This is a genomic window from Vibrio sp. 1159 (genome assembly GCF_033340395.1).
In the GTDB taxonomy this organism is placed as follows: domain Bacteria; phylum Pseudomonadota; class Gammaproteobacteria; order Enterobacterales; family Vibrionaceae; genus Vibrio; species Vibrio alginolyticus.
This window is the reverse complement of sequence record NZ_JAWOWL010000021.1, coordinates 1-57,671: the sequence shown is the minus strand read 5'-3', so window position 1 is coordinate 57,671 and position 57,671 is coordinate 1. Positions and strand designations below refer to the sequence as shown.

Annotated in this window: 57 protein-coding genes, 1 pseudogene and 1 riboswitch (1 of these 59 running past the window's edge); of the genes and pseudogenes, 36 read left to right on the top strand and 22 right to left on the bottom strand. The window is 45.4% G+C overall.

The annotated features are described in order from the left end of the window. The 5 genes from fliR to lafA form a co-directional block, all read left to right on the top strand. Window positions 1-595, top strand: partial view of a flagellar biosynthetic protein FliR gene (gene fliR / locus R7127_RS16420; protein WP_318148462.1) — the 3' portion only. 182 nt of this gene lie to the left of the window's left edge; 595 of the gene's 777 nt are visible here — the last part of the coding sequence; its start codon lies beyond the left edge, outside the window; the stop codon is at window positions 593-595. Further along, complete coding sequence (gene flhB, locus R7127_RS16415; protein ID WP_005375025.1) at window positions 592-1,719, top strand: flagellar biosynthesis protein FlhB; 1,128 nt, start codon at window positions 592-594, stop codon at window positions 1,717-1,719. The genes fliR and flhB overlap by 4 nt, the downstream gene beginning before the upstream one ends. Before the next feature lie 31 nt (window positions 1,720-1,750). Continuing rightward, a complete protein-coding gene (gene flhA, locus R7127_RS16410; protein ID WP_318141933.1) occupies window positions 1,751-3,841 on the top strand; it encodes a flagellar biosynthesis protein FlhA in 2,091 nt (696 codons plus the stop codon). Window positions 3,842-3,860: 19 nt separating this feature from the next. Next, complete coding sequence (locus R7127_RS16405) at window positions 3,861-4,631, top strand: EAL domain-containing protein (RefSeq protein ID WP_005375023.1); 771 nt, start codon at window positions 3,861-3,863, stop codon at window positions 4,629-4,631. A gap of 301 nt (window positions 4,632-4,932) precedes the next feature. Beyond that, on the top strand, window positions 4,933-5,784 hold the full coding sequence (lafA, locus tag R7127_RS16400) for a lateral flagellin LafA (RefSeq protein WP_005375019.1): 852 nt from the start codon (window positions 4,933-4,935) through the stop codon (window positions 5,782-5,784). A gap of 70 nt (window positions 5,785-5,854) precedes the next feature. Here lafA and R7127_RS16395 read toward each other — a convergent pair whose 3' ends face one another. Next, window positions 5,855-6,142 (bottom strand): hypothetical protein, encoded by a 288-nt coding sequence (locus R7127_RS16395; RefSeq protein WP_005375016.1) that lies wholly within the window; start codon window positions 6,140-6,142, stop codon window positions 5,855-5,857. Window positions 6,143-6,558: 416 nt separating this feature from the next. Between R7127_RS16395 and fliD the strand changes: the two genes are divergently transcribed. The 9 genes from fliD (at window position 6,559) to R7127_RS16350 (ending at window position 13,190) form a co-directional block, all read left to right on the top strand. Beyond that, window positions 6,559-7,905 carry a flagellar filament capping protein FliD gene (fliD, locus tag R7127_RS16390; RefSeq protein WP_005375015.1) on the top strand — a complete coding sequence of 449 codons (1,347 nt, stop codon included), beginning with the start codon at window positions 6,559-6,561 and terminating at the stop codon, window positions 7,903-7,905. Window positions 7,906-7,937: 32 nt separating this feature from the next. Next, window positions 7,938-8,324 carry a flagellar export chaperone FliS gene (fliS, locus tag R7127_RS16385; protein WP_005375014.1) on the top strand — a complete coding sequence of 129 codons (387 nt, stop codon included), beginning with the start codon at window positions 7,938-7,940 and terminating at the stop codon, window positions 8,322-8,324. Beyond that, window positions 8,308-8,628 (top strand): hypothetical protein, encoded by a 321-nt coding sequence (locus R7127_RS16380; RefSeq protein ID WP_005375013.1) that lies wholly within the window; start codon window positions 8,308-8,310, stop codon window positions 8,626-8,628. The genes fliS and R7127_RS16380 overlap by 17 nt, the downstream gene beginning before the upstream one ends. Next, a complete protein-coding gene (locus R7127_RS16375; protein ID WP_054574905.1) occupies window positions 8,625-9,698 on the top strand; it encodes a flagellar hook-length control protein FliK in 1,074 nt (357 codons plus the stop codon). The genes R7127_RS16380 and R7127_RS16375 overlap by 4 nt, the downstream gene beginning before the upstream one ends. A 22-nt stretch (window positions 9,699-9,720) precedes the next feature. Further along, window positions 9,721-10,221: a flagellar basal body-associated protein FliL gene (gene fliL / locus R7127_RS16370; RefSeq protein ID WP_005375011.1), complete on the top strand. Its 501-nt coding sequence runs from the start codon at window positions 9,721-9,723 to the stop codon at window positions 10,219-10,221. Between the two features lie 12 nt (window positions 10,222-10,233). Beyond that, window positions 10,234-10,962, top strand: a complete 729-nt coding sequence (locus tag R7127_RS16365) for a FliA/WhiG family RNA polymerase sigma factor (RefSeq protein ID WP_005375008.1) — start codon at window positions 10,234-10,236, stop codon at window positions 10,960-10,962. A 10-nt stretch (window positions 10,963-10,972) separates the two neighbouring features. Further along, window positions 10,973-11,830 carry a flagellar motor stator protein MotA gene (motA, locus tag R7127_RS16360; RefSeq protein WP_005375006.1) on the top strand — a complete coding sequence of 286 codons (858 nt, stop codon included), beginning with the start codon at window positions 10,973-10,975 and terminating at the stop codon, window positions 11,828-11,830. After that, on the top strand, window positions 11,830-12,825 hold the full coding sequence (locus R7127_RS16355; protein ID WP_115386813.1) for a flagellar motor protein MotB: 996 nt from the start codon (window positions 11,830-11,832) through the stop codon (window positions 12,823-12,825). Before motA ends, R7127_RS16355 begins: the two co-directional genes overlap by 1 nt. Window positions 12,826-12,902: 77 nt before the next feature. Next, window positions 12,903-13,190, top strand: coding sequence for a hypothetical protein (locus tag R7127_RS16350; RefSeq protein WP_005375002.1), 288 nt, complete (start codon window positions 12,903-12,905; stop codon window positions 13,188-13,190). Here the strand turns inward: R7127_RS16350 and R7127_RS16345 are convergent. The 4 genes from R7127_RS16345 to R7127_RS16330 all read right to left on the bottom strand — a co-directional run bounded on the left by R7127_RS16345 (window position 13,187) and on the right by R7127_RS16330 (window position 14,733). Then, window positions 13,187-13,405: a DUF6500 family protein gene (locus R7127_RS16345; RefSeq protein ID WP_065275490.1), complete on the bottom strand. Its 219-nt coding sequence runs from the start codon at window positions 13,403-13,405 to the stop codon at window positions 13,187-13,189. The two genes, R7127_RS16350 and R7127_RS16345, sit on opposite strands and share 4 nt — an antisense overlap. Window positions 13,406-13,415: 10 nt before the next feature. Then, a complete protein-coding gene (locus tag R7127_RS16340) occupies window positions 13,416-13,793 on the bottom strand; it encodes a PH domain-containing protein (protein ID WP_086047234.1) in 378 nt (125 codons plus the stop codon). A gap of 112 nt (window positions 13,794-13,905) precedes the next feature. Next, window positions 13,906-14,121: a TIGR02450 family Trp-rich protein gene (locus R7127_RS16335; protein WP_053350022.1), complete on the bottom strand. Its 216-nt coding sequence runs from the start codon at window positions 14,119-14,121 to the stop codon at window positions 13,906-13,908. A gap of 138 nt (window positions 14,122-14,259) precedes the next feature. Continuing rightward, window positions 14,260-14,733, bottom strand: a complete 474-nt coding sequence (locus R7127_RS16330) for an HPP family protein (RefSeq protein WP_005386883.1) — start codon at window positions 14,731-14,733, stop codon at window positions 14,260-14,262. A gap of 99 nt (window positions 14,734-14,832) precedes the next feature. Between R7127_RS16330 and R7127_RS16325 the strand changes: the two genes are divergently transcribed. Then, complete coding sequence (locus R7127_RS16325; RefSeq protein WP_161441614.1) at window positions 14,833-15,378, top strand: TetR/AcrR family transcriptional regulator; 546 nt, start codon at window positions 14,833-14,835, stop codon at window positions 15,376-15,378. 84 nt (window positions 15,379-15,462) lie between these two features. Here R7127_RS16325 and R7127_RS16320 read toward each other — a convergent pair whose 3' ends face one another. Then, a complete protein-coding gene (locus R7127_RS16320) occupies window positions 15,463-17,886 on the bottom strand; it encodes a formate C-acetyltransferase/glycerol dehydratase family glycyl radical enzyme (RefSeq protein ID WP_172563930.1) in 2,424 nt (807 codons plus the stop codon). A 2-nt stretch (window positions 17,887-17,888) separates the two neighbouring features. Then, window positions 17,889-18,830 carry a glycyl-radical enzyme activating protein gene (locus R7127_RS16315; protein ID WP_114320775.1) on the bottom strand — a complete coding sequence of 314 codons (942 nt, stop codon included), beginning with the start codon at window positions 18,828-18,830 and terminating at the stop codon, window positions 17,889-17,891. Between the two features lie 254 nt (window positions 18,831-19,084). Between R7127_RS16315 and R7127_RS16310 the strand changes: the two genes are divergently transcribed. Beyond that, window positions 19,085-19,759 (top strand): fructose-6-phosphate aldolase, encoded by a 675-nt coding sequence (locus tag R7127_RS16310; RefSeq protein WP_027726626.1) that lies wholly within the window; start codon window positions 19,085-19,087, stop codon window positions 19,757-19,759. Between the two features lie 237 nt (window positions 19,760-19,996). Here the strand turns inward: R7127_RS16310 and R7127_RS16305 are convergent, their stop codons facing one another. The 4 genes from R7127_RS16305 to R7127_RS16290 form a co-directional block, all read right to left on the bottom strand. Beyond that, entirely contained in the window at window positions 19,997-20,425 is a 429-nt protein-coding gene (locus R7127_RS16305) for a DUF2809 domain-containing protein (protein WP_033906692.1), read from the bottom strand. Next, window positions 20,412-21,752 (bottom strand): cell envelope integrity protein CreD, encoded by a 1,341-nt coding sequence (gene creD, locus R7127_RS16300; protein WP_318148461.1) that lies wholly within the window; start codon window positions 21,750-21,752, stop codon window positions 20,412-20,414. The genes R7127_RS16305 and creD overlap by 14 nt, the downstream gene beginning before the upstream one ends. 75 nt (window positions 21,753-21,827) lie before the next feature. After that, complete coding sequence (gene creC, locus R7127_RS16295; protein ID WP_172563966.1) at window positions 21,828-23,270, bottom strand: two-component system sensor histidine kinase CreC; 1,443 nt, start codon at window positions 23,268-23,270, stop codon at window positions 21,828-21,830. Next, the gene (locus R7127_RS16290) at window positions 23,270-23,980 is read right to left on the bottom strand and encodes a response regulator (RefSeq protein WP_053307945.1); all 711 of its coding nucleotides are present in this window, start codon (window positions 23,978-23,980) and stop codon (window positions 23,270-23,272) included. Before R7127_RS16290 ends, creC begins: the two co-directional genes overlap by 1 nt. A 259-nt stretch (window positions 23,981-24,239) precedes the next feature. Between R7127_RS16290 and R7127_RS16285 the strand changes: the two genes are divergently transcribed. Next, on the top strand, window positions 24,240-24,752 hold the full coding sequence (locus R7127_RS16285; protein WP_172563932.1) for a DUF2799 domain-containing protein: 513 nt from the start codon (window positions 24,240-24,242) through the stop codon (window positions 24,750-24,752). Between the two features lie 34 nt (window positions 24,753-24,786). Here R7127_RS16285 and R7127_RS16280 read toward each other — a convergent pair whose 3' ends face one another. Then, the gene (locus R7127_RS16280) at window positions 24,787-25,245 is read right to left on the bottom strand and encodes a GNAT family N-acetyltransferase (protein WP_053303884.1); all 459 of its coding nucleotides are present in this window, start codon (window positions 25,243-25,245) and stop codon (window positions 24,787-24,789) included. A 24-nt stretch (window positions 25,246-25,269) separates the two neighbouring features. Continuing rightward, a complete protein-coding gene (locus R7127_RS16275) occupies window positions 25,270-25,740 on the bottom strand; it encodes a GNAT family N-acetyltransferase (protein ID WP_017634420.1) in 471 nt (156 codons plus the stop codon). Between the two features lie 132 nt (window positions 25,741-25,872). Between R7127_RS16275 and R7127_RS16270 the strand changes: the two genes are divergently transcribed. The 10 genes from R7127_RS16270 to R7127_RS16225 all read left to right on the top strand — a co-directional run bounded on the left by R7127_RS16270 (window position 25,873) and on the right by R7127_RS16225 (window position 37,074). Beyond that, window positions 25,873-27,063 carry an MFS transporter gene (locus R7127_RS16270; RefSeq protein WP_318148460.1) on the top strand — a complete coding sequence of 397 codons (1,191 nt, stop codon included), beginning with the start codon at window positions 25,873-25,875 and terminating at the stop codon, window positions 27,061-27,063. Further along, window positions 27,038-28,006, top strand: coding sequence for an HTH-type transcriptional regulator YidZ (yidZ, locus tag R7127_RS16265; protein WP_206971276.1), 969 nt, complete (start codon window positions 27,038-27,040; stop codon window positions 28,004-28,006). The genes R7127_RS16270 and yidZ overlap by 26 nt, the downstream gene beginning before the upstream one ends. Window positions 28,007-28,147: 141 nt before the next feature. Beyond that, window positions 28,148-29,017, top strand: coding sequence for a DMT family transporter (locus R7127_RS16260; RefSeq protein ID WP_176311346.1), 870 nt, complete (start codon window positions 28,148-28,150; stop codon window positions 29,015-29,017). A gap of 388 nt (window positions 29,018-29,405) precedes the next feature. Continuing rightward, entirely contained in the window at window positions 29,406-31,583 is a 2,178-nt protein-coding gene (locus tag R7127_RS16255; protein ID WP_318142799.1) for an FUSC family protein, read from the top strand. Window positions 31,584-31,593: 10 nt separating this feature from the next. Further along, window positions 31,594-33,237: a TolC family protein gene (locus tag R7127_RS16250; RefSeq protein ID WP_149192488.1), complete on the top strand. Its 1,644-nt coding sequence runs from the start codon at window positions 31,594-31,596 to the stop codon at window positions 33,235-33,237. Next, on the top strand, window positions 33,237-33,440 hold the full coding sequence (locus R7127_RS16245) for a DUF1656 domain-containing protein (protein WP_005374946.1): 204 nt from the start codon (window positions 33,237-33,239) through the stop codon (window positions 33,438-33,440). Before R7127_RS16250 ends, R7127_RS16245 begins: the two co-directional genes overlap by 1 nt. Before the next feature lie 11 nt (window positions 33,441-33,451). After that, window positions 33,452-34,342: an HlyD family secretion protein gene (locus tag R7127_RS16240; RefSeq protein ID WP_025768613.1), complete on the top strand. Its 891-nt coding sequence runs from the start codon at window positions 33,452-33,454 to the stop codon at window positions 34,340-34,342. Window positions 34,343-34,358: 16 nt separating this feature from the next. Continuing rightward, entirely contained in the window at window positions 34,359-35,045 is a 687-nt protein-coding gene (locus R7127_RS16235; protein ID WP_017634413.1) for a potassium channel family protein, read from the top strand. After that, window positions 35,038-36,186, top strand: coding sequence for an AI-2E family transporter (locus tag R7127_RS16230; RefSeq protein ID WP_005386936.1), 1,149 nt, complete (start codon window positions 35,038-35,040; stop codon window positions 36,184-36,186). The genes R7127_RS16235 and R7127_RS16230 overlap by 8 nt, the downstream gene beginning before the upstream one ends. Window positions 36,187-36,402: 216 nt before the next feature. Beyond that, window positions 36,403-37,074 (top strand): DUF2057 domain-containing protein, encoded by a 672-nt coding sequence (locus R7127_RS16225; protein ID WP_017634411.1) that lies wholly within the window; start codon window positions 36,403-36,405, stop codon window positions 37,072-37,074. A 59-nt stretch (window positions 37,075-37,133) separates the two neighbouring features. On the opposite strand, the gene R7127_RS16220 is transcribed toward R7127_RS16225, so the two are convergent. Both R7127_RS16220 and R7127_RS16215 read right to left on the bottom strand, forming a co-directional pair. Next, window positions 37,134-37,580 (bottom strand): RDD family protein, encoded by a 447-nt coding sequence (locus R7127_RS16220; RefSeq protein WP_005374936.1) that lies wholly within the window; start codon window positions 37,578-37,580, stop codon window positions 37,134-37,136. 180 nt (window positions 37,581-37,760) lie between these two features. Then, on the bottom strand, window positions 37,761-38,525 hold the full coding sequence (locus R7127_RS16215; RefSeq protein ID WP_005374935.1) for a ferredoxin--NADP reductase: 765 nt from the start codon (window positions 38,523-38,525) through the stop codon (window positions 37,761-37,763). A gap of 210 nt (window positions 38,526-38,735) precedes the next feature. On the opposite strand from R7127_RS16215, the gene R7127_RS16210 reads away from it, so the two are divergent. Further along, window positions 38,736-39,188 (top strand): acyl-CoA thioesterase, encoded by a 453-nt coding sequence (locus R7127_RS16210; RefSeq protein ID WP_005374933.1) that lies wholly within the window; start codon window positions 38,736-38,738, stop codon window positions 39,186-39,188. A gap of 1,488 nt (window positions 39,189-40,676) precedes the next feature. Here R7127_RS16210 and R7127_RS16205 read toward each other — a convergent pair. Next, complete coding sequence (locus tag R7127_RS16205; protein WP_025768615.1) at window positions 40,677-40,895, bottom strand: VF530 family DNA-binding protein; 219 nt, start codon at window positions 40,893-40,895, stop codon at window positions 40,677-40,679. Between the two features lie 132 nt (window positions 40,896-41,027). Here R7127_RS16205 and R7127_RS16200 point away from each other — a divergent pair, with 132 nt between their 5' ends. Then, on the top strand, window positions 41,028-41,951 hold the full coding sequence (locus R7127_RS16200; protein ID WP_025768616.1) for a LysR family transcriptional regulator: 924 nt from the start codon (window positions 41,028-41,030) through the stop codon (window positions 41,949-41,951). Here R7127_RS16200 and R7127_RS16195 read toward each other — a convergent pair. Next, on the bottom strand, window positions 41,948-42,238 hold the full coding sequence (locus R7127_RS16195; protein ID WP_005374925.1) for a putative quinol monooxygenase: 291 nt from the start codon (window positions 42,236-42,238) through the stop codon (window positions 41,948-41,950). The two genes, R7127_RS16200 and R7127_RS16195, sit on opposite strands and share 4 nt — an antisense overlap. Before the next feature lie 69 nt (window positions 42,239-42,307). Beyond that, window positions 42,308-42,961, bottom strand: coding sequence for an oxygen-insensitive NAD(P)H-dependent nitroreductase NfsB (locus R7127_RS16190; protein ID WP_031411911.1), 654 nt, complete (start codon window positions 42,959-42,961; stop codon window positions 42,308-42,310). A 167-nt stretch (window positions 42,962-43,128) separates the two neighbouring features. Here R7127_RS16190 and R7127_RS16185 point away from each other — a divergent pair, with 167 nt between their 5' ends. Together R7127_RS16185 and R7127_RS16180 are read left to right on the top strand one after the other, a co-directional pair. Continuing rightward, window positions 43,129-44,592 carry a helix-turn-helix domain-containing protein gene (locus tag R7127_RS16185; protein WP_172563935.1) on the top strand — a complete coding sequence of 488 codons (1,464 nt, stop codon included), beginning with the start codon at window positions 43,129-43,131 and terminating at the stop codon, window positions 44,590-44,592. 129 nt (window positions 44,593-44,721) lie between these two features. Then, window positions 44,722-47,379 (top strand): alpha-amylase family glycosyl hydrolase, encoded by a 2,658-nt coding sequence (locus R7127_RS16180; protein ID WP_172563936.1) that lies wholly within the window; start codon window positions 44,722-44,724, stop codon window positions 47,377-47,379. Between the two features lie 84 nt (window positions 47,380-47,463). On the opposite strand, the gene R7127_RS16175 is transcribed toward R7127_RS16180, so the two are convergent. Then, window positions 47,464-48,621, bottom strand: coding sequence for a D-alanyl-D-alanine carboxypeptidase family protein (locus tag R7127_RS16175; RefSeq protein WP_104976414.1), 1,158 nt, complete (start codon window positions 48,619-48,621; stop codon window positions 47,464-47,466). Window positions 48,622-48,831: 210 nt separating this feature from the next. Between R7127_RS16175 and R7127_RS16170 the strand changes: the two genes are divergently transcribed. Together R7127_RS16170 and R7127_RS16165 are read left to right on the top strand one after the other, a co-directional pair. Then, window positions 48,832-50,127: an alpha/beta fold hydrolase gene (locus R7127_RS16170; RefSeq protein ID WP_172563937.1), complete on the top strand. Its 1,296-nt coding sequence runs from the start codon at window positions 48,832-48,834 to the stop codon at window positions 50,125-50,127. Between the two features lie 464 nt (window positions 50,128-50,591). Continuing rightward, window positions 50,592-51,572: a rhodanese-related sulfurtransferase gene (locus R7127_RS16165; RefSeq protein ID WP_054574886.1), complete on the top strand. Its 981-nt coding sequence runs from the start codon at window positions 50,592-50,594 to the stop codon at window positions 51,570-51,572. A gap of 68 nt (window positions 51,573-51,640) precedes the next feature. On the opposite strand, the gene R7127_RS16160 is transcribed toward R7127_RS16165, so the two are convergent. Further along, window positions 51,641-51,946 (bottom strand): DUF6482 family protein, encoded by a 306-nt coding sequence (locus R7127_RS16160; RefSeq protein ID WP_005374898.1) that lies wholly within the window; start codon window positions 51,944-51,946, stop codon window positions 51,641-51,643. Window positions 51,947-52,054: 108 nt separating this feature from the next. Here R7127_RS16160 and R7127_RS16155 point away from each other — a divergent pair, with 108 nt between their 5' ends. The 3 genes from R7127_RS16155 to gbpA all read left to right on the top strand — a co-directional run bounded on the left by R7127_RS16155 (window position 52,055) and on the right by gbpA (window position 56,047). Beyond that, the gene (locus R7127_RS16155) at window positions 52,055-53,536 is read left to right on the top strand and encodes a cryptochrome/deoxyribodipyrimidine photo-lyase family protein (protein WP_054574885.1); all 1,482 of its coding nucleotides are present in this window, start codon (window positions 52,055-52,057) and stop codon (window positions 53,534-53,536) included. A gap of 80 nt (window positions 53,537-53,616) precedes the next feature. Beyond that, a complete protein-coding gene (locus tag R7127_RS16150; RefSeq protein ID WP_005374896.1) occupies window positions 53,617-54,117 on the top strand; it encodes a fasciclin domain-containing protein in 501 nt (166 codons plus the stop codon). Window positions 54,118-54,384: 267 nt separating this feature from the next. Next, window positions 54,385-54,485, top strand: a riboswitch (cyclic di-GMP riboswitch). Between the two features lie 98 nt (window positions 54,486-54,583). Beyond that, the gene (gene gbpA, locus R7127_RS16145) at window positions 54,584-56,047 is read left to right on the top strand and encodes an N-acetylglucosamine-binding protein GbpA (RefSeq protein ID WP_033906674.1); all 1,464 of its coding nucleotides are present in this window, start codon (window positions 54,584-54,586) and stop codon (window positions 56,045-56,047) included. A gap of 53 nt (window positions 56,048-56,100) precedes the next feature. On the opposite strand, the gene R7127_RS16140 is transcribed toward gbpA, so the two are convergent. Together R7127_RS16140 and R7127_RS16135 are read right to left on the bottom strand one after the other, a co-directional pair. Next, window positions 56,101-56,973, bottom strand: a complete 873-nt coding sequence (locus tag R7127_RS16140) for a patatin family protein (protein ID WP_033906673.1) — start codon at window positions 56,971-56,973, stop codon at window positions 56,101-56,103. Window positions 56,974-57,163: 190 nt separating this feature from the next. Further along, window positions 57,164-57,595, bottom strand: a pseudogene (locus R7127_RS16135) (MarC family protein); the annotation flags it as partial. Window positions 57,596-57,671 lie beyond the last annotated feature (76 nt).

The window sequence follows — 57,671 nt, the reverse complement described above, 5'->3', positions numbered from 1 at the left end:
ACAAGTCGAATTATTCTCTATGACTTCCCTGTTCCTTGCTTTTGAGCAAGCTATTTGGGGGGTAATGTTTGGGTTAATTTTGCACATGCTCTTTAACGTTTTCACCATGCTTGGTCAGGTGATTTCTCTGCAAATGGGCTTAGGTATGGCGATGATGAATGATCCTATTAACGGGCTTTCTGTCGCCATTTTGGGACGCATATTTCTGATTTTCTCAACCTTGTTGTTTCTTGCGCTAGAAGGACACTTACTCGTCATAGATATCGTGATTCAAAGCTTTGTTGTTTGGCCAGTCGGATCTGGTATCACATCGCTTTCTCTGCAAGGTGTTGTCAATATTTTCGGTTGGATGTTTGCCTCTTCACTAGCTTTGGCTTTACCCGCTATTGTTTCCATGCTTCTAGCCAACATCAGTTTTGGTGTAATGAACCGAGCCGCACCATCACTTAATGTCTATGCGTTAGGTTTTCCTATGACGATGCTGCTGGGTCTATTCAGCGTATTAATCTCAGTTTCTGGTGTTCCTGGTCGCTACACGGCGCTCGTTCACGAAACCATTAGACACTTGAGTAACTTTATGTTGGGGGGAGCATGAGCGATCAATCTTCTCAAGACAAAACTGAAAAAGCGTCACCGCAGAAGGTAAAGAAAGCCCGTCAGGAAGGACAAATTCCTCGCGCGAAAGAGTTTACTACTGCGGTTATATTTCTAGCGGTGGCGCTCTACTTTTACTCTCAGCTTAATAGTATTTGGGAAAGCATGTCGGGTATCTTTCGCTACAACATGATGCTGACGCGAGCCGACCTAGAAAATCCTAAACAACTTGTCGAGCAATTGGGACAAAGTTTAGCAGTCATCATCGACATGCTATTACCATTGTTTACCGTCATTATTATCGTGACCTGTGGTAGTAGCCTTGTGCTAGGCGGCTGGATGTTCCGTCCAGCGAACGTGATGCCAAAGCTGAGCAAAATTAATCCTTTGAGCGGGATAAAGCGCATTTTTTCGACCCGCTCAGTGGTTGAGCTCTTAAAGTCGACGTTCAAAGTAGCCGTGATCTTCGGCATCTTATATGGCTATTTAGACAACCACTTACAGCCATTACTTGGCATGCAAAACCTCCCACTCAGCCAAGGTTTTTCTCTAGTAATGTCCATTCTGTTTGAAGGCTTACTCTTAATGGGCTTCGCCTTGTTGTTATTTGGGGTTATCGACATTCCTTATCAGCGTTGGGAACACCTAAAAGAACTCCGCATGACGAAACAAGAATTGAAAGAGGAATTTAAAAATAATGAAGGTCGTCCGGAAGTAAAACAACGTATTCGTCAAATACAGCAACAGTTTGCGCGCCGTAAGATCGATAAAATGGTGCCGACGGCTGACGTGATCATCACAAACCCAACGCACTACGCAGTCGCACTGAAATACGAGCCTTCGCTTTCTGACGCGCCCTTTGTCGTCGCAAAAGGCGTAGACGAAACTGCTATGCACATTCAACGTATCGCCCGAGAAAACAAAGTGGAAATCATTAACTCCCCGCCACTTACCCGTTCGATTTATCACACGACGGCGATTGAACAAGCAATCCCAAGCCAACTGTACATCGCAGTGGCACATATTCTTACTTACGTTTTGCAATTGAAAGCCTTTCGTAAAGGTGAGGGAAAAGAGCCAATTCCTTTACCTCATTTTTCGATTCCAAAACATTTGCAGCACTGATTAACCCGCGTTTATCCAAGGACACGAAAGTATGCTTAACCGGTTAAAACAACTTCAAACATCAACCAAAGGCTACGTTGGCATTCCAATCGTCTTGCTAATGATATTAGCAATGGTGATTCTTCCTTTGCCTCCTCTGCTACTGGATGCGCTGTTTACCTTTAATATCGTCTTAGCAATCCTAGTATTGCTGGTCAGCACAACCGCAAAGCGACCATTAGATTTCTCTGTTTTTCCAACTATTTTGCTGGTCGCAACATTATTACGTCTCACATTGAACGTGGCTTCTACGCGAATTGTACTCCTAGAAGGACATAATGGTGGTGACGCAGCGGGTAAGGTCATTCAAGCATTCGGTGAAGTCGTCATTGGCGGTAACTACGTCGTTGGTATGGTGGTGTTCGTCATCTTGATGATCATCAACTTCGTCGTAATCACCAAAGGTGGTGAACGTATTTCTGAGGTTTCAGCCCGCTTTACGTTGGATGCTTTACCAGGCAAACAAATGGCAATTGATGCCGACTTAAACGCTGGCCTTATCGATCAGGAAACGGCTCGCTTACGCCGTAAAGAAGTCGCCAACGAAGCCGATTTTCATGGTTCGATGGATGGTGCATCAAAGTTTGTGCGTGGCGATGCCATCGCAGGTTTGTTGATTCTGTTTATCAATATCATTGGTGGTATCAGTATTGGTGTCTTCGAGCATGGACTCGCTGCGTCTGACGCCTTTAAAACTTATGCCCTACTCACAATCGGTGATGGTCTAGTTGCTCAAATTCCTTCACTACTATTGGCAACGGCTGCCGCGATTATCGTTACGCGAATTAATGATAGCGATAATGGCATGTCGGAAACCATGCAAAAGCAATTACTGGCAACTCCTGCAACGCTATTTACTGTCGCAGGTATTATGGCGGTAATCGGTATGGTACCGGGTATGCCACACCTAGCCTTTTTTGCGTTTGCTGGCGCATTAGCGTTCGCAGGGTGGCGTCAAACCAAGAAGCCAGTGCAAGACTCCCAGATTGAAGAGGTCGAAGCACTTTCACAAGCAATGCAAGACGATGATACACCGCTGACATGGGATGATATTCCTCACGTCCAAACATTATCACTTGCGCTTGGTTATCGACTCGTCCATCTAGTCAACAAAGAACAAGGGGCTCCTTTATCACAACGTATCCGCGGTGTGCGTCGAAACCTTTCTGAACAAGTTGGCTTTTTATTACCTGAAGTTCGTATTCGTGACAACCTGAGCCTCAAGCCAAACCAATACACAATTTCTCTAAATGGCGAAGTCATTGAGCAAGGTTTTATTGAACCAGAGCGTTTAATGGCGATAGCGGTTGGCGAAACTTACGGTGAGGTAGATGGCATTTTGGGTAGCGATCCTGCTTATCAGTTGCCAGCTGTGTGGATTGAGCATCAAGATAAAGCAAAAGCACTTAATATGGGTTACCAAGTTGTCGATGATGGCACTGTTATTGCCACTCATATTAGTAAAATCATGAAGACAAACCTTGCAGAATTGTTTACGTACGACGATGTGGAAGCAATAACCCAGCGTTTGACACAACAAGCCCCGAAACTAGCAGAAGCATTAGCAGCAGCACTTAATCCAGCGCAGCAGCTGAAAGTATATCGTCAGCTTTTATTGGACCAAGTGCCACTAAAAGATATTCGCACGATTGCCAACACAATGTTGGAATCCGCGGAAAATACAAAGGACCCGATCCTACTTGCATCTGATGTACGCTGTGCACTAAAGCGTACGCTTGTTAACTTAATTGCAGGACAAAAGAACGAGTTAAATGTCTACGCACTGTCTGATGAGCTAGAACAAATGCTACTAACTTCACTGCAACAAGCACAATCTTCTGGTACGGTAACACTAGATAGCTTCCCAATTGAGCCAAACATTCTTGGTCAGTTCCAACAAAACTTGCCATTGATCAGACAACAGCTTAAGCAACAGGGGCTACCTCCGATCCTTCTCGTTATGCCACAGCTGCGCCCTCTTCTAGCGCGTTACGCTCGTACATTTACACAAGGGCTGGCAGTATTGTCTTACAACGAAATCCCAGAAAACAAACAAATCAATGTGGTAGGAAACCTTGGTTAATCTTATTTCAACACATGCGATGTACGAACATTTGGTTGGTCTCGCAGTACAACATATCGTCACGGATGACGATCAATTAGTCTTTGATGCTTTAAAACACAATGATGTCCAACACGCATGCCAAGCAATTAGGGAAGCTCAATCAGGGGAAGTAGAATTCCAACACCTGACGTTGAGATTTGGTATGCGTGGAGAACAAAGTGTCTATCAATTCAAACTCTCTGAACAAATGCAGTACTGCCTGGATTTGTTCAGTCTTTACCTTGCACTAAGACAAACACAATTTCAGTTAGAAGCCTTTCACCACGACTTGATTAGTAATGTTGTCGTGCCGATTCGCGTTGATGCATTACTGTGGGAGCCTGGGGTTTATTTTCTCGAACAGACGATTCAATTCCACTCTTCTGCTTTTCAACATGTGATTCCTTCTCTTCAAGCTGATGAAACGTTATGTGATCGTGATAAAGTCGCCACACTCACCAAAAAGTTAAAAGAGAATGCATATTCACTTTGGTTTGAAGTCGCGACATCGCAAGTGAACTTCGAGCGCGTCGCAGACTTTAGTCCCGATATGATCAAATTGTCAGTGACACTAGAAGATAAAGAAGAAAGACACGCTTTCCTACCTATTGCTAAGTTCTTAAGAAAGCATAAATATACTTGGGTTGCCGGACGTGTAGCGAGTCAAACGGAACTTAACCGTTATCGTTTATTGGGTGCCAGTTATTATTTTGGTTATTTCAGCGATATCCCAACCTCTCTCTCCTTTCAGTCTTTTGATGAGGAATAGTTGAAACTCAACCATTTATATTTAAAACAGCACGATTTATTCGTGCTGTTTTTTTATTTATAACGGATAACCACAAGATCATTGGGCAATAGTTTCTTTAACTTAACTAAAAAATTTAGGCTTATATGATGATTTTCCCGGTTTTCATGGAATACAAATCACTAAAAATCATCAATTTTTATCTTTTTTAGAAATTTTTTAATTTTCAAATTAATCATTAAAGCCGACCGACCGCCTCTAGTTAGTGACAAGGGAATATCCCGAGGCCTGAAAGATATAGTGACTAACTAAGGAGACTAAGATGGCTTTATCAATGCACACTAACTACGCTTCGCTTGTAACTCAAAACACAATGAACACAACAAGCGGACTTCTAAACACAGCAATGGAACGTCTAAGCACAGGCTACCGTGTGAACTCAGCTGCTGATGACGCTGCTGGTCTTCAAATTGCTAACCGTCTAGAAGCGCAAACACGCGGCATGTCAGTAGCAATGCGTAACGCACAAGACGGCATCTCTATGATGCAAACTGCTGAAGGTGCGATGGATGAAATGACAAACATCGTTTACCGTATGAACGACCTTGCTACACAATCGTTGAACGGTTCAAACAGTGCAACAGACCGTGCGTCTCTTAACAAAGAGTTCACACAGCTTACTGCAGAACTAAACAACATCGTAGACAACACTAAGTTCGGTGGTCAAAACCTTCTTAAAGGCGGCGGCTTCGGTGCAGGTGACGTAACATTCCAAATCGGTGCATCTTCTGCTGAAACATTGACTGTAAGCGCAAGCGCAGGTATCGGTGAAATCACTACTATTCTTGCTGATGCAGCAATTACAGATGGTATCGATGACGCGACTAAAGCAAAAGCAGCACTAGACAAAATCAGCGGCGCTGACGGTCTAGTAGAAAAAATTGGTAGCTCTCGTGCAGACTTCGGTGCGAACATCAACCGTCTTGAGCACACTATGGCTAACCTTGGTAACATGGTAGAAAACGTTACAGCATCTAAAGGTCGTATCATGGATACAGACTTTGCAGTAGAGTCTTCAAACATGACTAAGAACCAAATGTTGATGCAAGCAGGTACAACTGTTCTGTCTCAAACTAACCAGCTTCCAAGCATGGCAATGTCACTACTACGCTAATTACTTAGTTAATAGTGCGCTTAATTTAAATCGTCTTAATTATAAAGCCTTCCTATGGAAGGCTTTATTTTTATCTACGAATATAAATAGAGCTCGTATTATCTTTGTGAGATTCAGGCACTCTGAATCCGAATTTCAACATAATATTAAATAAAACCTTATTAAACAGTTCTAATTCTATCGTCTCTAATTTGCTTCCTATTTTACTATCTCTAAGTTCAGGAAAATTGAACTTAGCCTCCTTTAAGATACTAGCTATCTCATCAGAATTGATGCTCTGTTTACTTAATAGTTTTTTGTTAATGAACTCTTCATATGCACGAGCACATTTCATCAATCGTAACGCAAATTCATTCATAACTGACATTCTTTGAAACGTAAAAAATTTAATTTTTAGTGAGAACACTTGCACATCGCACTATCAAAAATAATATCAGAACGCAATTAATGCACTCTGTAAGAATTATCTGAATCAAGCTGAAGTAAAGGCTGAATATAACGTCTAATTAAAACATCTCTCCTAATTAGAACCGTCAATACAATTAAATATTTTCTTTGTTTAGGTCGCCTTTTCTTATAAGGAAATTACTTTTTCCATGGAGGAAGGCGGAACAAACAAGGTGGAAACACCACTTCCTCCCAAGAAAACAAAATAGCTCTAAACCTTTGTTTTAATTGAATTTAATATACGGCACGCATCTTGCCACTGATAATTAAACTAAGGCGTAGCATTCAAAGTATTCAAGCCAATAAGAGATGAGAGGAGCACACCTCATGAGTTCTTTAGACCCAGTAAAAATGGCAACCCAATTCGCACAATTGGACACAAACCCATTCAAAAACCGTTACCAAGCGCAAGCTAATGTGTACCAGTCACAACTGTCAGCTTTTAATAAAGTTGAAAGCGCACTACGTGATTTTCGTACTGCAATGAAAGAGATGAATAACAGCACAAACAGCATCATCAAAAACAGTGCGACACTCTCTCAAGAAGGTAACTTTACTGCAAACGCGGATGCTAAAGCGCTAACGGGTAACTATCAGATTTTTGTAGAAAAAGTGGCAACGGCGCATCAAGTATCTACAGGTATGCCTGCAGACCTTGAGGCAACGACAGAAGTACCAACAACTGGATCTTTAGAATTCACCATCAACGGTGAAACAATGACTCTAGACTTGTCCTCCGTTGATGTTAATGGTGACGGCACTGCAACGATCAGCGATTTAGCCAGTGCGATTAACAATCACACGGATAACCCTGGCGTTAACGCCACTCTAGTTCGCTCGAATGGTCAAACACACTTTATGCTATCGAGCACTGAGACTGGTGTCGAAAATAAGATCAACGTATCTGCATCGGGTACTGGCCAAGCGTGGTTTGAAGACGCCTTCACCAACCTCAAGCAAATTAACGCTCCGCAAGATGCGGTTATGTGGCTAGGTGCAAAAGACTCAGGCCTGAAACTAACCAACGCAAGTAATACTTTTGAAGGTGTCATCGACGGTGTTGACATTACCGTATCTAAACCGCAAGCCGCGGGAGATTCGCCAATCGGTTTAAAAATTGGAGCTGATAGCGAAGGCACTAAAGAACAACTAGATAAGTTTGTGGAAACCTACAATGCCCTTGTTTCGACTATCGATCAGTACACCCAAATTGGCGGTGAAGATCAGAAACGCGGCGTGCTCGCTAGCGACTCGACATTGCGTTCTATTGAGAGTCAGTTAACGGGGTTAATCCGAGGTGAACACAATGGTATGCGCCTAAGCGAAATCGGCGTGAGCCTAGACCGCAACGGTAAAATGAAAGTTGATCAAGAAAAGTTCAAAGAAGCTCAACAAACAAACAGCGCAGGCTTAGAGGCGTTGTTTAATGGGGATGACGCTTTGCTAGATTCTCTTGACGCGATGGTAGAGCCTTTCTTGAAGTTCTCATCAGGTACCTTCAGCACGCGTAAAGACGCAATACAGTCAAGCTTAGACCGAATCAAAGATAAACAAACCAATTTAGAGCGTAAGTACGAAATGTCGTACAACCGCTATCTCAAACAATTCACTCAAATGAATTCAATTATGACCCAAATGAACCAAACCATGTCCATGTTTAATGCTCAAAAATAAGACATTTGGTTCCAAATTTAGGAGAAATATTCATGCTTATGGATTCTGGTTACGATTCGTACCAACAAGTCGATCTCGACGCTCAAGCGGCAGCAGCAAATCCACACCAATTGGTCATCATGTTAATCGATGGCCTACTCGATGAAGTTGAACGTATTCGCGGCCACCTAGCCGCAAATCGTTTGGCCGAGAAAGGGAATGGAATCAACAAATGCATGAACATCTTGATTGGACTAACAAGTGCTTTAGATGATGAAAACGGCGGTGAAATTGCGGAAAACCTACGCCAGCTGTATGACTTCTGCCAAGTCGAACTTTATTACGCTAGCGTGCAAAACGATGCAAATCGCTTGGTTAACGTTGAGCGTGTAATGGGTAACATTCGTGAAGGTTGGATGAATTTTGGACAACAAGCATAAAGTATCGCCAGAGCGATTCCGTCATTTATCTCAGCTCATCCAGTTCGCCGCAAAAACGGCCGATTGGCATGCGCTCAAGCGGTACGACTTGCAGTTGCGAGAGCTTTTGATCAGTCACAAGCCTTTTTTGAAAGATCCTAAGCTTGCACCTGAAATCCAGCGAGCGAAAACAGTGCACGCTAATGCCTTCGCAGTATTAGAGAAGTCGACCAACGAGTTGAAAAAAGAGATGAACATGGTCAATGACCATCAAGAACGCGCTATGGCCTATCAATTAGCAATGACCATGGAGCTAACTCAATGATCATACCTTCTTCAACTCAGCACTCGGGTAATTCGCCAGCTAACAATGAGGGTCACATCAAGCAAGCGAACTCGGTACACGGCTTTTCTCATGGTTTTAAATCAGGGAACAAGCAGAATGGTGAGCAAGACTTTAACTCTGCGTCAGCGGTACCGAGTTTTCACCTTACGGCCTCTACTTTGAACAGCGCAAACAAAGTACAAAGTCATGGTTTTGATACTGATGACCGCTCAGCTTCAGATCCGGATGCCAACTTGACCAGTACACTAGGGTTAACAGAATCGACTGATCTTGCAGCGCAAGCTCAAGCTTTAACCCAGGGTATGATTACCATGGCAGAGAAGCAGGCTGAGAAACTAGGAAAAGCGTCATCTTTAATGACTGCGAGCGAAGTTAAGTCTGTTACTCAAGATTCGTCTAACGCTATGTTAAACACATCTTCAAAACAAGATGTGAAGCAAAGTCTGCCGACTTCATCGAGTTCGCGTTTGCCTATCTCCGGTGCTGAGTTTCAAACTCTTTTGAATCAACCTGTTCAAGGGCAACCAACCGCATCTCTACTTCAAGCACAAGCTCCTACAACACAACCTGCACATTCACCGGTTGCGACGAGTCATATTCAAGCTCAAGGCTCTGAGTGGGCAGCGGTGCGTGTTGATACCACTGCCGGAAAGTGGGGGGAGCAAATGATGCAAGTTTTACATGATCGAGTGACGCTCCAAGCTCAACAAAATGTACAAGAAGCAAAAATCCGCCTAGACCCACCAGACTTGGGGAAACTGGATTTACTTGTACGTGTTGAAGGTGACCGATTAAGTGTCCACATCAACGCCAATGCCGCAGCAACACGAGAAGCTTTAATGCAAGTTTCGGAACGATTGCGTACTGAGTTACAAGAGCAAAACTTCGTTCATGTCGATGTCAATGTTGGCTCTGATCAAAACCAAGGTCGAAATGACCCACATGCAAACGAAGAAGACGCCAATATTTTCGCCGCACGAGAATCTGGTGCATTCCAAACCACGACAACAACTAACTATTCAGAACACTGGCTAAGCACTCAAGCTTAGTGAATCTTCGAGGAAAAAGGTTATGACCAAACAACAAATGATCGCCCTGTTTATCGCCATGATCATCACCAGTGCCCTCGTTTCGGCCGTCACAATTATGGGCGGAATCTGGTACTTAAACAAACACGCTCAAGAGTCACCTGACTCTGGTTCACTGATCGAAGACTCTCCACTGTCTTTTTTGGTCACAGAACAACCGACAAGTAAAGGTCCTAGCTTCCATCCTTTGGACAAAGTCGTTTTGACCGTTAAAGGCAAGAAACAGACTCACTTTGTGATGCTAGAACTGGCAATTGAGACACGCCGTCCAGAGCGTATCAAAGAGATCGATGAATACATGCCTATGGTACAAAACTCTCTATTAAAACTGTTTAGCGACAAAACGTTTGATCAGTTACAGCAAGCGGGTGCCATCGATATTCTGCAAGACGAAGTGAAGCAAACGCTTCTACTCGCTTTTGCTAAAACAGACATCGTCCGAGAAATCGACGATGTTTTGTTGACTAAATATGTTGTGCAATAACGGAGCACAACCATGTTAGACATGAATGTACAAGACACTTACACCACAGAAGAGGAAGTGACAACACCGTCACGACCAATTGATGAAAACGCATTGCTACAACGTCATCAGGTCATGGTAAAACGCGTAGTTAACCAGCTGCGCGTTCATGCCACTTCTCACTGTAGTATTGAAGATATGCAGCAGATAGGCCTTATCGCTCTAGTCGAGGCTGGACGCCGATATGGCGATGTTGACGATCCTCACTTTCCTGCTTTCGCCGTTTGTCGAGTTCGGGGAGCTATTTTAGACGAATTACGCCGACTAGATTGGCGTTCACGTAAGACTCGTCAACAAGCCCACGAGCTCAACGACGTGACTCGAGATCTCACTCGAACGTTAGGTCGAATGCCAACGGATGCCGAAATCATCCAGGCTTTAGGGACGAATGAGCAAGATTATTACAACCGTCAAAATGCCGCTCTCGCAGGCGAGATGCAAAGCCTTGATCAACTGATGGAGAGCAGCGGTGATAGCTACATTGGCGGACAATACGATGGCATGGAACATGAACATATTCGTCGTAGTTTAGACAGTGCTTTGGGTAAGTTACCTAAGCGTGATCAACTGCTCCTGACTCTGTTCTATCAACATGAACTCAACTTACACGAAATAGCTCTGGTATTGGATCTGACACCACCTCGTATATGTCAGCTTCACAAACAAGCGCTGAAACAACTCAACCAATTAATGTCCTCTTAGGAGTCACAAGATGCAAAAGTTTTTTGGAGTGCTCACTATCCTGGTGTGCGTCTTCGGTGGATATATGTGGGCCGGTGGTAGCTTAGGTGCTATCTGGCAGCCAGCCGAATTCCTTATCATTATTGGCGCCGCTGCTGGTTCTCTGATCATCGGTAATCCGCCTCATGTACTGAAAGAAATGCGTCGCCAAGTGCCAGCGACCATTAAAGGTCCAACAGAAGAGCATGAGTACTACATGGAATTAATGGCACTACTCAACAACTTGCTAGAGACAGCGAGAAACCGCGGATACAAGTTTCTGGATTCTCATATTGAGGCTCCGGAGCAAAGCTCTATGTTCCTCGCTTACCCGACGATCGCAGAAGATCATCGCCTAATTTCTTTCATTACTGACAATTTACGTTTAATGGCAATGGGACAGATGTCGCCTCATGAATTAGAGGGACTGCTAGAGCAAGAAATCGAAGCAATACAGAACGAAATGCTTTTACCTTCACGCTCACTACAGCGTACAGCAGAAGCACTACCTGGCTTCGGTATTCTTGCAGCAGTTGGTGGCATCATTATCACCATGCAAGCTATTGATGGCTCAATCGCTATGATTGGGTATCACGTTGCGGCAGCTCTCGTTGGTACATTCATTGGTATTTTCGGTTGTTACTGTGGCTTAGATCCACTAAGTAACGCCATGGCTCAGCGAGTAAAACGTAATATGACTGCTTTTGAGTGCGTTCGTGCAACCTTGGTTGCCTACGTAGCGAAAAAGCCGACATTGCTCGCCATTGACGCTGGTCGTAAACATATTCAGCTAGACATCAAACCAACATTCAACCAAATGGAGAAGTGGTTAGCTGAACAGGAGGGATAATGCAAAAACAAGAGCATGTAGTGTTCAAACGTGCCAAAGTATACAGCCATGATGAGTCGTCTCATGGCGGCGCGTGGAAAGTCGCGTTTGCTGACTTCATGATCGCCCTAATGGCGCTGTTTCTTGTACTTTGGGTTATGCAGGTGGTAGACAAAGAAGAGCGTAAAGCGATTGTTGCCCACTTGCATAGTTCAAGCGTATTCGACAAGAGTTACGGCAACCCATTTGATACGTCACAAAGTATTTCTCCTATCGACTTGGCACAGGACTCTTCTGTGCCAAGTAAACACAACTCCAATCATGTAGTAAGCTCTTACTTTAAAGGTGATGGGGATGGACCAGAAATTGATTCTTTGATTCCTGGTAACTTCGATACTCAAGAGCAACTTGCCGCACTAGCGAAAGTAATTGAGCAAATGACTGCCCAAATTAATGCGCAGGGAAATGTAAACGTCACGGTGACACCACAAGGTTTGCGTATCGTCCTTCAAGATGATTACAAACAGCATATGTTCAGCCGTGGTGGTGCAGAACTTACTCCTTTTTTTGAAGATTTACTGCTCGCACTAGCACCTGTATTTCATCGTGTTAACAACCCTCTGATCATCAGCGGACACACAGATGCAATTCCATTTAAAAAGCGTTTTGGTCGTCAATCTAACTGGGCGTTATCAGCCTCTCGAGCAGACGTAGCAAGAAATACGTTAGTTGAAGGCGGTATGCCGGATGATAGAGTAATGCAGGTAACGGGTATGTCAGATAGAGCGCTGCTTAATCCTGATGAGCCAGATTCTAGCGAAAACCGTCGTATTGAGCTGTTTGTTTTAACGACTCCTGCCGCTAAAGTGCTTGAGACCCTTTTTGGCAACCACCAAGAAAGCGAACTGCAAAAAGCGAAAGAGAAGGCTGAATTCAACCAACCAGTCATTCGTCAAGAAGTCATCAATTACTCCGGCGATACCGCCACCAGCGAAGTAAAAATTCAAGAATTATAATCTTAAAAGGTCACCACTCTGATGGTGACCTCTCTAACCAAAGCCTCTGTTACTGTGACTTTTTAGTTGAGTTCTATATGCACATAACATCATCCGAAAAAAGAAAAAGCGACTTACTAAAGAAAGCCTTTTTATGGCTCATTGTCTTCGATTACCTTTTATTGGCGTTTTTCTTAACTCAGCTATCAAGTATGACACTAAACAGCGGAACCATGATCAGCTTGTTACTTGTTGTTTATAACGTCTTACTTGTTTCGCTATGTTTTCAACGAACCAACAAGCAGGACTCTTACATTATCTACCCTGTTTTGTCCGCAACGTTATTAGCATTTGTCTGCTTTCTTTACTTCTTTTTTTTAATTTAGCTCCCCGACTCGACCATTGATTTTATTTTTACTGCTTTTTCGAAGTGGTCGAGCTGATGAGTCTGAATCCACCACGTAGCCGCTTCCATCAACAGCTCTGGGTCGTCATTTTTATTAGCGAAAAACGCATAAAATGAGAGACCAACCAATTCACCTTTACTCGCGATCTTTTTGTCACAGATCTCTATAATTTTGTCTCTCAGCGAAGCTCTCATTTCTAATCCCTTAACCTAGTACATACTCACTAACCATACGGTTGAAAGAAATCAAATCAAACGAGCCTTTAATTTCAAAACGCACTCTTCCCACCTCACTCATGAAGAACTCGATTTCACAATCCAAATCAAAAGTACCAGAGGTCTCGATAGAAAATGCATTGATCTTACTGTAAGGCAAAGAAGTGTAATCCACTTTTGAGCCGGTAATCCCTTGCACATTTGCCGCTATCACTCGCTTGTTCGTAAACACCACTTGGTCACGAACTGTTTTAAAAGCAGCGAAAATAGTCTCACCATCAATCAAGAACTTAAGGAAGTCTTCTCTGGCACTAGAAACGTCAATCGGCTTAAGCTTAAATACAGAGGAATTGTCGAAATCAATCATAATTAATCCTTTGAGTGGGCGTTAGAACGAATTATCAACGTATCAGATAGCACCACTTTTGCCTACTCGCAACGCACGTTTCTGCTTGATTCGCCCAACAACGAAGCGTCACTCACTTCCACCCTTGCATCCATTGCTCAGAGTCTTTTAGGTCTTGCCAGTTCATCTCTCGGTCGCGTTTACTCATGACTGCCTCGATGACACATCTCACAACGTTACCATCTTCATCTAGTTCTATTTCCGTCACAACAAAATGCTTCTCTTTGTTTTTAGGTGAAATTGCCGTCCATTTACTGTGCAATAGTTTCTTAGGGTGGATTCTGTTCATCGCATTGTACCAATTTAACTACCATGTTGATGTATACGACTGAATACCAAGAGAGAATCAGATTTTGTTTTTGCAAACCGACAAAAGATAAAACCGCAAAAGAGATCACTCCCTTTCGCGGCTCTAACTACAATCCGACTAGGTCTTCTGACCATTCAGTCGAGGGTTTAAGTACTGACTTTGTAGCAACTGTAACCCTTTACCGACCAGAACAATCACTACCGCGCCAATCAGGACAGGCGTGAAGAGAAAACTCCATCCCTGCCCAGACGCCATGATCAAAATTGGATTTGCACCCGCAGGTGGATGAGTGGTCTTCGTAATCAGCATCGCAGACACACCTAGCCCCGTCGCAATCGCGAGCGTGACCGGCGTAACGTCAACATACTGGCTAAACGCAATACCGATAGATGCCGTAATGAAGTGACCAATGATCACGTTTTTGGGTTGAGCAAGAGGGCTGCCTGGCACCCCAAACACCAGTACTGCGGTAGCACCAAATGGTGCCATCAGGAGTACAACCTCCGTCAGTGATACCTCTGCGTAGGACAATACGCCAATAGCCAACGTAGCGCCAAGCCCCGCGACCAAAGATAAAATTAAATTATTCATAAACACCTCAAAAGTAGACCGAATTGTCTACAAAATAAAATAGACAAATCTGTCTACCTTTGTCAATATGTGTTTATGGAACTTTTTGAGGACGTAGTTATGAACAAAAAGAAACAGTTATTGATCGACACAGCTTTGTCACTGTTTTACAAACAAGGCATCAACTCTATTGGCATCAATGAAGTCCTCAATGTTTCCGGCGTGGCTAAACGCACGCTATATAACCATTTTGAGAGCAAAGAAGCGCTTATCATCGCCGCATTAGAACAACGCCACCAAATATTTATGGAATGGTTGGAGGAAAAGCTTTCTTTAGCACAAACGTGCGCGGAGGTGATCGATCAGTTATTTACTGCACTCAACGGCTGGTTTCATGGCTCTGAAGAAAAGTTGGGCGAGTTTCGCGGTTGCTTTTTCATCAATACGTCCGCGGAGTTCAGTGACGACAGTGGCGAGATCGCAACGTATTGCCGCTACCATAAGCAGCAAGTCAGAGAGCTAATTCAACGCTATCTCAAATCAGACAACGCTGCATTACTTGATGCCATTTGCATCATGAAAGAGGGCGCGATCACTACCGCTTACATGACGAAAGAGTACGACAACGTCACGAAGAAATGCGTGACCATTTTGCACACGCTTTAATGCGTTCAGGTATAGTCATTTGCGAATTAAGTATTCAAACCAAAGGCACCAATCGGTGCCTTTCGTTTTAGTTAGTGAGTGTACTTACAGCTCGTGCTCGGTACGAGCAATGATATCGTCTTGAGCATCTGGTGATAGCGCGGTGAAAAACGCTGAGTAGCCTGCAACTCGCACGACAAGATCACGATATTGCTCTGGGTTCTTCTTCGCAGCTAGCAAGGTCTCACGAGAGACGATGTTGTACTGCACGTGCCAACCTTTGTGGTGGTTGAAGAAGGTACGAATCAACATAGAAAGCTTGAGCTTATCCCCTTCAGACTCAACCGCTGCCGGGCTTAACTTCTGGTTAAGCAGCACGCCACCAAGGATCTTATTCGCTTGGATCTTACCGATCGAGTTGTACACAGCTGTTGGGCCTAAACGGTCTGAGCCAGATGACGGGCTTGCACCTTCTGCCAATGGCGTTTTCGCTTTACGACCATCTGGCGTTGCCATGGTTGAAGCACCGAATGGGACGTTTGCCGAGATACTTGATGTACCTGCGTAGTAACCGCCGCCAATTGGACCACGCCCATGACGCGTATTAACGAACTGCTCTAGCTCATCAATGTACACTTGGTACGCGTCTGCCAGTAGTTGATCTACCGCGTCATCATCGTTACCGTATTTTGGTGCAAAGTTGATAAGACGTTGGCGAAGTTGTTCGTTCTCCATGCCGTCGAAATCTTCAGCCAATGCTTTTGCTAGCTCTGGCTGAGTGATTTGCGCATCATCGAAAACAAGGTGCTTGATGGCTGCTAGGCTATTACCTAAGTTTGCGATACCGACTTGTAAGCCAGATACCCAATCGTATTTCGCACCACCCTCTTTCACGGTTTTACCGCGAGCCAAACAGTCATCCACCAGCGTTGAACAGAAGATGTCTTGTGCCTGCTGTTCAAGCACACTGTCCACTACCGTATCAATCTCAATCGATTTACGGGTGTAGTAGCGGATTTGCTCTGCCCAAGAAGCCGTCACTTGCTCAAAGTTCTCAAAGTTACCTTTAGTTAATGACTTATCGTGAGGCAAGAAAGCTTTACCCGTTGTTGCATCCACACCTTCGTTCAATGAAGCGAGCAGGATACGAGCGAAGTTAATGAAGCTCATGCCCGTACAACGGTAACCCCATTTGCCGGGAACCGCCGTCTCGATACAGCCGATAGATGCGTAGTTGTACGCGTCTTCTTTCTCTACGCCAAGCTTGATGAATTCAGGAATAACAATCTCATCGTTGTTGAACGCTGGCATACCGAAGCCGCATTTAATCACTTCGATACAACCCATTAAGAACTCTTGGTTCAAACCTTCGTGGTAACGCACACTCAAGTTAGGTTGCGTCGAACGCAACTGACCACAAGATTCGAGAATCGCCCAAGAAAGAGGATTTACTGCGTCTTCTGGCTCCCCCTTTTCATTCAACTTCTGACCGCCGATACACACGTTTTGATACAACGGAGAACCTGCGGAGGCTTTTGAGTGCGCGCCAGAGCGAATCTTGTTTACTTCAAGCAACTTCAACCAGCAGCTTTGTAGCAACTCTAGTGCAAAGTCTTTTTCAATCGCGCCGTTTTCGATATCGCGAACATAAAACTCGTTGAGGAATTGGTCCATACGACCGAAAGAAACCGAGTGACCGTTCGATTCGATTTGTAGCATCAATTGAACAAAGTAGCTCAATTGCAGTGCTTGCCAGAAGTTTTCTGGCGCGTGGCTCGCGACATGACGACAGTTTGCTGCAATGCTTTCTAACTCAGCTTTGCGCAGCGGGCGCGTCTCTTCTGACGCCATTTTTGCCGCCAATTCAGCGTAGCTCACCATGTGTTCTTGAATCGCAAGCAATACGATTTCAACTGATTTATAGAACTGCTCTTTCTTCAAGCCTTCAAAGGTCGAAACATCATTTTTAGCACGGTGCTGACGAACATCCTCTAGCAAGCCGTTCATGCCTAGCTTCAAGATTTTCTCGTTATCCACCGCAAGGTGCGCGTCACCCGAAGTCATGTTGCCTTCAGCTTTAATGATGGTGCTGGCTAAGATTTCTTGCTGCTCATCAGTGAATAAGCCATAACAACGGTCTTGAACGGTTTTACCGCGCCAGTACGGTGTGATGCTGTGAATGCTTTGCTTATCTTCTTCAGTGACAGCAAAGCCTGCACCAGGGCGGTCAGCTAGCTCATCAATTTCTGCTTCAATCCAACGTACAGTGTATTCTGGGAAAATAGGCGCAGCGCGCACTTTGCTCGCTTGGTTACCGACGATTAACTCATCGTGCTTAATCCAAATCGTACGAGTGCGTAAGTGCTCTTGCAGTGCTAGCGCACGTTGGACAATTACAGGTTTGTCTTCGTTCGCTTGATAAGCACGAGTGTATGCCTCTGCACGCTCGGTACAGACAGGTGGCGTTACGATATTTACCAGTGCCGATTTGTGCGCTTTGATACGCTCAGGAAGGTAATTCAGGTCCATAGTTAACCTCTTACAATCACGTTAAGTTGGGTGTTTTCGCTTGCGTATTGCATGGCGCTTTCTAGCAGTTCTGGTTTGTTTAATGGCTTATCAGAACACTCGTAAGGCATATCGAGCAAACGGTATTTATTGATGCCGAGCGTGTGGTACGGCAGCAAGTGAAGTTCTTGGCAGCTTTCTAGTGAAGCCGCAAAATCGATGATGTCTTTCAACTCTTCGATGGTGTCATTGAACCCCGGCACAACGGGAACGCGAATCACAATGCGTTTCGCGATAGGTGCCAGTTTTCGGAAATTGTCTTTGATGCGTTTTAGTGAACCTTTCGCCCAGCTAAGAAACTTTTCTTCGTCGGTGTGTTTTAAATCCGCCAACCAGCAATCAATATGCGGCGCGGCTTTTTCGACGTTCTTCCACGGCACATGCATGCACGATTCAATAGCGGTAGAGACTTGGTTGTCATGCAGACGCTGTGCGAGTTCTGCCACCAAATCCGCTTGCATGAGTGGCTCACCACCGGAGAAGGTCACACCACCTTGGCTTTGGTCATAGAAAGGTTTGTCTTTCATTAAGGTGTCGAACAACATGTCTGATTTCGCCTCTTCACCGCAGACAGTCAGTGCTTGCGTAGGACAGACGTCTCGCAGCGCGATCAGTTGGTCTTCTTTGATGGCTTTGCGATTGATGATGATCTGGTTGTCGATTCGTTGAATACCATCACCCACCGTTTCGCTACCCGCTGTGGGTTGAGTTGTGGCTTGATAAGCAGAAACGCACAGCTGGCAACCTTCCATACAGCTTCGCTGATCAAATAAGAGTGAATGCTTTTCGCTGCGGCTTTCTGGGTTTTGACACCAAGGGCAAGACAAGCTGCATCCTTTAAGAAAAAGAATGGAACGAATGCCATCGCCATCATGGGTAGAGAATCGTTGAATATTGAAATACATCTCTGCTTGCCTCTTGGTCTGTGCTACCACTGTGTACTTAATCCGTTTCTTGCTGGTTAAGTCTTATCAGCGGCTTTTCTTTGTTCGAACTGAAAACTTCATTTGAGCCTTTATAAGTTCCACTTAACTTTCATTTAATGAAATTATTATAGTTTCAAATGAAATTTCAATTGATCAAAATCAAGATCTCGTTCGATTGTCAGATCTATAGTGATCCCATCATCAAAACGAAGATTTTGTTTAAGGTAGAAACCATGATTGAACTTTATTTAGATACTGCTGATGTGGCAGAAGTAAAACGCTTTAACCAGTGCCTACCGCTAAAAGGCGTGACGACAAACCCAAGCATTTTGGCGAAGTCAAAACAGGGACTGAATGAAACCCTAGCAGGCATGCAAGAAGCACTTGGCGGTACACCTCGCTTTCACGCTCAAGTCGTGAGTTCAACCGTCGAAGGTATGGTGGCAGAAGCGCGCCAACTGAATGAATTGCCTTACGATATGGTGGTAAAAGTGCCAGCAACAGAAACCGGCTTAGCAGCAATTAAGCTAATGAAAAAAGAGGGAATTCAGGTTCTTGCCACCGCTATCTATTCTGCTCAACAAGGTTTCCTGGCGGCACTGTGCGGTGCAGACTATCTAGCACCTTACGTAAACCGCATTGATGCGATGAACGGCAACGGTGTTGAAGTGGTCGCGGATCTTCAATTGTTGCTCGATCAAAACCAACTACCAGCGAAGATTTTGGCAGCCAGCTTCAAGAACACTCAACAAGCGATGGAAGTGATGAAACTGGGCATCGAAGCCATTACATTGCCAACCGATGTGGCGGCACAAATGTTCGCTCACCCAGCAGTAAAACCGGCGGTTGAGCAGTTCGATAAAGACTGGAAAGAGACGTTCGGCGAGAAACTTTCATTTGAAAGCTAATTAAAAGTAGCAGCTAGACGTCTCAATGAATAATAAAGGGAGTCTTAACTCACCTGTGCGCCGGTGAGTTAAGATTCCCTTTTGTATTTCAGATAGAGAAGTAGCGCTACAGTAGTTCTCTATTGGTCAGTGACCAAAGGTACACGCGCTTGAGTAAACTGATTTTGATCCTTTTACGAATACCTCGTTTGGAATGGCGGAGTCGGTTTGGTAGCGCAATGGCTTTCATCTCGGTTTTCATTGCTTTTCCATCCAACAACACAGTAGACCTCCGATGCTATAAGCCAGCAGATCTTTCCAATCAAATGTGGCGCCCAAAATTACAGCCAGAGGCGATGAAGGTTCGATACCAAGCCAAGCTACGACCTGAAGCAATTGCCCCAACTCGACAGCAAACGCAATCAACACCACCAGTGAAACCAGCCAGTTAACGGGCATGGAGAACAAGCTTGCAAGAAAGTAGTAGAGCCAAACCACAACCAGAACATCACCAAATGTCGGACGAATAAAGCTGTCTCGAATATAGAGCGCAATAACGACCAATGCGATAAAACACACCAAGCTTTTCAGTCCATTTTTTGCAGAAAATCGCAGGTGGATAGCGCACGTTTCTTCCACCATATCGCTTGGCTGACCAGTGAGAGTTGCTCGCTTAAATATCTTCATGATTCGCCTTTGCACTTTCTTCTTCTTTCTTATTTCGCGCGTACCAATCGATGTTGCGTGTAATGACCATAGTGAAGCTCAAAATCGCGAAACACAGTAATGTCCCCATAACCAATGCGTAGCTTTCTGCTTGTAGCAAGCCAAACAGTAATCCGTAGAGAGTGAGCAAACACACTCCGAATATCGCGCCGTGTTTGGTGTTGCTCAACATACCGCTCACGTACACACTTAAAAGCCCCGTCGATGCGACTGCCGACACCACATATGCCCAGTTAAAGCCCAGATGTTCACTCATCGAAATCAACAACAGATAGAAAAGCGCTAAAGCCAGACCAATAAAACCGTATTGCACAGGGTGAACCGGACGCGCTTGGAACAGCTCCAGTAAGAAGAAACTCGCAAACACTAATGTGATAACCAATAGTGAATAGTTCACAGCTCGGTGGGATTTCAAATAGTGGTCCACGGGATCAATCAAATCTACGCCCATTTGTCGCTGTTCAAGCTCGTGACAAGCGTGATTCGATGACAAACAGCTTTGGAACAGCTGCGCGATATTGGTAGAGAAGTTATTGCTCGCCCATTGTGCATTAAATCCATCCTCAGAGACTTCTGATGACACCGGTAAGTAATCACCGATAAAGCTTGGATGTGCCCAAGTTGAAGAGAGTTCAACCGTTGTTTGACTGCCGATTGGTGTGACTTGAAGCTGCCCCATCCCTTGTAGCAAGAAGTTAAGATCGAATGCCAAAGGTTGTGCTGGGTTTAGGTCTGCAAGTGTCAGATCACTGTGGAAGCCTTGTGGTAACTGATTTAACCCCGTTCCCGGTACGACTTCGATATCAGAGCTCGCCATGGTCATGTCATCCAAACGAATCAATCCACGGCTGTCTTCAATGCCAACGACTAGGCTCATGTTGTCAATATCAAGCCCCTGCAATGCCGTGAGATCGTCTGCATCGAAAGTGCCTTTCAGTGCCACTTGTGCTTTGTATAAACGCGCGCGGTAAATGCCTCGGTACTTTTCAAAACTGTCCAGATTCGCGCTCATATCAAAAGTGCTAGGTAGGAGGAATTTACGACGCTCTTTAATCTGTACTTTGTCATCTCGGTAACTGGTTTCGGTGTAGTTAACCATGATGAATGGACCAATGATGCGCTGTTCGCCGCTGCTGCTGCGTGCGATGTCGTTTCTGACTTCATCTTGGCGATATGAGCGTTCTGAGATCAGCCCTGTGACCATTGAAAGCGGGATTTGCAGTAAGACAAACAAAAACAGCACGAAGGCGAACTTCGTGCCGAGTCGGTTATTGAGGATCTTTTTCATGTTTCATTCTCCATTTGCTGATGGAAGTAATCTAAATCAGCAATTTGGAGAACGAATGGAGCTAATGTGGAGTTTCTATGGAGTTGGTAAAATCAGGGTCACTTTCACGCCAGAATCGACGTTTTCGACTTGTAACTGACCTTTGTGCAGCTTGATCACTTGCTCAACAAAATTCAGCCCGAGCCCAGTGCTCTTAACGCCATTTTCCCGAGCGAGGGAGTAGAAGCGTTCCGTCAAACGCGACATCGCGTAGTCGGGAATGTGAGGACCTGAATTGAAAATCGACAGGCACATTTTCTCTTTCGCGACCTCAGCTTTCCATTCAATGCATCCCTCCGAATCAACAAAATCCAGCGCATTGTCCATCAAGTTAAAAACGGCTTGTTTCAGTAAGAAGGCATCACCAAGCACGGTGAAATGTTCATCAATTTGAGTGTTGGCAATCACAGACTTAGCACTCAAACGCGCATCCGCCGATTCAACCACTTCATTGACCATTTGTTTTAGCGAGATAGCTTCGACTTGTTCTAGTTCAGGGCGCTTTTCAAGACGAGCCAGTTCTAGCAGCTTATCAATCAATGACTGCATGCGATCGCTTTCTCGCTCAATGTTGCCAGCAAAGCGTGTGACCTTTTCTTCAGGCAACGGCATTTGCAATATTTCACTCGCGCCTTTAATCGCTGATAACGGACTTTTCAGCTCATGAGTCAGCGTCTGTACGTACTCTTCCACATATTGTTTGCCATCGAGCTGATTGCGCATTTTCTCTAATGCGTCGCTTAGCGTGCCGTACTCGTAAAAAATACGAAATGTTGGCTTAGAGACCTTTTCACCCTCACCCATTTTGGTCGCGTAGTCTTCTAGCTTGTTCAGTGCCGAGTGAATTCGCCAGGCAAACAATGCCCCTGCCAATAGCACTAAACCACTCATCCACACCATCCAAAACAACACATTGCGTTTAGAAAGATCGATGAAGGGTTGTACTGAGCGATTGGATTTTGCCACCGTCACACTGCCGATGATTTCGCCTTTGTGATAAATGGGCGCAGCAACATGCATAACGGTTGAGAGCGGATCTTTCGGGTCTTCGATGGTACTGCGCGCGCCGTATTGACCACGCAACGTGAGATACACATCATTCCATTGCGAGTAGTCTTTGCCTACGTCTTGCTGCCAAGAATCCGCAATCACAATCCCTTGTTTATCGGTAATGTAAATTCGATGGTTAATCGCTTTTTTGCCAATTTCCCAAATGCGCGCTTGAGGCTCTCGCTGCCCATAAGCCGCTAGTAGTTTGGAGAAGCGACTTTCAGACAACTTTCCGTTCGCAACATCTTCTTCTGCCAATACTGCAAGCAAGTTCGCCATATCCACCAGCGTCTCTTCGGTGGTTTGACGCACGGTTGGCTTAAGTTCTTGGACGACCGTTTTGCTCACCATGTAAGCCGTCATTCCGACTAAGATGAAGTAGAGAAAAAACAGTCTGAGTCCAAGAGGGATCTTCGGCCAGCGATTCATCATTCACCTTTAATGCAGTAAAAGTAACCAAAGCCACGCTTGGTACAGATGCGTTCAGACATCTCAAACGGCTTCAACTTATGGCGAATGGCTTTGATGTGGGTATCAATATTGCGCTCGTACGCAGCTTCCGGCGCCATGTCAGCAGCGACCATAAGTTGCTCTCGGCTCAATACATTGGAAGAGACAGAAATCAGTTTATCGAGAATCTTAAATTCGACCGCAGTTAACCCAAGCATTTGCCCGCCAACACCGTAGTCGAAGTTCTGCGCAACTAAATCATGGTTCAAATGAGGTTGTTCTGGAACAGCTACAGGCTCTGGTTTGTCCTCCATCATTGGCGCTTTAGCTTTGATTCGAAGTTTAATGCGAGCCAACATTTCGCGCGGGCTAAATGGCTTAGTCACGTAATCATCCGCGCCAATTTCCAAACCGACTACGCGATCAATTTCATCGCTTCTTGCGGTGAGAAAGATTATGGGAATATCAGAAAACTCACGGATGGTTTTGCATAATTCAAAACCATTGCCATCCGGTAAGCCTACGTCTAAGACAAGTAACGCTGCGGAGTTGTGCTGCAAAAAAGCTAAGCCCTCTCCTGCTGTTGTAAACCACTCTGCGTGGTAGCCATCCATCTCTAATACATGAATCAGGTTCTCTGCGATAGCAGATTCATCCTCGATAATAAGGACGGTGGGTTGTTCGCTCAATGTCTTAGCCTCATTGACGGTGTTTATCTTTATGTTGGTATTATCACTTAATTTGGGGCCAAGGCTAGTGGATTGATGCAGCAAAGGCGCAGTTCGTGGATAATACTAATCAAACACACTTCTATTCAGCATAATAAATTTATCACTTAGATTAATGAGTCACCACAATTGTGAATACAATGATTTCAACCATTGATATGAACAGTGTTCATTTTAAACTCAAGTTATCAATTCGATTTTATTTAAAGGACAGTCACTGATGAAAAGAGCGCTAATCCCCCTGGCTTTACTGACTTTGCTCTCAGGTTGTGCCAGCATGTCTCCGGATGAGTGCAGAACGGCAAACTGGTACAACGTAGGTTATCAAGATGGCCGAGATGGCAACGATCCAAACATTATCAATAGCTATACCGAAGACTGTGGTGAAGCGGGTGTGACACCCGACCGAGCGAAATGGAAAGAAGGCTTTGATAAAGGCACTATCCAATATTGCTCACCAGACAATGGGTACACTGTCGGTATCGAAGGCAAAGAATATTACGGTGTATGCAGCAGCAAAGAGTTTATTGAGAACTACCAGTTAGGTCATCAAGAATATCAACGCCAGCAACGCATCCAACAAATCGATACTGAAATCTCGGTCATCGATAATCAGCTTGATGGCAATCCAGACAAAGATAATGCCAAGAGACTGAAAGAGAAGAGAAAGCGATTGGCTGACGAGCGTTCAAGCCTCTTGTCGCCAACCATCAACTTGAATCTGAATTTCTAAATCGATTGGATTTAGCTTCTAAAAATTCATGGCCCTAGCTCAGTTCTAGGGTCATGAATTGACTGTTCGGATCGAGTTCGTAATCCCCGAACGGCTCGCAGTACACAAAGCCATGCTTTTCATACAACAGGCGCGCTGGTTTAAAAAACTCCATCGAGCCCGTTTCTAAACTCAAGCGCTGCAAACCTTTTTGCTTCGCTTGCTCAATCACATGAATCAATAATTGAGATGCCACACCTTGGTTTCTTGCCGTAGGCGTGGTGCGCATGGATTTCAGCTCCGCGTGTTGGTCATCCAACTCTTTAATCGCCGCACACCCAAGCAGTTGCTCACCTTTCCATCCGGTCCAAAATGTCACTTCTGGCGCTTTGAGCTTATCTAAATCTAACGCATGCACGCTTTCTGGTGGTGACGTGGCGTACATGTCCTGTAAATGTCCTTCCAACAGCGCTATCACTTGCGACCGTTCTAAATTGTCGATTTCAATCCTCATCTTTCCATCCTTGGTTTTTCATAGCTAAAGCGGCTGTCTCATAATGTGCTGCGGTCCAACAGGGCCGCCGTGGTAAAGCTCATTGGTATCTTCAAACCCTGATTTTAAATAGCACTGATAAGCAGGTATGTTGCGGCAATTCACAGTGAGATAAAGCGCATCAAATTCGGGATAATGGCGTTTGGCGAAATTGGCAAACTGTTGAATTGCTCGCTTGGCGATGCCTTTGCCTTGATGACGGTGATCCACCAGCAAAGCACGCACGCCTAAACTGTTTTTCGGGCAAAAATCGTATTTCTCGCTGTAAGCAGCATCAAATAGAAAAAAGCCAACCACGTCATCGTCCGCCAGAATCAGATGCGGAAGCTCTGTGGGTTCAAGACGTGTAAGCATTTCACCCACATCCGCGACCGTAAACTGCGATTGCTCTTCTAGCACGCTAAGTTCGCAAGTGTGTTCATGTCGCTCAGGCGAATACTTTTCAATAGTAATCATAATCTTCCTTGTTGTTTTTATGCTCAATTCATACAGGGTATGTCGTAAATAGAAATACCTAGTGTCGTATTTCCCACTCGCAGGCAAACGTTTAGCACTCTATTATCCTCGCCATTCGATAGAGAGGTTTCCATGTCCCGTTTTTTACTTTGTAGTTTTGCACTCGTTTTACTCTACCCTACTGCCATTGATTTGTATCTTGTTGGTTTGCCTCAAATTGCGTCAGATCTCAACGCCAGTGAATCTCAGTTGCATATTGCGTTTTCGATCTATTTAGCTGGCATGGCTACCACCATGTTATTCGCGGGGAAAATTGCAGACTCTGTGGGACGAAAGCCTGTTGCCGTCGTCGGCGCGATGATCTTCGTGCTCGCGTCTTTTCTCGGCGGAATGGCTGAACAACCAAACGCTTTCTTGATTGCTCGCTTTTGCCAAGGCATCGGTGCTGGATCTTGCTATGTCGTCGCGTTCGCGATTTTACGCGACACGTTAGACGATGAACGCCGCTCGAAAGTATTGTCGATGCTCAATGGCATCACCTGTATCATTCCAGTGATCGCACCCGTGATTGGTCACTTGATTATGCTGAAATTTCCTTGGCCGAGTTTGTTTACCACGATGGCAGGAATGGGCATTCTCGTCAGTGTATTGGCCATTTTTGTTCTCAAGGAATCACTACCCAGCCAACAATGTGAAGAACAGACAACGCCAGAGAGCCATCAAGAGACTTTCTTCGAGCGATTTTTTATCAGTAGGCTGATCATTACTGCACTTGGAGTGACCACCATCCTGACCTTTGTTAACGCTTCACCAATTGTTGTGATGAGTATGCTTGGTTTTGATCGCGGTGGCTATTCTTCCATCATGGCGGGGACTGCGACGATCAGTATGTTGATTTCGTTCTCGGCGCCATTGGCATTGGGGATTTTCAAGCAGCGAACCTTAATGATGAGCTCTCAAGGATTGCTCGTTTGTTCAGCCATCGTGCTCAGTGCAGCCCATTTCCATGATGGACAACCTTTTTACTATGTTTTCGGACTTGGGCTGATTTGCGCAGGCTTCTCGATTGGCTTTGGCGTGGCCATGAGTCAAGCGCTCAGCCCATTCTCTCAACAAGCTGGCGTGGCAAGCTCGTTACAGGGCATTGCTCAAGTTTGTAGTTCCGCGTTCTATATTTGGTTTATGGGTTTCATCGGCGTTACTGCACTGAATATGTTGGTGTTTATCTTAGTGCTAGGTAGCGTAATCAGCCTTGCTCTAATACTATTGATTCCAAAGCCTGTTCACGATACCCATTATGAAGAAATCCCTAGCGCGACTTGATTTAAACTTACTGTTCACTCTGCAATTATTGTTGCAAGAGCAAAGCGTCTCGAAAGCCTCGAAAAAGCTGAACGTTACGCCCTCTACCGTAAGTAAGTCGCTCAACAAACTTCGTCATTGGTTCGATGATCCTTTGTTTGTCAAAACACCTAAAGGTCTTGCGCCAACGCCCTTGGCGCAAAGCATGGAGCAAGATCTTGCAGAATGGCTGCAAATTGGCTGCCAGATTGCAGAAAAACGCAGCGATATTACGCCTAAAGGAGTGCGTTTTGATATCACGATTGAGTCGCCATTAGTGCTCACAGTGCTGGACAGACTCATCGTCGCTATCCACCAGCGATACCCTGAAGCGAAAGTAAAAACCAGTAACTGGGATTACGATTCACTCGACGCCATCATTCGAGGCGAGGCGGATATCGGTTTTACCGGCCGAGAAAGTCACCCGAGATCGAAAGAGTCGTTGGATCTTCTGCCGTATTTCTTGGATTTTGAGATTCTATTTTATGACCTGCCGATGGTGTATTTACATAAAGATCATCCGGCATTACAGCAAGAGTGGAATCTCGAGACCTTTCTGAGCTACCAACACATCAATATTGTTTGGGAAAAAAGTGAAACTTGGGCGTTGGATGAAGTATTAACGGAACTAGGGCTACAGCGCTCTATCGGGCTGACGATGTCCAACTTTGAGCAATCCCTTTTTATGGCAGCGCAGCCGACGCATGGCATGATCACCACCGCGCCGCACTATTGCAAAAGCTACACAGAAAAGCTGCATCTCGATTTGGTGTGCTTGCCAATTCCGTTAGACCAAACTCAACAAGACAAGTTACTGATTCCATTTACCATGATTTGGCATAAACGCAATGCGTACAACCCCAAATTGCTATGGTTGAAAAACACCATTAAGTCATTGTACAAACAACCTTCCCAACCACAGTAAGACTCAGGCTAAGGTCAGGTTTTCTCTGGTTATTTTTAATGACTTTCTTGCTCTGATAGCTATAACTAATCACTTTATCAACTAATAAAAATGTTCTTTTGGATCTACACTAGCTGTTCATTTACACGCTAAGGATCAAGGATGTCGACCTTCTTACTCACTGCTATTGCAATGCTGGCGTTCGCTGCCAATTCATTATTGTGCCGACTTGCCTTGGCAGAAGGGTTAATTGATGCAGGAAGCTTCACGCTCGTTCGATTGATATCTGGCGCGATTACCTTAATCGCAATGCTTGTCGTGAGAGGTCAGTGGAAAACCGATCGGCCAACTTCTCGCTTTCGCTTTTTTGCTGGCGTGGCGTTATTTGGTTACGCAGCCCTTTTCTCCTTCGCGTACTTACAACTGGCGACAGGAACTGGTGCTTTGCTTTTGTTTGGTGCCGTGCAACTTACATTACTGGCGATCTATTGGTTGCAAGGTGAGCGCTTTCAGTTTCTCGAAATCATCGGTATCGGCCTTTCGATTGTTGGCTTTGTTTGGTTAATGTTGCCATCTGCCACTCGCCCCGACACCAGTTCTGCACTTCTCATGTTGATTTCTGGCGTTTGTTGGGCTGCGTTTACTGCGCTCGGTAAACAAGCGCCTTCTCCAAGTAGTGGCATCACGTGGGGATTCATCGCTGCATCAATAATTGGCGTGCTCCTTTCGCCATTAATCTTGTCCTCAATCCACCTTTCTTGGAGCGGAGTGTTGCTCGCTATCGCATCTGGTGCCATTGCCTCTGGCCTTGGTTATACACTTTGGTACCAAGTCGTACGTAAGCTCTCTTTGCTTCAAGCCGCCGTCAGCCAACTTTCTGTGCCAGCCATTGCTTTGCTACTCGGCAGCATCGTACTCCACGAGCCTCTTTCACTGCATACTCTTTCAACCAGCGGCATCATTCTTGGTGGGATCGCTTTGGTTTTTTTATCTCGATCCAAAAAAACAAACGAACAATCAGCAAGCCGATAAAAAGTAATAACTTTCCCTCTCAAATACCCATTCATCATCTATGCTTTTTAAAGCAGTAAAGCTCATTGCAGATGGTATAAGTGGTCTGCTTTGGTACCAGGCGAAGAATATAAGGTGAGCATTGGCTCACACAATGCAACGATTTTGTTTCAAAAGTGAGAATCATCACAGATCGCGAATTTGCTCGTTTTAGGCGTTTCACCAATAACGCCAAGGGCTAGCACGAGATCAAGCCAAATACGCACTTTTTGTTTTGACAAAGGGTTTACAAAGCACACTTTTTCACCCGCTATATTCCGCCCCCCGAATTTATTCAGAACAAGATTCTGATTATTCATATAAGAAATTCATCAACTTATAACGATAAGCCTGAGCAAACTTTGACACTATGAACGACAAAATAAAATTCGCTATTAAAGTATCGCTTAGCCTGACTCTGGCTTATCTGATCCCGTTTGCCATGGGTTGGCCGCAAGCATCGACGGCCGCAACTACTGTAATGCTGATTGCATCGACAGGCAGTCGTCGAGAATCACTCGCCAAAGGTACCTTACGCGTGTTAGGTACATTGGTTGGTGCCGTGGTTGGCTTGTTACTTGTGGGGTTGTTTGCTCAAGACCGCTTGCTGTACATGCTGAGCGTGTCGGTTGTGGTCTCATTCATTTTTTACTTCCGTAATGCCTATCAAAAAGATCCAACGCTACTCATGCTGACCGGCGTGATGACACTGATGATGTCCAATGGCGGTGACGCAGAAGGTGCGTTTCTATATGGCGTTGACCGCGCCTACATGACGGTGTTTGGGGTGGTGGTTTACACACTCGTGGGGACTTTCTTATTCCCGACCAAAACAGAACAAAACCTAAGACAGCTCATCGAACAACTCAACCAAGCACAACGCGCGTTGTTCACCTCTATCTTGCAAAATTTCGAGCAAAAATCGGCAGGGCAAATCTCTCCTCAAGAAGGCGGAGAAGAAAATCCAGAAGCGGAAGAGCCACAACCTCCTAGCGTGGACACTCTCATCGAACAGATGTTTGCCGCTCAAAATGCGCTCGAACAGCGTTTTGCCACGGTCAGTGTGGAATGCAGTGACGTGTCGGCCTACATGAAAGAGTGGCGCTTGGCAGTTCATTTGAACAAGCAGGTAACGCAACAATTGACCGTCGCGGCGCACAGCCACTTTAGCCACCAGCAAGACCGTGAAAGCATCAGCAACTTTGATCAAGCCGTGGCGGAAATTGACGCGCTATTTGATACTTGCCAACAAGTCTGGGACAAAAAAGAACCCGCTTATCGTGCTCAGGAATTCAAAGTCAAATACAACCAAGCGTTGCTAGAAGACGCAGCTCACCTAGAGAAAGGCTCTGCGCTTACGCTTGGTCACCTGTTGGAGCTGATGCATCAAAACTTGTCGCGTTTAGCGGAGAGCATTAGCTGTATTGACTCTGTGACGAACAATGTCTCCTTTGACGTGCCACTGCCGAAACCGAAAAGCAAGTTTCTATGGTGGGACGCAGAAAACTTTAAAACTGCGGTCAAAACCTTTGTTACCTATTGGGTTGCAGGACTGATTTGGATTTATTTCAATCCACCAGGCGGCTACTCATTCGTGGTCTTCTCGACCATGTTTATGTCTTTGCTGTCGTTCGTGCCTGTGCACCCGATATTGTTACTTGTGCTGTTCACTTTCGGCTTCTTGTTCGCGGTGCCTTCTTACGTCTTCATTCTTCCGCAATTGGATCTCGGGTTAGAACTTGGCCTGTTCATCTTTATCTACACCTTTATCGGCTTTTATCTGTTTAACGGGCCAGTGACGATTTTCTATATGATTGGCTTGTTTGTTCTTGGTTTAGACAACAACATGTTTTATCACTTCGGGATCCTCATGACGATCATGCTGTTATTCTACATGGTGGTGTTCATGATTATTTTCGCGCACTACTTCCCGTTTAGCTCACGACCAGAACACCTCTTTTTGACCATAAAAGAACGCTACTTCCGACATACCCGAGAGCTGTTCACTACCTATCAACAGCAGTCCAGCTCGGTTATTACGCCGCTCAAACGGGCCTTGCACTTGGTGACGCTCAATGTCTCATCGAAAAAGCTCAAAGTCTGGGGTTCGAAAATCAACCACAAACACTTTGATAAAACCACGCCAGAAGCGATTGGCGCGTTTAGCAAAGCGTGTGATGTACTCAGTAATCACATCAACATCTTAATGGCCGCCGAGAAAAAGTTGATGACCAATCCACTAATTACTCAGCTTCGCCAACAGCACCGCGATTCCATCATTCCTTTGATGGCGGGCGCTTTAGCCAGCCATCAAGCAACACAAGAACTCGACTCCGTATTCGACCAATACAGTCAAGATTACCAAACATTCGAAGATAAACTGGAAGATTTTTTTAGTGAGTTGGATTTATCTGACTACGCTTATTCAGAGATAGCCGGTTTTTATATCTTGCTGAATTTAAAACGGAACGTGTTCGAAGCAATCAAGCATTGCAAGCAAACCTACGAGGATATCGATTGGGTGAACTTACAACAGAAGCGTTTTTAAAGGTGGGGATATGATGCTTCCAAAACTAACCAAACCAAGCCTCGCCATACTTTCTTTGCTCGGACTCAGTGCGTGTACCACGGTAGGACCAGATTATGTTCATCCAAAGCAGGCGCCACTGCCAAGTGACTGGTCGGTGCAAAAAGCAGCCAAAGATACGCAGCAATCAGAGCAACAGCTACAACAATGGTGGCAGCAATTTAATGACTCGACTCTTAATCAGCTGGTTGAGTTGGCGAGCAAACAAAACCTCGATTTAGAAGCCGCAGGGCTACGAATTGTCCAAGCACGTTCATTGCTTGGTATTTCGACGGGCTTGCAATACCCACAAGTTCAAACCGTGTCAGGAAACCTAGCGCGTGCCTACGTAAATGATCAGGGCGTGAATAACGCCACTTTGTCGTTTGATGCTGCTTGGGAAATGGATGTTTGGGGCAAGTATGCTCGCGGTATTGAGTCGGCAGAAGCGGGTTACTACGCATCCATCGCATCGTATCACGACATCATGGTCACCATAACCGCCGAAGTGGCGCGCAATTACATCAACTATCGCACATTCCAAGAACGTATTTTGCTGTCTCGCCGCAACATAGAGATTCAAGAGCGTGTCGTACGTATTACTCAGGTGCAGTTCGACTCTGGCAACGTTACAGAATTGGACGTTCAACAAGCTAAAAACCAACTCTACACCACCAAAGCAGCGTTACCGAGCCTCGAAGTGGCAATGAAGCAATCACGTACTGTGTTGGCTTTGCTACTGGGTCTGTTACCAGAAGAAGTAGATCGACTGCTACAGTCGGATGGGATGCACAAGCAAATCGCTGAGTACGAAGCCCAGTTCAAATCGACGGGCAGAAAATCGGCGCTATCGGGTACCGACGAGCGTTCCATTGTGCCACGTCCACCGCTTTTGGATACGCAAGTGAATGCTAACTTAGTGATGCGACGTCCGGATTTGCAAGTCTCTGAGATGCAAGCTCGCGCGCAAAGTGCGCAGATTGGCGTGGCAGAAACCGCTCTGTACCCAAGCTTTTCGTTGTTCGGTTCCATCGGTATCGACAGTACGGTTCCCGATGGTAGCAGTTTCAGTTTTAGCGATTCGCTCACCATGGTGGTTGGCCCAACGTTCAGTTGGAATATTTTTCAATACGGACGCGTGAAAAATAATATTCGTTTCGAAGATGCTCGCTTCCAAGAAACGCTGACGAACTACAACAAAAAGGTACTGCAAGCCGTTAATGAAGTCACCAATGCAATCGAAGCGTATGACCTGTATTTGCAGCAAAAAGATTTACGCTTGCAATCGGTCAACTCTTCCATTCGTGCGTTCAACATATCCATGACACAGTACGAAAACGGACAAATTTCATTCGAACGTCTGCTTAACTCGGTAGAAAAAATGACCCGCGCAGAAGACAGCTACGCAACGATCAAAGGTAATGTTGCGAACCAAGTTGTCGCGCTCTACAAAGCCCTCGGTGGAGGCTGGCAAACCCAAACAGGCAAACCCTTCCTCAGTGAATCTATTGCCAAGCAAATGACAGAACGAACTGACTGGGATGGTTATTTAAATGAAGAAAACCGCGTATTGCCGCCTTTGCGACTCGAAACTCCGGCTGAGACCAGTGATGAAAACAAAACGGAGGATCGGTAATGCCTCATGAACTCTCTTGGGGAGACGTTTACTTTTCTCCTACGCTACTCGTGCTCTTTCTCGCCGTCACGGCCACGTGGATAACGGTGATGATATTGAACAAGACACGTTTGTCTCGCTTCATCGCTTTTCCGTCTCTGACGTTTATTGCCATCATGGTCGGTTATGTGGTGGCCATCGACAGCTTTTACATTCAATTTTAGGTGCCAAACAAGTGAAAAAACTATTCGTAATCGCACTCAATCTTGTCATTCTTGGTGGCGCAGCTTGGCTCGGCTATCAAAAATTTGAAGAGTATTTTAATAACCCTTGGACACGCGACGGCCAAGTGCGCGCGAACGTCATCAAAGTAGCTCCTCGTGTATCAGGCCCAATTGTAAATGTCGCGGTGCAAGACAACCAAGAAGTGAAAACAGGCGATTTACTGTTTGAAATCGATCCTGCGACTTACGAAGTTGCTTTGTCTCAAGCCGAAGTAGCACTGGAGCGCTCCATTGTTAGCTCTCGCGGTAAAAAAATCGAATACGACCGCCTTAAAGATATTCGCGCGAAAGACCGCGGCGCGGTTTCTCACAAGGATCTGATTCGTCGTGAAATCGCTTACGAAGAATCGCTACTGCAAATCAAATCTGCAGAAGAGCAACTAAAATCAGCACGCCTTAATCTCAGCTTTACCAAAGTTTATGCGACCGTCGATGGTTTTGTATCTAACCTCGATATTAGAAACGGTACGCAAGCGGTCGCAAACCAACCACTGCTCGCACTGATCGACAAAAACAGCTTTTGGGTATTTGGTTTCTTCCGTGAAAACCAACTTGCGCAAATCGAACCTGGCAGCCAAGCGCGTGTCACTTTGATGTCTCACCCAGACACGCCAATTGACGCGACGGTTGACTCGATTGGTTGGGGTATTGCGCCCAAAGACGGCACGGTCGGCTACAACCTTCTTCCAAACGTAAACCCTGTTTTTCAGTGGATTCGCTTAGCACAACGTATTCCGGTGCGAATCTCCCTACAAGAACTTCCTGAAGATGTTGATCTTCGATTCGGGCTTTCTGCGTCCATCATGGTGATGAAAGAGTCATCCGCAGAAAGTGAACAATAACTAAGTGAGAAGAGCCATGGTCATTGGTAAAAACCTCAAAAATATTAATGAAGAAAACAACTTCTTCTATCTAACCTTAGCACTAGTGATTTTGTTGCTAGGGAGTGCGATGGCACAAGTCGTAGGTGAAGGGACGATTGAACACATACTTCAGGCTTTCACGGTTCTGACGTTTATCGTCTGTTTTGCGAGCCTTCGCTTTGACAAAACCTGGTCTCGTTTCCTCTACAGCCTGTTTGGTGTTTGGGTTCTTGTGATTGTGATCAAGACCGTTTTCGACATCAGAGAGATGAATGTGGTGATGCTTGCCCTCACCTTTGCGTTCTTTTTCGGCACTTTTAAATCCATCGCAAGACAGATTCTTTTCACCGGCCATGTCAACAGCAACAAAGTCATTGGCTCGGTAGCGCTTTTCTTGCTACTTGGTCTGATGTGGGCGATTGCCTACCTCATTCTGCTTGAGTTTTCGCCTGAAGCCTTTACCGGTATGGAAGCGATTTCTTGGGGGCAGAACTTCTCCAATGCAGCGTATTTCAGTTTCGTTACCTTAACCACGCTCGGTTATGGCGACATTAGTCCTCTAACACCACTGGCTCAAGTCGTGGTGTATTTAGAGGCCATCACAGGTGTTTTTTATATGGCGATTGTTGTTTCAAGTCTCGTCAGTTCTAACATTGATCATCAGGTAAACAAAAATGGATAAACAATCGGTAAAAATCGACAGTAAGCTTTTCATCAGTAATATGGTGGAATCAGCAATACGCATTGGCTTGATCTTTGTCTTGCTGATGTTTACGTACGACATCATCAAACCCTTCATACTTCCGGTTATTTGGGGCGCTATTATAGCCGTCGCTTTAATGCCGCTTACCCAAAAATTGCAGCGTGTATATGGTGGTCGCAGAGGTCTGGCAGCCACAACCATTGCTTTACTTGGTATTGCCCTCCTTGTCACGCCACTTGTTATGGTATCAGGCTCCATTGTGGATGGTGCAACGCACGCGCTTGAAGTACTACAAAATGGTCAAGTGAAAATACCAGGGCCAAAACCTTCCGTAGCGGATTGGCCTATCGTGGGTGATAAGCTCTACGAAGTGTGGACCCTATTCGCTACTAATCTTGAGCAAGCGATTCAAACCTTTATGCCACAAATAAAGGCAGGACTCACATCTTTACTGGGTACACTGGGGGGCGTATTGGGAAGTTTACTGCTTTCAATCTTGTCACTTGCTATTGCAGCAGGTTTCATGACGTACTCTGAATCTGCGGCATCAGGCCTAAGAACCATCGCGATTCGTACCGCTGGTGAAAACGCAAAAAGCTGGACCACGCTTATCGCAGCGACAATTAAAAGCGTACTGCTTGGCGTAGTCGGTGTAGCGGCGATTCAAGCACTGTTGATCGGTGCTGGTTTCTTCGTATTTGGCGTTCCGGCAGCAGGTTTACTCACACTGCTTCTAATGATCTTATGTATCGCTCAGCTCCCGGCGTTGCTCGCAGTGCTACCTGTGATTGGCTTCATGTACATGACCCAAGACACCTCAACAGCAACCATGTTTACTGTTTGGGTCGTAGTTGCGGCTCTTTCTGAAAACCTGTTCAAACCAATGTTAATGGGACGTGGCGTCGACGTGCCAATGCCTGTGATTCTGCTCGGTGCCATCGGTGGTATGCTTTTCTACGGCATCGTTGGTCTGTTCTTAGGTGCCGTTATCCTAGCAATTTGGTATGAGTTATTTGTTTGGTGGTTGAGCATTGAGAAAGCACAACAGCAAGAAGAAATGGCAGAACAACAAGACGCTTCTGATGACCAATCAGAACCTGGACACGGTGCTGGCATTTAATAAATCAATAAGTTAGAAAGAAATTTAATCTATAACTTATGATATCAAACCGCTGCATTTCAGCGGTTTGATTCTATTTGGATCACAGTTTCGTCGTAATAAATGCGATAAAAATGACGTTCTTGTTAAATTTTCATACTTATTACACTTGGGAGTTGCAATCGGGCAATGAACGATGCACTCTCGATGACCACTAATTTGCTTAGGATAAAAACAATGAAATTGATCAAGCCTTTAACTTGTGCGCTTGCTCTCGCAATGAGTGGCATGGCATTCGCAGATGTAACCGTGAGTGTTCCTGACAACGTTTCAGTATTGGCGGCTAACGGTGAAAAAGCAGATCTTTCTGGTGGTTTTTTCGCCTCTGAAAGAACACTGACGTTACCTGATGGCCTTAACCAAGTCGTATTTCGTTTCGCCCCTTACTTCAACCAAGGTAATGACCGTTTAAGTGTTGAAAGCGATGTTATCGTTACACGATTTGACGCGACCAATGCCGAACTCACTCTACAAATGCCAGAATACCGCAACCTACGTGATGCGGAAGAGAAGATCAAAGACTTAGATTGGAAACTGGTTGATGATTCTGGCAACGCAATCGCGGTTGACCAGGACAAGTTGCTCAAACCGGGTATGCAAATCGGTCGTGATTACGTGCGTGAAATCGAAGATTATAACCAAGCTGGCGGTGCAGCAGCCGTGGCTTTTGCTGGCGCAGCAACCATGCAGCCAGTCACGCTTCCTGCAAAGGTTCCTGCGGATATGAAGCAAGTGAGAGCAACTGCGGTTAAAGCGGATTCGACAGCTGAAGAGATGCTGCACTTCTGGTACCAAAAAGCAGACGCAGAAACCAAAGCTCGCTTTAAGAAATATGTTAATCAACAGTAAATCTGGTTAACTTTATCGATATTAAAAAAGCCACTTCACGTGGCTTTTTTGATCAAAAATTAGGAAGCTTGGACAACTTTAGTATTGGCGATCAAGTCATGCAACAATCGTCGCTCCGGATGAAAGAACAACAATGCCAAATTTACCAACGGGATCCCCGGAATGAGCATCTCCAGCAAGTAGCTAATAACAAGCCTTAACCCTGCTGTAACTTTCGTTGCCTTACTATCATTTTTCATTACAACTTTAATACCAATCATGCGCATACCAATGGTTTGCCCATGACTCAATGCATTCCAGTTGATCATTAAAACCGTTGGTAAAGAAAGCAAGTAAAACGCCTGAGTTTCACGAACAAGCGTGAGGTTATCTGCTAAAGAGAGCTGAAAGTCGTTAAGAAAAGAGTTAATACTCAATGCGATGATTAACACGACCACCATCGCAAAGAGCAGGTCGATAAAACCAGCAATGATTCTCTGTTGCTTGCTCGCGATAAAAGCATACATGGACTTCAGTCACCTCAATGTAATTGGTTAAGCGAGAATGACTGAGTGTACAGACGCGCAATGGTGAGCGCAGTTTAGGTATTGCCAACATAATATTCAACTAAGAACATACTAAATCGCGATCGTATCTCAAAAGTAATCATTACATCTTGAGCATAACCGTATCAATTTAACAAAACGCTACCAGTAACGTTCGTAAATGATATTTCCCCCAGTTTGATGGCGATACTTTTCCAAGCCTAGCTCTTGTAAAACGGGCACGGTATCTTTGATCATTTGTGGATTCCCACACATCATGACAAAGCTACGCTGAGCTGAGAATGGCGCATCAGCGGCGTTGGACAGTAAACCCGATTCGATGAGTTCAGGAATTCGGCCTTGTAATTTACCGTCAACCACTTCCCTGCTGACTATCGGTATATACTTTAATCGGCCTTCATATCGTTGCTGAAGCTGTTCAATAAGGTATTTATAAACCAGATCTTTTTCGAAACGAACGGCATGAACCAGCACAATGCGCTCATTGTGAGGCGGTAGGTTTATATCATCCAGCAGCGACAAAAACGGTCCAATCCCCGTACCTGTAGATAGCAGCCACAGGTCATGAGCCTGTTTAGGAATAGAGTCATGGATTAAATCGCCATGTGCGGTGGCACCGACATAAATGCTATCACCAGATTTAAGCTTTTGGAGCCGTGGAGAAAGTTGTCCTTGAGGGTCGGCTACTATTAGAAATTCCAACCAATCGAATTGCTCGCTTGGCGCATTAACCACAGAGTAAGCACGGCTGATCGGCTTACCTTCATCATCAAGCAAAGCAAGCTTGGTGAATTGGCCAGCTTTAAATGAAAGAGGCGCGCCAGATATTCTCAAACTGAACAGCTCACCTGTCCAATCAATGCGTTTCTCAACTCTTGCGAGGTTGAAACCTTTGAGTTCAATCATGAGACACCTCCTATCTGGTTACTCTTAGTTAAACTTACGCCTTCAACTCGATTATGTAAAGTTTCTAGTTTACATAATCAAACCACTATTTCATTTCACATTTTAAAAACAATTTTATTACATATTAAATGATTACATCTAGAATAAATGCTCAAAGTGATAAGTCGCGTCGCAATTTGTGGCAAAGCAGATGAAAAAGGAGCAATAGAAATGGACACACTGTTAAAGGACTTTCCCGTTATCACAGAGATAAAAGTCGCATGGGGTGAAATGGATGCTCTGCAACACGTTAATAACGTGGTCTATTTTCGCTACTTCGAGACCGCACGTTTAGATTACTTCAACAAAATTAACCTGCTGGTCGACCTGCAGACCTCGCAAATTGGGCCAGTACTGAGCGAGACTCAATGCCGCTACAAATTGCCTGTTACTTACCCAGACACGCTATTAGTCGGTTCTCGCGTAATCGACATGCAAGAAGATCGCATCACAATGGAGTACCAAGTGCTGAGTAAGAAGTGGGGGAAAATTGCGACCATCGCGACCGCCACTGGTGTGATGTTTGATTTTAAGAACAACGTTAAAGCTGCGATTCCAGATCACGTTCGCCAGTCGATTTTAGACTTGGAAGGAACCGTGGGTAGTACGCATCATTTGGAGTAGCAAGAAACGAGAGATTAAAGGCGAGGTTCCCGACAGCGCTTCTTCATCGCTATCGGGAATGATGCTGAGGTACCATTCCAACTTACGCAATAAGAAAACTAGCGTCATTCTAATGAGCCTAAGTGAATCATTCGAAACCTCGCTAAACGTAACAGCAGCGCGACTCTTCCAGCCTACGCGATAAGAAAGCTACGTCATTCTAGCGAGCCATAGCGAGACTAAGAATCTACTTACCGCTTGCTGCAGACCATAAAGCCATGAATAAACTCAATACAATCTGAGAGTAGATTCTGAATCACGCTCGTTCCTCGCTGTTCAGAATAACAGTTCGAGTTTGGCTCTGAGTTCTACAAAACCATCTAAAAAAGCGATTCCAGACAAGCCTAAGTGACCATCCGGAATCTCGCTTGAGACGCATCAGCAGCGCGACTCTGCCAGCCTACGCGATAAGAAAAGCTACGTCATTCTAGCGAGCCATAGCGAGACTAAGAATCTACTTACCGCTTGCTGCAAACCATAAAGCCATGAATAAACTCAATACAATCTGAGAGTAGATTCTGAATCACGCTCGTTCCTCGCGGTTCAGAATGACGATTCGAGTTTGGCTCTGACCTCTACAAAACCATCTAAAAAAGCGATTCCAGATAAACCTATGTGACCATCCGGAATCTCGCTTTAGACGCATCAGCAGAGCGACTCTTTCAGCCTACGCGATAAGAAAAGCTGCGTCATTCTAGCGAGCCAAAGTGAGACTAAGAATCTACTTGCCGCTTGCTACAGACCATAGAGCCATGAATAAACTCAATACAATCTGAGGGTAAATTCTGAATCACGCTCGTTCCTCTCGGTTCAGAATGACGGTTCGAGTTTGGCTCTGAGCTCTACAAAACCATCTAAAAAAGCGATTCCAGACAAGCCTAAGTGACCCTCCGAAATCTCGCTTGAGACGCATCAGCAGCGCGACTCTTCCAGCCTACGCGATAAGAAAAGCTACGTCATTCTAGCGAGCCAAAGCGAGACTAAGAATCTACTTGCCGCTTGCTGCAGACCATAAAGCCATGAATAAACTCAATACAATCTGAAGGTAGATTCTGATTCACGCTCGTTCCTCGCAGTTCAGAATGACGGTTCGAGTTTGGCTCTGACCTCTACAAAACCATCTAAAAAAGCGATTCCAGATAAGCCTAAGTGACCATCCGGAATCTCGCTTTAGACGCATCAGCAGAGCGACTCTTTCAGCCTACGCGATAAGAAAAGCTACGTCATTCTAGCGAGCCATAGCGAGACTAAGAATCTACTTACCGCTGCTGTAGGCCCATAGAGCTATGAATAGACTCAATACAAGCCTGAGGGTAGATTCTGAATCACGCTTTAAACGTAACAGCAGAGCGACTCTTCTAGCCTACGCGATAAGAAAAGCTACGTCATTCTAGCGAGCCATAGCGAGACTAAGAATCTACTTGCCGCTTGCTGCAGACTATAGAGCGGTTAGCAGAATGTCTCGATGTACAGCGCTTCGACTTTGTCTCTTGCCCATTGCGTTTTACGCAAAAACTTCAGAGAAGATTTGATCGACGGATCTTTCTTAAAACAGTTCACTCGAATGCGCTCATACAGGCCATTCCAACCAAAGTGTTCAACTAGTCGGGTGACGATTTTTTCTAAACTCAACCCGTGAAGTGGGTTATTCGGCTGCTGTTGGCTCATGCTATTGATCCGGTAAAGTGAAGTTTCGCGCTAATCTAACTCAAACTCGCCGTGCAACCTAATGTTTTAACCTTGAATTGGCCTACGACTCTCCCCTATAGTAGCCCAAACTTCTTAAAAGCCCTTTTCATTATGAAAGCCCTCAACGACCTCAATATTTTTGTCGAAACCGCGCGCCAAGGCAGCTTTTCAAAAGCCGCTAACAGCATGGACATGACACCTGCCGCCATTAGCGCATCGATTAAGCGTCTTGAAGGGCAAATCGGTTTCCCACTGTTTGTGCGTTCCACCCGAAGCCTGCGTTTAACCTCAGAGGGCGAACTGTTTTTAGACAAAACCACGCAAGCGTTGGCAACATTGCAAGAGGGGTTGGATCAGATCTCAAGTGCGCGCGGGGAGTTGTCTGGTCAGCTGCACATTACTGCACCCTCCGATTTTGGTCGCAATATGTTGCTCGATTGGGTGGATGAGTTCATCGATCTCTACCCAAATGTTTCCATTAAACTAGAGCTGTCCGATAGCTTGACGGATATGTATACCAAGCCTGTCGATATTGCGATTCGCTACGGCGAACCGGCCGACTCCAATCTGGTCGTATTGGCATTGTGTGGGTCAAACGAACGGATATTATGTGCATCGCCAGAGTACGTAGCTACACATCCAGAACTCACCTCTCCTGCCGATTTAACGCAACACAATTGCTTGTGCTACATGGTCGCGGATTCGGTCTACAACAAATGGACGCTCACGCGTGGCAGCGAGAAAGAACAAATCGTGGTCAGCGGTAACTTGTTGAGCAACGATAGTGACTTGCCACACCGGTTAGCGATCAAAGGCAAAGGCATTGCGAATAAATCATTGATGGACATTAGCCGAGACTTAATCGAGGGAAGATTGGTGCGAGTGTTACCAGAGTGGGATTGCGGCCCAGTGCCGCTCTACATGGTATGTGCCGATCGTCGATTATTGACGCCAACGATTCGGACTTTCCGCGACTTTATCCAACAAAAATGCTGCCAGCAACGCGCCAACGTGCTGGCAACCTTCTGTCATTAGGCGATAAATCGAAGAGGACGAATCTGGGTATATTCAACCCAATCATTCTCTTCCAATGTTTCAAGAAACGTCGCCATATGCGGGCTTTGCAAATGCTTATCCAAGGCCTCTTGCGATGCCCAGATTTCTTGGAACATAAATAGGCCATCAACTTTTTCGTCGAGATACAACTCGTATTGGCAACAGCCTTCTTCTTTACGAGTTGGCTCTAGTAAACCAGCAAGCAAATTCACCACCTGATCCTTGCTGTCTGGGTAGGCTTTCACTTCTGCAACTAAGTGGATCATCGTTTTATCACTCTTTTGCGATTTATATATTGATTACAGGGTTCTACGTCACCTGTAAGTAAGCTCGAATTAGATCTCGGTGAATACGGTTTCTGTGTCCCAGCGAGACTTTGGCGTTTTCGCGTTGAAGTCATCTTCCGCGTGGTAGCCCAGCGGCACGATCACAACGCTGGTGTAACCTTTTTCACGCAAGCCAAATTCTTCATCCAGCACTTTGGGATCAAACCCTTCAATTGGCACTGCATCAATTTCTAGCGTCGAAGCTCCCAGCAGCAACGTACCCACGTTGAGGTAAACTTGTTTCTCCATCCAATGGTTCGCATCTTTCAGATCAAAACGGTGCATGTTTACAAAGTAGCTACGACCACCGCGCACAGCCGCTTTCGCTTCTTCAGTTGGGAATCGACCATCTTTTTCTTCTTGCACCATTAGCGCTTCAATGTAGTCGTTATCGATGCCTGTTTTTGCACAAAACACCAATACGTGAGAAGCATTGAGAATCTTCGCCGCGTTAAACGCGTAGTTCTCTTGCGCCGCTTTAGCGATGCGCTGTTTGCCTTCTTCTGTGCTTGCCAGAATGAAATGCCAAGGTTGAGAGTTTACACTCGATGGACTAAAACGAATCAGCTCTTTAACTGCGTCGATTTTTTCTTGAGGTAGCTTGCGCGTTGGGTCAAACACTTTCGTTGAGTAACGAGATTTTGCAGCTTGTACGATATCCATGAGGTTCTCCAATTAATGAACTTAAGCTGTGTAACAGCATAACCTCATGAGATAAAGGGAAAAACCGATTTCGATTAAAAACATTTTCAAAATAAATTTGAAAATAAAACGATAAGAAAGGCTTTGAGCGTTCTCACTGAACTTCTTCATCTTTTTAGCAATAATGCATGTTTGCTCGCAACCAAACTCAACTCATGCTGCCTCAAGATAACGTTATTACATCCTTTCTGTGCAAAAAGCTCGGTCACAATCACCTTCGAATTGCCGGCGAATATTGGCACATTGAGAAGTTGGTTGCCTTGCAATGCATGATGTTGAAAGAAGCGCCTAACCTCCAAGAAGGGCTGCTTTGGTGGAGTAAAAGTGTTTCATTATTCGACCGCCGTTTGTACGTCACATTGCAACATGGTGATGCCCAAATCCATCTGCAAGTCGAATGCAGAACGGCCGATATGCCAAATTGGGCGGAGTCGGTGTTTGGCTTGCTCAAAATGCAATTGGAAATGCTTGAGCTAAGCGAATCAATACAGGTACAAATTCAAGCCAGCAATCCACTCGCGGCCGATATTTTTCTAAGGGAAACGCGAGATTCTAAAACGAGTTCAAGCGTGTTTGACCTGGTGAAACATGTTTATTTGCTGCTTTCTCACCAGCCAATTGAGCAACCAGAATTACTGAGTGTTTTGAACGCCTTGTTCATCAAAAACAGCAATTACGCGCTCAAGTTAGAGCAAGCGGCAAGGCAACTGGGCGTCTCCAAACGCACCTTGCAACGTCGACTGCAAGAGAAGCAAATGAGCTACTCTCAATGCGTTGATTTCGCGAAAAGAAAGCAAGCACTCACTTTGCTTGCCGACACCCAACTCACAACGCAGCAAATCGCCTATCAACTTGGTTACGAAGAACCATCGAACTTTCACCGCACTTTTCGTCGTTGGTATCCGTTTTCACCCATGCAGTATCGCCAACAATGTTTGGATAACCAAACTCAGCTAAATCAGCAACCGATCCGCTTGTACTACGCCAAAGCCAATACCTTCGACGATAACCACATCGACCAACCTGTCGGCAAAATCTGGATGGAAGTGGACAATATTGCGTTTGAAAAAGTGGTCTCGGTAGAATGCCGTGACCGTGATGGCGCATGGCGGCGCTACCCCGCCTTCTTCGAGCGTTTTTTAAGTCATGGCACCGAACTCTGGGCAACGACCGAACTTCCGGTGGCGCATCCCCTTACCTTTCGCCTGTGTTACGAAGTCGATGGGGAGCGTTACATTGAGAATAACCACCAGCGTGATTATGTAGTTTCTAAGGGGCTTTTAATTGGCGCAACGGAATATATTGTCCCGACTCGGCAACTTATTAACATTGGGGCGCAATATACGCTCTTTATCGAACTGGCATGCCGACTTGAAAACGTTGCGAGGATTGACTGTTACGCCGATGATGACCCCACACCTCACGCAATGCGCTTAACCAAACACTCGCTACATTATGCTTGTTGGGTGCTGCAATTATCGCTCACTCAAACTACAAAGCAGTGCCGTTTCCGCCTTTATGATGAATCCGGCAACGAGCTCGCGAAAGAGCATTACCCGATACAATATCCTATTGTGCAACCGCTCAATTAAAACTGTCGGTCAGATCAAAATCGTCTCTTCGTGACATCATTTCACGTCTTTTTTGGCGTGAAATGACACTCTCAATTTCAAACCTTTGATTTATCGTTTCCGCATTGCTGCACAACGGAGACAAAAACCGTGTTTGAAACCTTACCTAACCCTATGAATAAAATAAAAATACTCCCTATAGCGATCGCCCTAGCTCTTTCTGGCTGTGGTAGCGATGAAACTACGCCAACCGATACAGGAAGCCACGTGGCATCTCCTGATTGGCAAGACCAGATCATTTACTTCTTGATGATCGACCGTTTTAACGACGGCGACAACACGCTTAACGATCAAGGTCAGAATGAATACGATCCTACCTCAGACAAGAAATTCAGTGGTGGAGACCTGGTTGGTGTCAGTGACAAACTGGGCTACATCGAAGACCTAGGCGCTACCTCTATCTGGATTACACCGCCAGTGGCAAACCAATGGTGGGATGCCGAGCAAAACTACGGCGGCTACCATGGCTACTGGGCGCGTGATTTCCAAAAAGTGGATGAGCACTTTGGTGACATGGAAAGCTACCAAGCGTTAGCGCGAGAAGTGCACGCTCGTAATATGTTCTTGATTCAAGACATCGTGACCAACCACGTAGGTAACTTCTTCACTTACGATGACCCATACTATTACGACCCTAGCCTACCTTGCCAAGGTTTCCGTTTGATTGAAAATGCGCTGCCAGCAGGGCAAGAACTGCCTTATCCGCTCAACATGAATGAGTGTAAAGAAGACGGTACTGGCATTTACCACTGGACGCCAAGCATCACCGACCACAACGATCCCGTCCAAGAAAAAACCTGGCAACTGTCGGATCTGGATGATCTAAATACGTCCGATCCTGAAGTACGCGCTTATCTAAAAGAGAGCTACCGAAAATGGATTCGCGAAGTCGGCGTCGACGGATTCCGTATCGATACGGTGAAGTTTGTTGAACACGATTTCTGGAACGATTTCCTACACGCCGACGATGGTGTGATGACGCAAGCGGTTGATACTGGTCGTGACAACTTCCTCACTTTTGGTGAAGTATTCGAAACATCTACGCCCTACCACACCGAAGGCGAAGAGAAGATGCTGACTTACATCGGTGAAAGTGGCTCGCCGAAACAGCTAACCTCGGTACTGAACTTCCCATTGCAAGCGACCATGACGCGCGTATTTGCATCAGGGCAACCGACCGACTATTTACGTTTCCGTCTTGAGAAAATGATGGACATGTTCCCGAATCCATACATCATGCCGAACTTCATTGATAACCACGATATGCCACGTTTTCTATCGCAAGGCAGTGTCAACGATATGAAGCAAGCTCTGATCACAATGATGGCAGTGCCGGGCATCCCTGTGATTTACCAAGGTACAGAGCAAGCGATGTCAGCGGCGCGTGATGCGATGTTCGCCGGAGGGTATCGTGAAGATGGCAACTACGTAGACTCATTCGACCAAAACAGTGAGATGTACTTGTTTATTCAAGAACTTGCCAAGCTACGCACTGAAAACAAAGTCATGACACGCGGCGAAATGAAAGTGATTGGCAGCGATAAAGCGGGCGCGGGCGTGTTCGCCTTTACCCGCACTTTGGATAACGACGAAGTCTTAGTGGTAATGAACACATCTAACTCTCCAATGTTGATGAACCAACTCGATGTAGAACAAGTTGGTGGCACCGTCTTCAAACAACAAATCATGTCGAACTGGGTAGACGCTCCAGAGCAGTTAATCGCAGATGAAAACGGTTACGTAACCCTTGAGCTACCAGCCAAATCTGCCGTGATTTACTCAAAAACTAACGATACCCAATCGGTAGATACCCCAGACCTCAACATACAACTGGCGCAGGATTGGGAAGGAAAAACCATCACTGGTGATATTGTTATCGCGGGTAGTGCGAACGCCAACGAGAAGTTGAACCTTGTCGTCGATGGTAACTTAGAAACAGCGCAAGCCATTACTGCAGGCGCTGATGGTCAGTTTAGTGTCACGCTGTCGACTCGTCACTTTGCAATTGGCGAACAACAACACCGCTTCGCGATTTATTCTACTGAGAAAAAAGCTGGCATTGAAGATGTTAACTTTGTGTCGGACTTAAGCTGGTCAAACACGCCAGACGACACTATTGATGACGCGGGTGATGCGCAAGATGGCATGGGCGGTCCTAACGGTAACTATTCGCTACCAACGGATCCAACATTCGATAAAAACAATAGCCAACTCGCAATCAACAAAGCTGAGGTATTTACCGTTGGCAGTAACGTACGTTTGACCTTCACTATGGACAACATCACCGACACTTGGTTGCCACCAAACGGCTTCGACCACGTAGGTTTCACCATCTTTATTGATTTACCTGAAGAAGCCGCAACTAACTTGTCTGAGCTACCGAAGATCAACGCTTCTATGCCAAGCGGAACCTGGAGTCGTAATGCGGTTGTTTTTGGCTGGCAAAGTTCGATTTACAACACCAAAGGAGCAAATGCGACGACATGGGGAGAAGCGGTCACGCCAGCACCAACAGTGACAGTAGACAAAGCCAATAACACTATTTCGATGGACTTTGCGAGTGACGCGCTGGGCCGCCCAGATTCGCTCGATGGTATCCGCTTCTATGTCACGACTTGGGACTTAGACGGCCTTTCGGCAACTTACCGTCCGCTAGAACAAGACAAAGGCCCTTGGAACTTCTCCGGTGGCGCATCGGATGAAAGTAAGATTTGGGACGATTTACCAATCATCACCTTGTCGGAATAAACCGTTAAATAAAACACCGCCCAGCGTTTAGCTGGGCGGCCATCAACAAAAAAATGCAGAAAGACACTTCTGCTCGTTTTTATTCTAGTTAAAGAACGATTTCACCCACAGCACCAGACTGTCCCAAAGCTGAGCGAACCACGAGCCCTCTTCTACCGCTTGGCTGCTGACCAAGGGATAACTCGCCACGGTACTGTCATCGCTTTTCCAAACGACCTTACCAATCTCATCTCCTTGCGCGATCGGCGCAATCAACGGTTCATTTAACACCACACTCTTATCAAGCCCAGCCGTCATTGAACGAGGCAGAGTGAGATAGGCATCTTTAGCAAAGATCGCCTCAACTTGATTAGCATTTCCCTTCCAAACGCGAACTTTAGACTCAACTTCCCCCTGTTTAGCAACTTGCTTGGTGTCATAAAAGCGAAAACCATAGCTGAGTAGATTCTTCGATTGGCTGATCCGAGCCTGTTTACTTGGCGTACCCATCACCACCGAGATAAGGCGCATTCTTCCTTCTTTGGCCGAGCTCACCAAGCTGTATCCGGCATTGCTGGTGTAGCCGGTTTTTCCCCCGTCGACATCAATGGAATTGTCCCACAACAACTTATTGCGGTTGTACTGCGTAATGTCGTTCCACTTGAAGACTTTCTCACTGTATAGCGCGTACACATCAGGAACATCGCTGATGATCGACTGCATGAGTCTTGCCATATCGGTTGGTGAGGTTTGGATGCCATCACTATCAAGACCATGGGAGTTCACAAAATAGGTGTCTTGCAGTCCTAATTTCTCCGCCCAACCATTCATCAAGGCAACAAAGCCGCGTTCACTGCCTGCAACATGCTCAGCCAGTGCAACGCACGCGTCATTTCCTGATTGGATGATCACGCCGCGCATTAAGTTCGCAACACTAATTTCATCTTTCGGTTTGATGAACATTTTAGAAGAACCGGGAAACTTGGCCGACCACGCGTTTTCGCTCACGGTGACAACATCATCCCATTTCAAACGCCCCGCTTTGATTTCTTGTCCAACTACATAAGCGGTCATCAACTTGGTTAAACTCGCCGGAGCAAGGCCTGCTCGCCCGTTATACTCGGCAATAATGGCACCGGATTGAAAGTCCATTAATACGTAGCCTTTTGCCTGTAACTGAGGTGGGTTGGGCGTAACAACGGCAAAAGTAGGTACGCTTATTAAACAAGTCACAATTGTCCATCGAGCCAGTGACACTTTCATCCGACTTCCTCCATGCTCTTACTTTGTCGCAACTCTATTGAGCATAGCTCACTCAACCAATTGCACCAGTCGCTAATCGTTTCATTTTCTTGAACTTACATTGATTTGACCAAGGTATAGAACTGAAGAGGCAATTGGGAAATAGCGTTGGTTCTTCGCGCCATTCGCAGTAAAGTAGCGCTACCCCTCAATAAGGAAATAAAGATAACAATGAACGCTCAATCATTTATCGACGCAGGATTGCATTACACTCCCCACAGTTTTACCGTTCCTCTGGATTACCAAAACGCGAGCAAAGGCACCATTGAAGTCTTCGCCCGTGCGGTTTGCCTAGTTGGCGAGGAAGAATCGACCAAACCTTGGTTGGTTTACTTTCAGGGCGGACCTGGCTTTCCCTCTCCGCGTCAAAACGGCAATAACGGCTGGGTAAAACGCGCGCTGCAAGAGTACCGAGTTTTGCTTCTCGACCAGCGCGGTACGGGCAACAGCAGCGTAATTAATCACCAGACGCTTGCTCACCTCACGCCAGAGCAACAAGCAGACTACTTGAGCCACTTCCGAGCGGATAACATCGTGCGCGACGCGGAATACATTCGTGAGCAATTTGGCGTCGAAAAATGGGCGATCTTAGGTCAAAGCTTTGGTGGGTTTTGCTCCCTCACCTATTTGTCTTTGTTCCCAGACAGCTTGCTACAAAGCTACATCACAGGTGGCGTGCCATCAGTCTCACGTCATGCCGACGATGTGTATGAAGCCACTTTCAAACGCACCATGGAGAAAAACCAAGCGTTCTTCCAACAATTTCCCAATGCGCAACAACTTTGCCAAAACATTGCGAATCACTTGCTGGAAAATGAAGAGTACCTACCAAATGGTCAACGCTTCACAGTGGAGCAATTTCAACAAATCGGCATCAACTTTGGTGTGAGTGATACTTTCTTACCAACTTACTATTGGCTAGAAAGCGCGTTGATTGAAGTGAACGGCAAACCACAACTTCGTTATGAGTTCTTAAACGATATGTTGGCGCAGCAAAACTTCCAAACCAACCCGATCTACGCCATTTTGCATGAATCGATTTACTGCCAAAGCTTCGCGTCGAATTGGAGTGCGCACCGCGTTCGCCAAACCCGATCAGAGTTTAATTATGAATCTGGCAAGCCATTTTACTTTACGGGGGAAATGGTCTTCCCATGGATGTTCGACCAATACGTTAACCTCAAACCACTAAAAGACGCCGCAGAAATATTGGCAGCGAAAAAAGATTGGACTGCGCTGTACGATCAAACACAACTGGCTCAGAACAAAGTGCCTGTCAGTTGCGCCGTTTACGCCGATGATATGTTTGTTGAAATGGATATCAGCCGAGAGACGCTCGCGTTAATACCAAACTCAAAAGCGTGGATCACCAATGAGTACGAGCACAACGGCTTACGTGCCGACGGTGAACGTATTCTCGACAGGCTCATCGCCATGGGCAAACAGACCGCAGCTACGTTGAAATAAGCACGGCAGACGTTAGAAAAACGCCTTTTCAGTATGTGGTGAAAAGGCGTTTTATAGCGGTTTATGAACAATGGCGATCAGTCATTCACTCTTTGTCCCTAAACCTTTATCCCTCACCACCTCATGTATAAAACTGCGACATGTCCTTTCCTTGTCAATGACTCCGGTGATTATTTGGTGCTTCTTGCGCCTAACTTTTTTGAAGGGCCTAAAACAGAATAACAGCATAAATTTAAGCCAAAAGTATCGGCTCCAACCTACCTAACTCACTATAATTAATGCTTATAATTTGAACACATATCGGCTTCACCTGCGGACATGCTCCCCCTATCAAAGACCGCCAGGCCCCGCCTACTCATAATATCCGTATAATTTGTCCGTATTTCCGACTAGTTTAGTCAGGTATACTTCGTGCCGCTAAAATTTTAAGGTCGTTGACCACCTGTATTTTTAAAGGAAACCTCATGAGTCAGTATGTAGTTTGTGCGCTGTACAAGTTTGTTGAGCTGAATAACTATCGAGAGCTACGCGAGCCATTACTTGCGTTGATGGAAAAACACCATATTCGCGGAACATTACTACTGGCAAGTGAAGGTATCAACGGTACTGTTGCATCTGATCGTGCAGGTATTGATACGCTACTGGAGTGGCTAAACAACGAACCTCGTTTGACTGGCACCGTATACAAAGAGTCGTATTCTGAGACCCAGCCATTCAATCGCACCAAAGTGAAATTGAAAAAAGAGATCGTAACATTAGGTGTTGAAGGTATAGACCCTCGCCACGTAGTGGGTACTTACGTGAAACCTCAAGAGTGGAACGATCTTATTGCTGATCCTGAAGTGTTTGTTGTCGATACACGTAATGATTACGAAATCGAGATCGGGACATTCAAAGGCGCTGTAAACCCAAATACTGAAACCTTTCGTGAATTCCCAGACTATGTAAAAGAAAACATGGACCCGGCAAAACACAAGAAAGTTGCGATGTTCTGTACCGGTGGTATCCGCTGCGAAAAATCAACGGCTTACATGAAAGAACAGGGCTTTGATGAGGTCTACCACCTAGAAGGCGGCATTCTTAAATATCTTGAAGAAGTTCCTCAAGAAGAGAGCATGTGGGAAGGCGATTGTTACGTATTTGACGGTCGTGTTGCCGTGAACCACCAGCTAGAAAAAGCAGATTACGATTTATGTAACGCTTGTCGTCTACCGATCACTGAAGAAGACAAACAGTCAGAATTGTTCGAGCAAGGCGTGAGCTGTCCAAAATGTCACGGCACACACTCAGAAGAACAAATTGCTCGATTCCGCGAGCGTGAAAAACAAATTGTTCTTGCAGAGCAGCGAGGCGAGCAGCATGTTGGTGGTGAAAGTGCCAAGCAAAGAGAAGCTCGACGTGCCGCTAAGTACGCGCAAAAAGAAGCGCAGCGTAAACAAGACTAAGCCCAACTCTCCTTATATTTAGCGAGCTGCCGTAAGGTGGCTCGCTTTTACTACGCACCAATACTCTTTCAATACAATTTTGTATCCCTCACCAATACCTCTAGTTGATTGTCTCTTTTGCCTTCGGGTAGCCCCACCATTTCATCATAAGCACTTTGATGCACTAGAACCTGCTTATTTGCTTTGATATTCCTGCACTTCTTTTGCATCTCGATCAGGGAATGAGCCCTCAAAAAGATACCGTTGTCATCAGTGATAAATTGCGCTTCTCCATCAATCACGACAGATGCCTGGTACAATGCGAGATCAAGCGAATGAATGACCAATTTGTCTACATAGAAGTATTTTTGTAACTTACTCAATGGTATTGCCATGTGTCACCTCCCTGAAAGTTACCTCTACGTTTTGTAGAATAAAACCGATCATTGGATGAGATTTCTTCGGTTTACTTGCGTACAACATCGGAAACAAAGAGGATTCCGATGCAAACAATCAATGTCGTGTGGTTAAAGCGAGATTTAAGGCTGACTGACCATCAACCACTAACTCAAGCATTATCAACAAAGCACCCAACTGTGCTTTTGTATATTGTTGAACCATTGCTATTGAACAACCCACACTATTCTGAGCGCCACTGGCGATTTGTTTGGCAATCACTGCAAGACATGGATGAAACGCTCAAAGCGTATGGGCATCGAATCACGGTGCTGTTTGACGATGCCTTAGCATGTTTCCAATCAATTCAAGCGCAATATCAAATCAACGCTGTTTTTTCTCACCAAGAAATAGGACTCAACTGCACCTTTGAACGAGACCGACAAGTTGCCGCTTGGCTGTATGAGCAGAACATCGACTGGTTTGAATTCGAACACGGTGCTGTAATCAGAGGTGCAATAAACCGGCAAGGTTGGGACAAACATTGGGACTCTGTCATGAGAGCCTCAATAAGCCCTATTGAGCTCCAAACCGACTTATTGCATTCATTGGATGCAGAAGCTCTCGGCTGTTCGTTTTCGCCACCATCATCCTGGCTATCAAAATGCAAAGGAATGCAAACGGGAGGAAGCCGGCTCGCTTGGAAAACACTAGAGGACTTTTTCCATCGTCGAGGTCGTGATTACTATCGAAGCATTTCTAGTCCCACAGCCTCACGCACAGCCTGTACTCGACTTTCTCCATATCTCGCTTGGGGTAACATATCCTTGCGTGAAGTTTATCAATACCTTTTGAAACACTGGCAAGTCGCTGGGTTTCGTCGCAGCTTAATTGCATTGTCTTCACGGCTTCATTGGCACTGTCACTTCATCCAAAAATTCGAATCGGAATACGACATGGAGTTTTACTGCGTTAATCGGGCTTACGAACCATTGATTAAACAAAGTAGTACTTTCGATGAAGAAAAGTTAGCAGCATGGAAATCCGGGCATACTGGCGTACCTTTGATTGATGCCTGCATGCGCTGTTTGCACCACACTGGTTACATTAACTTTCGCATGCGTGCCATGCTGGTTAGCTTTCTTACTCACCACATGAACATGGATTGGCGAGTAGGTGTAACGCATTTAGCGCAACTGTTTCTCGACTTTGAGCCTGGAATTCATTACCCACAATTCCAAATGCAAGCAGGAGTAACCGGGACTAACACAATCCGTATTTATAATCCGATCAAGCAGGCCCAAGAACATGATCCTAACGGTACGTTCATCTACAAGTGGGTACCTGAGTTACAAATGGTTCCTCCCCCTCTTTTATTCGAGCCCTGGACAATGACCCAGATGGAAGCTGTCATGTATCAATTGCAGCCAGATAGCCGTTACCTTGCACCTATTATCGCACCAGACAAAGCAGCTAAGGCAGCAAGAGAGCGCTTATGGACGTGGCGGAAACGAGCTGATGTGAAACAAGAAGGCAGACGAATTCTTGCGCGACATGTTAGACCCTCAAAAGAAAGTAGGACGCGATGATCATCTTTCAATCACGATGCGTACAAATGCAAACACACTCCAGGGAACCCGTTGTACCCTCAACTAGTAAGGAACACATTATGTTCAAACGTATCTTAGTTATCGCGGCGACACTGATGGCGACATTATCTTTTATGCTTCCCGTTCAGGCTCATGAGCATGGCATGATGAAAGCCGATATTGTCGACGTTGCCGCTGAAAATGGCTCTTTCAATACGCTTGTTGCTGCGGTGAAAGCAGCGGGCCTGGTTGACACTCTCAAAGGGGAAGGCCCATTTACTGTTTTTGCACCAACGGATGACGCTTTTGCAAAACTGCCAGACGGCACAGTCGACATGCTCTTAATGCCGGAAAACAAAGACAAGTTAGTATCTGTTTTGACTTATCACGTCGTCCCAGGGAAAGTGATGGCTGCCGATGTTGTTAAGCTAGACAAAGCGACTACGGTTCAGGGGCAAGATGTGATGATTAAAACCATGGGCGATAAAGTCATGGTTAACGATGCAAATGTCATCGCAACCGATGTGAAAGCTAAAAACGGTGTCATTCACGTGATTGATACTGTCATTATGCCGAAATAACACCATCCAGAGGGCGGTACACTCCGCCCTTTAGACAGAACTTCTTCCACCCTTAGCACGATTCCTCTCCACTTATCCCCACCCCCACTCATTCACCATGACTATAAAAAGGATAAAAACAAAATTAAAATCAATACCTTGCAATACGACACTGCACAATATTGACGAGGTTAAGATATCGTTATCTTTCAATTTGAGAACAGGATTCCATGTCAGTGACGTTTACTTTTCCACATGTAAATTCTTAAGCTAAATTTTGGCTGCTCAATCACATTTCGGCAAACCATTCGAAAGGGTGGGACGCAAAGCTTCCGGTCTGTCAGCATTTAAAAATCTAAAAGAATGCTCATGATAGCGGGGTTACCATGACGCAGTGTTACAGAAGTCCAATTTCTGTAGCGTTGCTTTATGCTCAGCATGCGCCGGGGTGTGACACTAGTTTGTCAGCCATAACAGAGGACATGTGATGAAATCATTTCCAACCAAATCCGTACTCGCGTTAGCACTTGCAAGCATTAGCTCAGGTGCTGCGGCTCACGGTTATGTATCAGAAACCAATGGTGGTGTCGCTGCAAGTCGCTCGGCACTATGTAAGTATCCAACGCCAGATACTAACGAAAAAAATAATAACTGCGGTGCGATTCAATATGAACCGCAAAGCGTTGAAGGCCCTGATGGCTTTCCCGAAACAGGGCCTCGCGATGGTAAAATAGCGAGTGCCGAAACCGCTTTAGCAGCTGCCCTTGATGAGCAAACTGCCGACCGTTGGGTAAAACGCACTATTCAAGCAGGTACACAAACTTTTGAATGGACATTTACCGCTAACCACGTGACGCGCGACTGGAAATATTACATCACCAAGCCTGATTGGAACCCAAACGCTTCACTATCACGAGACTCTTTTGATCTAACTCCTTTCTGTGTCGTCGACGGCAATATGGTTCAACCCCCGAAACAGGTAAGCCATCAATGTAATGTGCCTACTCGCGAGGGATACCATGTCATCCTGGCAGTATGGGATGTTGGCGACACTGCAGCCTCATTTTATAACGTGATCGATGTGAAATTTGATGGTGACAGTCCCGTTATTCCAGATTGGAAGCAAGGCGGTCAAATTATTCCTACAATGGATTTAAATATTGGGGATTCGGTTTATACGCGCGTATTTGATCAAGCAGGTGAAAACATAGCGTATAGAACTGAACTAGAAATTACCGATGCAGCAATGGGCCAAGCGAAAAACTGGTCTTACGCACTCGCGACTAAGCTAAACCAAGAACAAGCAAAACTGCAAGCCGGGCAGTATGCAGAGGATAAATTCACTCCTGTTTATGGTACTAATCCGGTGTATCTGCAAGCAAATAGCGGCCTTGAGCGAGTAGAGATCGGCTATAACATTGAAACTCCTGTTCCAGAATACTCACTCACAGTAGATGGCTTAGCAGACGAATATATCATTGAGTCAACACCGACAACGTTGGATCTGACACTAACTGCTGAAGGCGATTTAAATGCAGAACTCACCGTTTACAATCACCATCGCGAACCACTTGCAAGTTGGGCAAACGAAATGAAAGACGGCTCGGTAGAGGCGATATCGCTCGCTTTAAGTAAATCGGAGCCGGGTCACCATATGCTCGTAACACGTATTAAGGATAAAGATGGCAACTTGGTGGATCAGCAAACACTCGACTTTCACTTAAAAGAAGAGTCAGTTACTCCACCACCATCTGATGAGTACGATTTTGTCTTCCCTGAAGGACTATCTAGCTACACGGCGGGCACAAAAGTGCTTGCCAGCGACGGGGGCATTTATCAATGTAAACCTTTCCCATACTCTGGTTACTGTATGCAGTGGAAAGAAAGCGCAAATCATTACGAGCCTGGAATAGGTTCACACTGGGAGATGGCTTGGGATAAAGTCAACTAAATCACCCTTTGAACGTTAAGTAAAAAGAGCCTCACGATGAGGCTCTTTTATAATCAAACGCAAAAATGACAGCTTTCCCGGTCTAAACCATGAACACCAGATAAACTAGTGAGATGCGCTCGCCCCTCAATCAGTCCCATTTCATACCCTTCTAGTAAAACGGATTGTCGCATTGATAAGCGCTGAACATGAAAATTATCTGGTGGGGCAATTACCCTAACATGTGTTCCTGGTGGAGGGTTACGAATAAACTCTAATGATTGATTATAGTTATCTGCACGTCTTAACATCGCATCCGCCATTTTGGGGTGCTCCGCAAAAAGTTTCTTCATCAGCCATGTGGTCTTAACTGGCTTTTTGGCATAATTCAGCGGGTGAGAGAGTACTACGGTTATGTCGCGAGCCCCTCGACGATAAGCTTCACGCACTGGGATAGAGTCCGCGACCCCACCATCGGTATAACAACCACCAGAAAAACAAGGGGTATGCTTGTAGGCAATCGGTAATGCTGTTGTCGCTTCAATCGCATGGTGAAAATTATCAGGTGTCACGCGATAGTAATCTGCCTGCCCTGTATCTACATTTGTTGTCGCTGCGAGAAAAGGAACGCCATTAAACAGTTTATTTTCATCGACGGGATACAAGCGATTAGATTCTTCAAACAACCACTTCACATCGATGAGGTCTCCACCTTTAACGAAGCGAGTCGGGTCAAAAAAGCGTTTGCTTGTGGCCAGCTTAGTAATGACGTTAATACTGCGATGCGGGTAGTCGGTCAAATACCCAATCAAATTTGATGCACCAGCAGATACACCGATTGCAAAATCAAACGGTTTATAACTCTGCTCTAAAAACGCATCTAACACTCCGCTTGCGAAGACGCCTCGCATCGCGCCACCTTCTACTACAATTGCTTTTGTTGCCATATTTCCCCCATTCTCCTTGCCAAAAGAGTAATGAAATTCGTGCAATCACAACAATTGAATATTCTTATTATTGAAATAGGTGAAGTCTATTTATTTCTCTCTTAGAAAATGAAAACTAAAGTTCAAAAAATCCGTACCCGTTAGAAATGTAATTGCGGGCTTAACCAAGGTGGCAAGGTCTAAGAGAAATCTAGGAGAAAACCGTTTTATAGGCTTCGCCCGCGCCATCAATGAACATTTGAGTACCAATAACCGCTAGAATTAAGCCCATCATTTTAGTCACAACATTTAGAGCACTTGGTCCAACCGCTTTGACCAATTTGTCTCCAAATAAAAACAGTACATAGGTGATCACACAGAGGACAGCGAAAGAAACGATAGTAATAATGGTTTGATCGAAACCACCCACTGTCGCAAAGTTCATCGCGGTAGCAATCGTTCCAGGCCCAGCTAATATTGGCATCGCCAGTGGAGACACTGCAATACTCAATGCCGCCCGTTGCTGAGCTGGTGAATACGCCTTCTCTTTGGTTTTCTGATGCGTCGAATCACCTTGAAGCATGTTAAAACCTATCAAAAACACCAAAATACCGCCTGTTATTCGCAATGCATAAAGCGTGAGGCTTTGTTGCGTAATTCAGACGAGAAACCAAACCTCCTAAAGTTGAGCGACTTTTATACAATATACTGAGTTTCAG

Coding starts and splice junctions, on each gene's coding strand:
- R7127_RS16355 (WP_115386813.1), top strand. CDS start 11,830: ATGCAAAAACAAGAGCATGTAGTGTTCAAACGTGCCAAAGTATACAGC.
- R7127_RS16285 (WP_172563932.1), top strand. CDS start 24,240: ATGAAAAGAGCGCTAATCCCCCTGGCTTTACTGACTTTGCTCTCAGGT.
- R7127_RS16195 (WP_005374925.1), bottom strand. CDS start 42,238: ATGATCCACTTAGTTGCAGAAGTGAAAGCCTACCCAGACAGCAAGGAT.
- R7127_RS16150 (WP_005374896.1), top strand. CDS start 53,617: ATGTTCAAACGTATCTTAGTTATCGCGGCGACACTGATGGCGACATTA.
- R7127_RS16405 (WP_005375023.1), top strand. CDS start 3,861: ATGTACGAACATTTGGTTGGTCTCGCAGTACAACATATCGTCACGGAT.
- R7127_RS16275 (WP_017634420.1), bottom strand. CDS start 25,740: ATGATTACTATTGAAAAGTATTCGCCTGAGCGACATGAACACACTTGC.
- R7127_RS16330 (WP_005386883.1), bottom strand. CDS start 14,733: ATGAATAATTTAATTTTATCTTTGGTCGCGGGGCTTGGCGCTACGTTG.
- R7127_RS16185 (WP_172563935.1), top strand. CDS start 43,129: ATGTTTGCTCGCAACCAAACTCAACTCATGCTGCCTCAAGATAACGTT.
- R7127_RS16255 (WP_318142799.1), top strand. CDS start 29,406: ATGAACGACAAAATAAAATTCGCTATTAAAGTATCGCTTAGCCTGACT.
- flhB (WP_005375025.1), top strand. CDS start 592: ATGAGCGATCAATCTTCTCAAGACAAAACTGAAAAAGCGTCACCGCAG.
- yidZ (WP_206971276.1), top strand. CDS start 27,038: ATGAAGAAATCCCTAGCGCGACTTGATTTAAACTTACTGTTCACTCTG.
- R7127_RS16155 (WP_054574885.1), top strand. CDS start 52,055: ATGCAAACAATCAATGTCGTGTGGTTAAAGCGAGATTTAAGGCTGACT.
- R7127_RS16225 (WP_017634411.1), top strand. CDS start 36,403: ATGAAATTGATCAAGCCTTTAACTTGTGCGCTTGCTCTCGCAATGAGT.
- R7127_RS16365 (WP_005375008.1), top strand. CDS start 10,234: ATGTTAGACATGAATGTACAAGACACTTACACCACAGAAGAGGAAGTG.
- R7127_RS16170 (WP_172563937.1), top strand. CDS start 48,832: ATGAACGCTCAATCATTTATCGACGCAGGATTGCATTACACTCCCCAC.
- fliD (WP_005375015.1), top strand. CDS start 6,559: ATGAGTTCTTTAGACCCAGTAAAAATGGCAACCCAATTCGCACAATTG.
- R7127_RS16270 (WP_318148460.1), top strand. CDS start 25,873: ATGTCCCGTTTTTTACTTTGTAGTTTTGCACTCGTTTTACTCTACCCT.
- R7127_RS16280 (WP_053303884.1), bottom strand. CDS start 25,245: ATGAGGATTGAAATCGACAATTTAGAACGGTCGCAAGTGATAGCGCTG.
- R7127_RS16345 (WP_065275490.1), bottom strand. CDS start 13,405: ATGAGAGCTTCGCTGAGAGACAAAATTATAGAGATCTGTGACAAAAAG.
- R7127_RS16305 (WP_033906692.1), bottom strand. CDS start 20,425: ATGAAGATATTTAAGCGAGCAACTCTCACTGGTCAGCCAAGCGATATG.
- creD (WP_318148461.1), bottom strand. CDS start 21,752: ATGAAAAAGATCCTCAATAACCGACTCGGCACGAAGTTCGCCTTCGTG.
- R7127_RS16375 (WP_054574905.1), top strand. CDS start 8,625: ATGATCATACCTTCTTCAACTCAGCACTCGGGTAATTCGCCAGCTAAC.
- R7127_RS16175 (WP_104976414.1), bottom strand. CDS start 48,621: ATGAAAGTGTCACTGGCTCGATGGACAATTGTGACTTGTTTAATAAGC.
- R7127_RS16190 (WP_031411911.1), bottom strand. CDS start 42,961: ATGGATATCGTACAAGCTGCAAAATCTCGTTACTCAACGAAAGTGTTT.
- R7127_RS16325 (WP_161441614.1), top strand. CDS start 14,833: ATGAACAAAAAGAAACAGTTATTGATCGACACAGCTTTGTCACTGTTT.
- R7127_RS16230 (WP_005386936.1), top strand. CDS start 35,038: ATGGATAAACAATCGGTAAAAATCGACAGTAAGCTTTTCATCAGTAAT.
- fliS (WP_005375014.1), top strand. CDS start 7,938: ATGCTTATGGATTCTGGTTACGATTCGTACCAACAAGTCGATCTCGAC.
- R7127_RS16315 (WP_114320775.1), bottom strand. CDS start 18,830: ATGTATTTCAATATTCAACGATTCTCTACCCATGATGGCGATGGCATT.
- R7127_RS16250 (WP_149192488.1), top strand. CDS start 31,594: ATGATGCTTCCAAAACTAACCAAACCAAGCCTCGCCATACTTTCTTTG.
- gbpA (WP_033906674.1), top strand. CDS start 54,584: ATGAAATCATTTCCAACCAAATCCGTACTCGCGTTAGCACTTGCAAGC.
- R7127_RS16235 (WP_017634413.1), top strand. CDS start 34,359: ATGGTCATTGGTAAAAACCTCAAAAATATTAATGAAGAAAACAACTTC.
- fliL (WP_005375011.1), top strand. CDS start 9,721: ATGACCAAACAACAAATGATCGCCCTGTTTATCGCCATGATCATCACC.
- R7127_RS16320 (WP_172563930.1), bottom strand. CDS start 17,886: ATGGACCTGAATTACCTTCCTGAGCGTATCAAAGCGCACAAATCGGCA.
- R7127_RS16350 (WP_005375002.1), top strand. CDS start 12,903: ATGCACATAACATCATCCGAAAAAAGAAAAAGCGACTTACTAAAGAAA.
- lafA (WP_005375019.1), top strand. CDS start 4,933: ATGGCTTTATCAATGCACACTAACTACGCTTCGCTTGTAACTCAAAAC.
- R7127_RS16310 (WP_027726626.1), top strand. CDS start 19,085: ATGATTGAACTTTATTTAGATACTGCTGATGTGGCAGAAGTAAAACGC.
- R7127_RS16395 (WP_005375016.1), bottom strand. CDS start 6,142: ATGAATGAATTTGCGTTACGATTGATGAAATGTGCTCGTGCATATGAA.
- R7127_RS16160 (WP_005374898.1), bottom strand. CDS start 51,946: ATGGCAATACCATTGAGTAAGTTACAAAAATACTTCTATGTAGACAAA.
- R7127_RS16200 (WP_025768616.1), top strand. CDS start 41,028: ATGAAAGCCCTCAACGACCTCAATATTTTTGTCGAAACCGCGCGCCAA.
- R7127_RS16335 (WP_053350022.1), bottom strand. CDS start 14,121: ATGAACAGAATCCACCCTAAGAAACTATTGCACAGTAAATGGACGGCA.
- R7127_RS16210 (WP_005374933.1), top strand. CDS start 38,736: ATGGACACACTGTTAAAGGACTTTCCCGTTATCACAGAGATAAAAGTC.
- flhA (WP_318141933.1), top strand. CDS start 1,751: ATGCTTAACCGGTTAAAACAACTTCAAACATCAACCAAAGGCTACGTT.
- R7127_RS16140 (WP_033906673.1), bottom strand. CDS start 56,973: ATGGCAACAAAAGCAATTGTAGTAGAAGGTGGCGCGATGCGAGGCGTC.
- motA (WP_005375006.1), top strand. CDS start 10,973: ATGCAAAAGTTTTTTGGAGTGCTCACTATCCTGGTGTGCGTCTTCGGT.
- R7127_RS16260 (WP_176311346.1), top strand. CDS start 28,148: ATGTCGACCTTCTTACTCACTGCTATTGCAATGCTGGCGTTCGCTGCC.
- creC (WP_172563966.1), bottom strand. CDS start 23,270: ATGAATCGCTGGCCGAAGATCCCTCTTGGACTCAGACTGTTTTTTCTC.
- R7127_RS16340 (WP_086047234.1), bottom strand. CDS start 13,793: ATGATTGATTTCGACAATTCCTCTGTATTTAAGCTTAAGCCGATTGAC.
- R7127_RS16165 (WP_054574886.1), top strand. CDS start 50,592: ATGAGTCAGTATGTAGTTTGTGCGCTGTACAAGTTTGTTGAGCTGAAT.
- R7127_RS16220 (WP_005374936.1), bottom strand. CDS start 37,580: ATGTATGCTTTTATCGCGAGCAAGCAACAGAGAATCATTGCTGGTTTT.
- R7127_RS16215 (WP_005374935.1), bottom strand. CDS start 38,525: ATGATTGAACTCAAAGGTTTCAACCTCGCAAGAGTTGAGAAACGCATT.
- R7127_RS16205 (WP_025768615.1), bottom strand. CDS start 40,895: ATGAGCCAACAGCAGCCGAATAACCCACTTCACGGGTTGAGTTTAGAA.
- R7127_RS16245 (WP_005374946.1), top strand. CDS start 33,237: ATGCCTCATGAACTCTCTTGGGGAGACGTTTACTTTTCTCCTACGCTA.